This is a genomic window from Coriobacteriia bacterium (assembly GCA_041658765.1).
Classification (GTDB): Bacteria; Actinomycetota; Coriobacteriia; order Anaerosomatales; family JBAZZO01; genus JBAZZO01.
This window is the reverse complement of sequence record JBAZZO010000014.1, coordinates 1-56,361: the sequence shown is the minus strand read 5'-3', so window position 1 is coordinate 56,361 and position 56,361 is coordinate 1. Positions and strand designations below refer to the sequence as shown.

Annotated in this window: 63 protein-coding genes and 1 pseudogene (1 of these 64 only partly in view); 53 read left to right on the top strand and 11 right to left on the bottom strand. The window is 67.7% G+C overall.

The features are described from left to right. The 43 genes and pseudogenes from WC971_08860 to WC971_08650 all read left to right on the top strand — a co-directional run. Window positions 1-476, top strand: partial view of a hypothetical protein gene (locus WC971_08860; protein ID MFA5844921.1) — the 3' portion only. The gene continues 37 nt to the left of window position 1, outside the view; only the last 476 of its 513 coding nucleotides appear in the window; its start codon lies beyond the left edge, outside the window; it ends in the stop codon at window positions 474-476. A gap of 182 nt (window positions 477-658) precedes the next feature. Further along, complete coding sequence (locus WC971_08855) at window positions 659-880, top strand: type II toxin-antitoxin system HicB family antitoxin (protein MFA5844920.1); 222 nt, start codon at window positions 659-661, stop codon at window positions 878-880. A 205-nt stretch (window positions 881-1,085) separates the two neighbouring features. Continuing rightward, window positions 1,086-1,322, top strand: a complete 237-nt coding sequence (locus tag WC971_08850; GenBank protein ID MFA5844919.1) for a hypothetical protein — start codon at window positions 1,086-1,088, stop codon at window positions 1,320-1,322. Then, complete coding sequence (locus tag WC971_08845) at window positions 1,322-1,660, top strand: type II toxin-antitoxin system PemK/MazF family toxin (GenBank protein MFA5844918.1); 339 nt, start codon at window positions 1,322-1,324, stop codon at window positions 1,658-1,660. Before WC971_08850 ends, WC971_08845 begins: the two co-directional genes overlap by 1 nt. A 6-nt stretch (window positions 1,661-1,666) precedes the next feature. After that, entirely contained in the window at window positions 1,667-2,278 is a 612-nt protein-coding gene (locus WC971_08840; protein MFA5844917.1) for a GyrI-like domain-containing protein, read from the top strand. A gap of 13 nt (window positions 2,279-2,291) precedes the next feature. Continuing rightward, window positions 2,292-2,630 (top strand): hypothetical protein, encoded by a 339-nt coding sequence (locus WC971_08835; protein MFA5844916.1) that lies wholly within the window; start codon window positions 2,292-2,294, stop codon window positions 2,628-2,630. A gap of 69 nt (window positions 2,631-2,699) precedes the next feature. Next, on the top strand, window positions 2,700-3,989 hold the full coding sequence (locus WC971_08830) for a homoserine dehydrogenase (GenBank protein MFA5844915.1): 1,290 nt from the start codon (window positions 2,700-2,702) through the stop codon (window positions 3,987-3,989). A gap of 8 nt (window positions 3,990-3,997) precedes the next feature. Continuing rightward, entirely contained in the window at window positions 3,998-4,915 is a 918-nt protein-coding gene (thrB, locus tag WC971_08825) for a homoserine kinase (GenBank protein ID MFA5844914.1), read from the top strand. A 95-nt stretch (window positions 4,916-5,010) separates the two neighbouring features. Continuing rightward, complete coding sequence (locus WC971_08820) at window positions 5,011-5,808, top strand: metallophosphoesterase (protein MFA5844913.1); 798 nt, start codon at window positions 5,011-5,013, stop codon at window positions 5,806-5,808. Then, window positions 5,805-7,145, top strand: coding sequence for a 2,3-diphosphoglycerate synthetase (locus WC971_08815; protein ID MFA5844912.1), 1,341 nt, complete (start codon window positions 5,805-5,807; stop codon window positions 7,143-7,145). The genes WC971_08820 and WC971_08815 overlap by 4 nt, the downstream gene beginning before the upstream one ends. Beyond that, complete coding sequence (locus WC971_08810; protein MFA5844911.1) at window positions 7,142-8,092, top strand: hypothetical protein; 951 nt, start codon at window positions 7,142-7,144, stop codon at window positions 8,090-8,092. The genes WC971_08815 and WC971_08810 overlap by 4 nt, the downstream gene beginning before the upstream one ends. Beyond that, window positions 8,089-8,751: a fructose-6-phosphate aldolase gene (gene fsa, locus WC971_08805; GenBank protein MFA5844910.1), complete on the top strand. Its 663-nt coding sequence runs from the start codon at window positions 8,089-8,091 to the stop codon at window positions 8,749-8,751. Before WC971_08810 ends, fsa begins: the two co-directional genes overlap by 4 nt. 59 nt (window positions 8,752-8,810) lie before the next feature. Beyond that, window positions 8,811-10,079, top strand: a pseudogene (gene rho, locus WC971_08800) (transcription termination factor Rho). Between the two features lie 109 nt (window positions 10,080-10,188). After that, window positions 10,189-10,662, top strand: a complete 474-nt coding sequence (rpmE, locus tag WC971_08795; protein ID MFA5844909.1) for a 50S ribosomal protein L31 — start codon at window positions 10,189-10,191, stop codon at window positions 10,660-10,662. 74 nt (window positions 10,663-10,736) lie between these two features. Continuing rightward, complete coding sequence (gene thyX / locus WC971_08790) at window positions 10,737-11,420, top strand: FAD-dependent thymidylate synthase (GenBank protein MFA5844908.1); 684 nt, start codon at window positions 10,737-10,739, stop codon at window positions 11,418-11,420. Beyond that, window positions 11,413-12,348 (top strand): DUF1385 domain-containing protein, encoded by a 936-nt coding sequence (locus WC971_08785; protein ID MFA5844907.1) that lies wholly within the window; start codon window positions 11,413-11,415, stop codon window positions 12,346-12,348. The genes thyX and WC971_08785 overlap by 8 nt, the downstream gene beginning before the upstream one ends. 83 nt (window positions 12,349-12,431) lie before the next feature. Further along, window positions 12,432-12,683 (top strand): hypothetical protein, encoded by a 252-nt coding sequence (locus tag WC971_08780; protein ID MFA5844906.1) that lies wholly within the window; start codon window positions 12,432-12,434, stop codon window positions 12,681-12,683. Continuing rightward, window positions 12,680-13,021: a type II toxin-antitoxin system PemK/MazF family toxin gene (locus WC971_08775; protein MFA5844905.1), complete on the top strand. Its 342-nt coding sequence runs from the start codon at window positions 12,680-12,682 to the stop codon at window positions 13,019-13,021. The genes WC971_08780 and WC971_08775 overlap by 4 nt, the downstream gene beginning before the upstream one ends. 59 nt (window positions 13,022-13,080) lie before the next feature. Beyond that, entirely contained in the window at window positions 13,081-14,148 is a 1,068-nt protein-coding gene (gene prfA / locus WC971_08770; protein ID MFA5844904.1) for a peptide chain release factor 1, read from the top strand. A 1-nt stretch (window position 14,149) separates the two neighbouring features. Beyond that, window positions 14,150-15,022 carry a peptide chain release factor N(5)-glutamine methyltransferase gene (prmC, locus tag WC971_08765; GenBank protein MFA5844903.1) on the top strand — a complete coding sequence of 291 codons (873 nt, stop codon included), beginning with the start codon at window positions 14,150-14,152 and terminating at the stop codon, window positions 15,020-15,022. Further along, window positions 15,019-15,654 (top strand): L-threonylcarbamoyladenylate synthase, encoded by a 636-nt coding sequence (locus WC971_08760; protein ID MFA5844902.1) that lies wholly within the window; start codon window positions 15,019-15,021, stop codon window positions 15,652-15,654. Before prmC ends, WC971_08760 begins: the two co-directional genes overlap by 4 nt. Before the next feature lie 68 nt (window positions 15,655-15,722). Beyond that, the gene (gene rpiB, locus WC971_08755; GenBank protein MFA5844901.1) at window positions 15,723-16,175 is read left to right on the top strand and encodes a ribose 5-phosphate isomerase B; all 453 of its coding nucleotides are present in this window, start codon (window positions 15,723-15,725) and stop codon (window positions 16,173-16,175) included. Then, window positions 16,175-17,422: a serine hydroxymethyltransferase gene (gene glyA, locus WC971_08750; GenBank protein ID MFA5844900.1), complete on the top strand. Its 1,248-nt coding sequence runs from the start codon at window positions 16,175-16,177 to the stop codon at window positions 17,420-17,422. Before rpiB ends, glyA begins: the two co-directional genes overlap by 1 nt. Window positions 17,423-17,450: 28 nt before the next feature. Continuing rightward, a complete protein-coding gene (gene upp, locus WC971_08745) occupies window positions 17,451-18,095 on the top strand; it encodes a uracil phosphoribosyltransferase (protein MFA5844899.1) in 645 nt (214 codons plus the stop codon). Between the two features lie 10 nt (window positions 18,096-18,105). Then, window positions 18,106-18,579, top strand: coding sequence for a cytidine/deoxycytidylate deaminase family protein (locus WC971_08740; protein MFA5844898.1), 474 nt, complete (start codon window positions 18,106-18,108; stop codon window positions 18,577-18,579). Then, entirely contained in the window at window positions 18,579-19,664 is a 1,086-nt protein-coding gene (locus WC971_08735) for an MraY family glycosyltransferase (GenBank protein ID MFA5844897.1), read from the top strand. The genes WC971_08740 and WC971_08735 overlap by 1 nt, the downstream gene beginning before the upstream one ends. Window positions 19,665-19,810: 146 nt before the next feature. Continuing rightward, window positions 19,811-20,140, top strand: a complete 330-nt coding sequence (locus tag WC971_08730; GenBank protein MFA5844896.1) for a hypothetical protein — start codon at window positions 19,811-19,813, stop codon at window positions 20,138-20,140. A 3-nt stretch (window positions 20,141-20,143) separates the two neighbouring features. After that, entirely contained in the window at window positions 20,144-20,899 is a 756-nt protein-coding gene (gene atpB, locus WC971_08725) for a F0F1 ATP synthase subunit A (protein ID MFA5844895.1), read from the top strand. 42 nt (window positions 20,900-20,941) lie between these two features. Further along, on the top strand, window positions 20,942-21,175 hold the full coding sequence (gene atpE, locus WC971_08720) for a F0F1 ATP synthase subunit C (protein ID MFA5844894.1): 234 nt from the start codon (window positions 20,942-20,944) through the stop codon (window positions 21,173-21,175). 33 nt (window positions 21,176-21,208) lie between these two features. After that, window positions 21,209-21,715, top strand: coding sequence for a F0F1 ATP synthase subunit B (gene atpF / locus WC971_08715; GenBank protein ID MFA5844893.1), 507 nt, complete (start codon window positions 21,209-21,211; stop codon window positions 21,713-21,715). Next, window positions 21,705-22,262: an ATP synthase F1 subunit delta gene (gene atpH / locus WC971_08710; GenBank protein MFA5844892.1), complete on the top strand. Its 558-nt coding sequence runs from the start codon at window positions 21,705-21,707 to the stop codon at window positions 22,260-22,262. The genes atpF and atpH overlap by 11 nt, the downstream gene beginning before the upstream one ends. Next, complete coding sequence (atpA, locus tag WC971_08705; protein ID MFA5844891.1) at window positions 22,263-23,792, top strand: F0F1 ATP synthase subunit alpha; 1,530 nt, start codon at window positions 22,263-22,265, stop codon at window positions 23,790-23,792. Between the two features lie 9 nt (window positions 23,793-23,801). Further along, entirely contained in the window at window positions 23,802-24,686 is an 885-nt protein-coding gene (locus WC971_08700; protein MFA5844890.1) for a F0F1 ATP synthase subunit gamma, read from the top strand. A gap of 1 nt (window position 24,687) precedes the next feature. Further along, window positions 24,688-26,124, top strand: coding sequence for a F0F1 ATP synthase subunit beta (atpD, locus tag WC971_08695; protein ID MFA5844889.1), 1,437 nt, complete (start codon window positions 24,688-24,690; stop codon window positions 26,122-26,124). Window positions 26,125-26,135: 11 nt separating this feature from the next. Continuing rightward, the gene (atpC, locus tag WC971_08690; GenBank protein ID MFA5844888.1) at window positions 26,136-26,558 is read left to right on the top strand and encodes an ATP synthase F1 subunit epsilon; all 423 of its coding nucleotides are present in this window, start codon (window positions 26,136-26,138) and stop codon (window positions 26,556-26,558) included. Between the two features lie 73 nt (window positions 26,559-26,631). Continuing rightward, a complete protein-coding gene (gene murA, locus WC971_08685; protein MFA5844887.1) occupies window positions 26,632-27,888 on the top strand; it encodes a UDP-N-acetylglucosamine 1-carboxyvinyltransferase in 1,257 nt (418 codons plus the stop codon). Between the two features lie 13 nt (window positions 27,889-27,901). Further along, a complete protein-coding gene (gene fabZ, locus WC971_08680) occupies window positions 27,902-28,324 on the top strand; it encodes a 3-hydroxyacyl-ACP dehydratase FabZ (protein MFA5844886.1) in 423 nt (140 codons plus the stop codon). Window positions 28,325-28,364: 40 nt separating this feature from the next. Continuing rightward, entirely contained in the window at window positions 28,365-29,660 is a 1,296-nt protein-coding gene (locus WC971_08675) for a nucleotide sugar dehydrogenase (protein ID MFA5844885.1), read from the top strand. Further along, window positions 29,661-30,683, top strand: coding sequence for a Gfo/Idh/MocA family oxidoreductase (locus WC971_08670; GenBank protein ID MFA5844884.1), 1,023 nt, complete (start codon window positions 29,661-29,663; stop codon window positions 30,681-30,683). It begins immediately after the preceding gene. Window position 30,684: 1 nt separating this feature from the next. Then, window positions 30,685-31,425: a DapH/DapD/GlmU-related protein gene (locus WC971_08665; GenBank protein ID MFA5844883.1), complete on the top strand. Its 741-nt coding sequence runs from the start codon at window positions 30,685-30,687 to the stop codon at window positions 31,423-31,425. An 81-nt stretch (window positions 31,426-31,506) separates the two neighbouring features. Next, on the top strand, window positions 31,507-32,607 hold the full coding sequence (locus WC971_08660) for a DegT/DnrJ/EryC1/StrS family aminotransferase (protein MFA5844882.1): 1,101 nt from the start codon (window positions 31,507-31,509) through the stop codon (window positions 32,605-32,607). Between the two features lies 1 nt (window position 32,608). Further along, a complete protein-coding gene (gene wecB / locus WC971_08655) occupies window positions 32,609-33,688 on the top strand; it encodes a UDP-N-acetylglucosamine 2-epimerase (non-hydrolyzing) (protein ID MFA5844881.1) in 1,080 nt (359 codons plus the stop codon). A gap of 1 nt (window position 33,689) precedes the next feature. Beyond that, window positions 33,690-35,111, top strand: coding sequence for an LCP family protein (locus tag WC971_08650; GenBank protein ID MFA5844880.1), 1,422 nt, complete (start codon window positions 33,690-33,692; stop codon window positions 35,109-35,111). 5 nt (window positions 35,112-35,116) lie between these two features. Here the strand turns inward: WC971_08650 and WC971_08645 are convergent, their stop codons facing one another. Continuing rightward, on the bottom strand, window positions 35,117-36,346 hold the full coding sequence (locus WC971_08645; protein ID MFA5844879.1) for a glycosyltransferase family 4 protein: 1,230 nt from the start codon (window positions 36,344-36,346) through the stop codon (window positions 35,117-35,119). A 281-nt stretch (window positions 36,347-36,627) separates the two neighbouring features. On the opposite strand from WC971_08645, the gene WC971_08640 reads away from it, so the two are divergent. After that, complete coding sequence (locus tag WC971_08640) at window positions 36,628-36,807, top strand: hypothetical protein (GenBank protein MFA5844878.1); 180 nt, start codon at window positions 36,628-36,630, stop codon at window positions 36,805-36,807. A gap of 100 nt (window positions 36,808-36,907) precedes the next feature. Here the strand turns inward: WC971_08640 and WC971_08635 are convergent, their stop codons facing one another. The 7 genes from WC971_08635 to WC971_08605 form a co-directional block, all read right to left on the bottom strand. After that, window positions 36,908-37,186: a hypothetical protein gene (locus WC971_08635; protein MFA5844877.1), complete on the bottom strand. Its 279-nt coding sequence runs from the start codon at window positions 37,184-37,186 to the stop codon at window positions 36,908-36,910. A gap of 186 nt (window positions 37,187-37,372) precedes the next feature. Then, the gene (locus WC971_08630; protein MFA5844876.1) at window positions 37,373-37,969 is read right to left on the bottom strand and encodes a hypothetical protein; all 597 of its coding nucleotides are present in this window, start codon (window positions 37,967-37,969) and stop codon (window positions 37,373-37,375) included. 240 nt (window positions 37,970-38,209) lie between these two features. Then, window positions 38,210-38,647 carry a hypothetical protein gene (locus WC971_08625; protein MFA5844875.1) on the bottom strand — a complete coding sequence of 146 codons (438 nt, stop codon included), beginning with the start codon at window positions 38,645-38,647 and terminating at the stop codon, window positions 38,210-38,212. 161 nt (window positions 38,648-38,808) lie between these two features. Next, window positions 38,809-39,102: a type II toxin-antitoxin system RelE/ParE family toxin gene (locus tag WC971_08620; protein ID MFA5844874.1), complete on the bottom strand. Its 294-nt coding sequence runs from the start codon at window positions 39,100-39,102 to the stop codon at window positions 38,809-38,811. After that, entirely contained in the window at window positions 39,099-39,380 is a 282-nt protein-coding gene (locus tag WC971_08615; GenBank protein MFA5844873.1) for a type II toxin-antitoxin system Phd/YefM family antitoxin, read from the bottom strand. Before WC971_08615 ends, WC971_08620 begins: the two co-directional genes overlap by 4 nt. A 148-nt stretch (window positions 39,381-39,528) precedes the next feature. Next, window positions 39,529-40,299, bottom strand: coding sequence for a class I SAM-dependent methyltransferase (locus WC971_08610; GenBank protein MFA5844872.1), 771 nt, complete (start codon window positions 40,297-40,299; stop codon window positions 39,529-39,531). Window positions 40,300-40,540: 241 nt separating this feature from the next. Beyond that, a complete protein-coding gene (locus WC971_08605; GenBank protein MFA5844871.1) occupies window positions 40,541-42,670 on the bottom strand; it encodes a VCBS repeat-containing protein in 2,130 nt (709 codons plus the stop codon). 529 nt (window positions 42,671-43,199) lie between these two features. Here WC971_08605 and WC971_08600 point away from each other — a divergent pair. After that, a complete protein-coding gene (locus tag WC971_08600; GenBank protein MFA5844870.1) occupies window positions 43,200-44,768 on the top strand; it encodes an oligosaccharide flippase family protein in 1,569 nt (522 codons plus the stop codon). Here WC971_08600 and WC971_08595 read toward each other — a convergent pair. Next, window positions 44,765-45,097, bottom strand: a complete 333-nt coding sequence (locus WC971_08595; GenBank protein ID MFA5844869.1) for a DUF86 domain-containing protein — start codon at window positions 45,095-45,097, stop codon at window positions 44,765-44,767. The two genes, WC971_08600 and WC971_08595, sit on opposite strands and share 4 nt — an antisense overlap. Then, window positions 45,087-45,380 carry a nucleotidyltransferase family protein gene (locus tag WC971_08590; protein ID MFA5844868.1) on the bottom strand — a complete coding sequence of 98 codons (294 nt, stop codon included), beginning with the start codon at window positions 45,378-45,380 and terminating at the stop codon, window positions 45,087-45,089. Before WC971_08590 ends, WC971_08595 begins: the two co-directional genes overlap by 11 nt. 202 nt (window positions 45,381-45,582) lie before the next feature. On the opposite strand from WC971_08590, the gene WC971_08585 reads away from it, so the two are divergent. The 7 genes from WC971_08585 to WC971_08555 are packed head-to-tail and all read left to right on the top strand — an operon-like array spanning window position 45,583 to window position 52,247. Continuing rightward, window positions 45,583-46,581 carry an NAD-dependent 4,6-dehydratase LegB gene (locus WC971_08585; protein MFA5844867.1) on the top strand — a complete coding sequence of 333 codons (999 nt, stop codon included), beginning with the start codon at window positions 45,583-45,585 and terminating at the stop codon, window positions 46,579-46,581. Further along, on the top strand, window positions 46,574-47,752 hold the full coding sequence (locus WC971_08580; GenBank protein MFA5844866.1) for a LegC family aminotransferase: 1,179 nt from the start codon (window positions 46,574-46,576) through the stop codon (window positions 47,750-47,752). The genes WC971_08585 and WC971_08580 overlap by 8 nt, the downstream gene beginning before the upstream one ends. Before the next feature lie 22 nt (window positions 47,753-47,774). Further along, complete coding sequence (locus WC971_08575) at window positions 47,775-48,437, top strand: acetyltransferase (GenBank protein MFA5844865.1); 663 nt, start codon at window positions 47,775-47,777, stop codon at window positions 48,435-48,437. Beyond that, complete coding sequence (gene neuB, locus WC971_08570) at window positions 48,434-49,462, top strand: N-acetylneuraminate synthase (protein MFA5844864.1); 1,029 nt, start codon at window positions 48,434-48,436, stop codon at window positions 49,460-49,462. Before WC971_08575 ends, neuB begins: the two co-directional genes overlap by 4 nt. Window positions 49,463-49,503: 41 nt before the next feature. Beyond that, window positions 49,504-50,685 (top strand): UDP-N-acetylglucosamine 2-epimerase, encoded by a 1,182-nt coding sequence (neuC, locus tag WC971_08565; protein MFA5844863.1) that lies wholly within the window; start codon window positions 49,504-49,506, stop codon window positions 50,683-50,685. Window positions 50,686-50,693: 8 nt separating this feature from the next. Next, the gene (locus WC971_08560; GenBank protein ID MFA5844862.1) at window positions 50,694-51,965 is read left to right on the top strand and encodes a hypothetical protein; all 1,272 of its coding nucleotides are present in this window, start codon (window positions 50,694-50,696) and stop codon (window positions 51,963-51,965) included. Window positions 51,966-51,980: 15 nt separating this feature from the next. After that, window positions 51,981-52,247 carry a HigA family addiction module antitoxin gene (locus tag WC971_08555; GenBank protein MFA5844861.1) on the top strand — a complete coding sequence of 89 codons (267 nt, stop codon included), beginning with the start codon at window positions 51,981-51,983 and terminating at the stop codon, window positions 52,245-52,247. A 21-nt stretch (window positions 52,248-52,268) separates the two neighbouring features. Here the strand turns inward: WC971_08555 and WC971_08550 are convergent, their stop codons facing one another. After that, window positions 52,269-52,556 carry a hypothetical protein gene (locus tag WC971_08550; GenBank protein MFA5844860.1) on the bottom strand — a complete coding sequence of 96 codons (288 nt, stop codon included), beginning with the start codon at window positions 52,554-52,556 and terminating at the stop codon, window positions 52,269-52,271. A gap of 92 nt (window positions 52,557-52,648) precedes the next feature. Here WC971_08550 and WC971_08545 point away from each other — a divergent pair, with 92 nt between their 5' ends. Beyond that, window positions 52,649-56,275, top strand: a complete 3,627-nt coding sequence (locus WC971_08545) for a PKD domain-containing protein (protein MFA5844859.1) — start codon at window positions 52,649-52,651, stop codon at window positions 56,273-56,275. Window positions 56,276-56,361 lie beyond the last annotated feature (86 nt).

Below are 56,361 nucleotides of genomic sequence, written 5' to 3'. Positions count from 1 at the left end.
ACGCGTTCGAGGTCGGGACCTGGCGTGACCAGTTCCTGTTCCCCTACGCCAAGGCCGATCCGACGCCGACGGCCGCCGATCCACCCGTCGAGGTCTCTGTCGACGACGAACTCGGCCGTGAAGGATTCACCTACCGGCTTGCGTCGGGTCTGGAGGGTTCGGTCCACGTCGAGCAGGTCCTCGAGTACAACCAGGACCCGAGCTACATGCGCGACCTGCTCCTCTACAGACTGACCATCGAGGCGGAGAAGCGCGTCGAGAAGAGCCCCCTGTCGAAGCGGGAGATCATCCGGCGGCTCGGGACATCTCCGGCGCAGTTCTACCGGCTTCTCGATCCGACCAACTATCGCAAGTCCGTCGACAAGGTGCTCTTCCTGCTGCACGTCCTCGACTGCGATGTCGACCTCGTCGTCCGGGCGAGAAGCGGCGGGACACAGGACAAGCCGCTCCAGCCGACCGGCTGCGTCAGCAGCTAGCTGTGGCCGTGGAGAGGGATTCCGCGCTCGCCCGGTCGAAGCGGTCTCGCTCGTCGGACTCCTCGTCCTCCTGATCGTCAACGCCGCCCTTCTCTCTCGCGGCGACAGATGACTCCGCTCGGATGCGGCGTCAGGCACCGACGAAGCGACCGTGCTAGATTGGGCTCCGGAGGCCATGTCCTATGAAGCTTCGATTCACCGCGGTGTTCGAACAGGTGCCGGAAGGCTACATCGGCTACGTCGAGGAGCTCCCCGGCGCGAACACGCAAGCGGATACTCTCGAGGAAGCTCGCGCGAACCTCGCTGAAGCCATCGAACTCGTCCTCGACGCCAATCGAGTACTTGCCGAAGAACGACTCGGCAGCCGGAAAGTCATCCGCGAGTCACTGCGCATCACTGCGTGAAGCGCGTCGCTCTCATCCGTCACCTGCAGGCGCAGGGCGATTCCTCGGCACCGCGAGATCAATGACTTCCTCGCACGCAAGATATGCAGGGACTTGGACGTCATCGAGCCTGCTGCGACATAAGGGCTGTTCAAGCACCCGTGCGGGTGTAGTCCTTTCCATGCCGAGTGTGGAGTCTCGTCTCCCGCTGAGTTATACTCTCGGTATGAAGACTGCGATATCGATACCGGACGACGTGTTCGCCGACGCAGATGAGCTCGCGCGCGCACTGAAGCAGTCGCGCAGCAAGCTCTACAGCCGTGCGGTGCGCGAGTATGTCGCCCGCCACTCCGCAGACAGTGTCACCGCGGCGCTCGACTCGATCTACGCCGAAGATCCTCCTGCTGGCGATGGTTTCGGCATGGCGGCTGCGCGGTGGGCACTCGAACGGTCGGAATGGTGATCGCGCAAGGCGAGGTGTGGTGGGCCGACCTGGGGGAGCCCGTCGGGTCCGGACCTGGTTTTCGCCGTCCGGTCGTGGTCGTGCAGAGCGACGCCTTCAACCGCAGCCGCATCTCCACCATCGTCTGCGTCCCGCTGACGAGCAACCTGCGGTGGGCGGACGCTCCTGGGAACGTCTCGCTTGATGCGAAGACCACGGGGCTGCCCAAGGATTCCGTCGCGAACGTCTCGCAGATCGTGACGCTCGATCGGGCGTCGCTCACGGACCGCGTAGGCAAGCTGACGGAAGCCAAGCTGGAACTCGTGCTCTACGGGATCGATGTCGTCCTGGGGCGGTGACCTGGCGTGGAGAAGCTCGACCTCAAGAAGGAACTGGGCCGCCTCTATTCGCCCTCCGCGAAGGAGGTCGTCGAGGTCGACGTCCCGGCGATGAGGTCCCTCATGGTCGACGGTCAGGGCGACCCGAACACCTCCCGCTCGTACGCGGAGGCGCTCGAGGTTCTCTTCTCCCTCTCGTACACCCTCAAGTTCGCGGTGAAGAAGGGCCCGCTCGCGATCGACTACCACGTCATGCCGCCCGAAGGGCTCTGGTGGGCCGACGACATGTCGGACTTCGCGACCGGCGACCGCGCGGGCTGGAGGTGGACGATGATGATCGCCCAGCCGGACTTCGTCACGGGCGAGATGGTGGAGAGCGCGATCGAGGATGTCCGCAGGAAGAAGGCCCCCGCGGCGCTGCCTCTCGTGCGCTTCGAGGAGTACTCGGAAGGCAGGGCGGCGCAGATCATGCACGTCGGACCGTTCTCGGAGGAGAGCCCGACCATCGAGCGGGTACACGACTTCATCGCGCGCGCCGGGTGCGAGCGCTTCGGCAAGCACCACGAGATCTACCTCAGCGACGTGCGCAAGGCCGATCCCGCGAAGTGGAAGACGGTCGTCCGGCAGCCGATGCGGTGAAGGCGGGGAGCCGATGAGCGCCTTCCAGAAGGACTACATCCTCCGCCTGATCGAGACCATCGCGGCGATCCTCGCTCGCATCGCCGTCCTTCGGGAGAACGGCGAGAGCGAGGAAGCGAAGGCCGAGCTGGAGAGAGCGTACGGGCTGCTCCTGGGGTCGCAGGACGATATCGTGCGGCGGGTCGACCCGGCCACGGCCGCCGTGCTCCTCGGCTCTTCGGAGAAGATCCACGTTCTGGCGCTGCTCGTCGATGAAGAGGCCGAGCAGGAGGAGGACGAGGGCCGGCGCGACCTCCTGAGGGCGCGAGCGGCCGGACTCCGTGCCCAGGCGGCGCCGGGGGAGCCGTCGTGACCGCGGCATCGGGTACAATCGTCTCCTGAGCCGCCTCGTCGGCGGCGCTGGACGCGGAGGGCCTCTAAGATGCGCACCGTCAGGATCGGCCTCATCGGACTCGGCACCGTCGGCGGCGGCGTGGTGGATATCCTGCGCCGTCACGGCGAGGACTTCGAACGCCGGGCAGGCGTCTCGCTCGAGTTGACGCGCTTCGCCGACCGCGACGCCGCGCGCGCCGCGGCGCTCGGCATCCCCGCCGACCGGTTCACCACCGACGCGGCGGACATCCTCTCCGATCCCGACATCGACGTCGTCGTCGAGCTCGTCGGAGGCACGGGAGCGGCTCGCGGCATCGTGCTCGAAGCGCTTGCCGCCGGGAAGAGCGTGGTGACGGCGAACAAGGCGCTGATGGCGAGCCATGGCCGCGAGGTCATGGAGGCCGCCGAGCAGGCGGGAGTCGACATCGCGTTCGAGGCGAGCGTCGGCGGGGGCATCCCGATCATCGGGCCGCTCAAGCACAGCCTGGACGGTAACGAGATCCGCAGCGTCGTGGGCATCGTGAACGGCACCACGAACTTCATCCTCACCCGCATGGCCGAGGATGGACTAGATTTCGACGCCGCTCTCGCGGAAGCGCAGGCGGCGGGCTATGCCGAGGCCGACCCCACGGCGGACGTCGACGGTCTCGATGCCGCCGCGAAGATCGCCATCCTCGCATCGATCGCGTTCAACTCCCGCGTCGTGCTCTCGCAGGTGCACGCCGAAGGCATACGCGGCGTGAGCGCGGCCGACATCGCGTACGCCGCCGAGATGGGTTACGCGATCAAGCTGCTCGCCATCGCGAGGCGCGCCGGTGGGGGTATCGACGTCAGGGTGCATCCCACGATGATCCCGTCGAGCCATCCGCTGGCCAGCGTGAACGGCGTGTACAACGCCATCTACGTCGTCGGCGATTCCGTAGGCGAGACGATGTTCTTCGGAGAAGGAGCCGGCTCGCTGCCGGCCGCGTCCGCGGTCGTCGGAGACCTCATCGAGGTGGCGCGCCACATCCGCAGCGGTTGCCTGAACCTCGTCGGCTGCACGTGTCACGAGCTGCTCGAGGTGCGAGACATCGCGGATCTCGAGACCGCGTACTACCTGCGGCTCGTCACCGCGGACCGCCCCGGCGTGCTCGCGGCGGTCGCCGGCGTGCTCGCGGACCGCGGCGTGTCCATCGCTTCGGTGATCCAGAAGCGCACGCTCGAGGACGGGCGGGCGGAGCTGGTCTTCGTCACGCACCTCGCCCGCGAAGCGGACTTCCAGGCCGCGCTCGCCGAGGTCGGCTCACTCGAGGTCGTGGCCGCGGTCGCGGCGGTCGTGCGCGTCGAGCACCTGTGACGGTGCGCGTGTCCGGCTCTGTCACGGCTCGCGTCCCGGCGAGCACCGCGAACCTCGGCTCGGGATACGACTCGTTCGGTCTCGCGCTCGCCCTCTACGACGACTTCGAAGCTTGGCCTGCCGATTCGTGGTCGGTCGAGGTGGACGGCGAGGGTGCCGGTTCGCTCTCGACCGGCCCGCGCAACCGCGTCGCCCAGGCGATGGCGGCGGCTTTCGCGGCCGCGGGCGATGCCGGCCGCGCGGCGCGCATCCGGTGCGAGAACGGCGTTCCTACCGGTCGCGGGCTCGGATCGTCGTCGGCCGCGATCGTCGGGGGCCTCGTGCTCGCCGACGGCCTTCTCGGCGGCGCGCTCGGCGAGGAGCGCTTGTTCGAACTCGCGGTCGAGCTCGAAGGGCATCCCGATAACGTCGCCGCCGCGCTCTTCGGCGGCTTCACCGTCTGCTGGGACGATGGTGAGCCGAAGGCGGCGCGGCTTCAGCCGGGAGGCGGGCTGGCGGTAGTGGCGGTCGTGAGCGAGCGCCCGCTGTCGACCGCTTCGGCGAGGAAGCTGCTCCCGGAGGACGTGCCGCACTCCGACGCCGCGTTCAACGTCGGGCGAGCTGGGCTTCTCGTGGCGGGCATCACGCTAGGCCGTCCGGATCTCACCGGCCCCGGTCTCGGCGACCGGCTTCACGAGCCGTATCGAGCGGGCGCGGTCCCGGACTTCGACGCGGTGTGCGACGTGCTGATCGACGCCGGCGCCGACGGCGCGGCGCTCTCGGGCGCGGGCCCCACCGTGGTCGGCTTCGTGCAGGAGCCGGACGACGACGCGGCTTTCGCGCGCGCGGAGGAGATCGCCTCGCTCGTGGTCGCCAGGTCGCTGCCCGGCCGTCGCGCGCCGCTCGCGCTGCGAGTCGATCGCGAGGGTGCGCGACTCCTCGCTTGACAGCCGCACCCCTCATCTGGGAATAGTCTTGGCATCCCCGGATCCCCTGCCCGCGAATCGCGGGTCGTGGCGTGTCCACACCGACGGAGGGTCCCTTGGCCGACTCGGCATCCGCGCACCGCGACGCGACGGTGATCGCCCACATCTCCGACCTGCACTGCGGGTCGCGGTTCCACGTGCCGAACCTCGCCATGCGCGTCGTCGCAGAGATCAACGAACTCGAGCCGGACGTGGTGGTCGTCACGGGAGACCTCACCGATATGGGCTTCCGCGAGGACTTCGAGGCCGCGGCGCGCATCATCGGCCACATCGAGTGCCCCCACGTCGTCGTGCTCCCGGGAAACCATGACGCCCGCAACGTCGGTGAGGTGCATTTCGAGGCGTTGTTCGGCGAGCGGGACAGCGAGCTCGTCCACAACGGGGTGCACCTACTCGGCATAGATTCGTCCGAGCCCGACCTCGACAACGGCCGCGTCGGCCGCGAGCGTCATCGCTGGATCGAGAAGCGGTTCACCGATCCCGACGAGTTCAAGGTCGTGTGCCTCCACCATCACCTCGTGCCCGTCCCCGGCACCGGACGCGAGCGCAACATCGCCTCCGACGCGGGCGACGTGCTGCGCGTGCTCTCATCGGCGGGCGCCGATCTCGTGCTTTGCGGTCACAAGCACGTGCCTAACGTGTGGCGGCTCGAGGACCTGCTCGTCGTGAACGCGGGAACGGCATGCACGCACCGGCTGCGCGGCAACACCAGACCCAGCTACAACGTCGTCGAGGTCCGCCCGGACAGTGTGAGGATCCTGCTCAAGAAGCCGTTCGACGATCCCGAGGTCGTCGCCGACTATGCGCGTGCCGGTCACGTGTGCTCGTGGGGGCCACGGGAGGCTGAAGCGTGAGCCGCGTGGTCGCGCTCATCGACGGCGAGCACCACCCGAGCGTCGTGCGGGACGCTCTCGCCACGCTGGGGGAGCGCGATGAGGTGGCCGCCGCGGTCTTCGTCGGGGGCAGCGAGAAGGTGGGAGCGATCGCGGAGGACCTCTACGGTGTGACGCTCGTTCGTGGCGAGGACATGGACTCGTCGCTGCGAGAGGCCCTGGAGCGCTTTGCGCCGGACGCCGTCGTTGACCTCTCGGACGAGCCCGTGGTCACCGCTCCCGACCGCTTCAGGCTCGCGGGCGTCGCTCTCGGGCTCGGCGTCGCGTATCGCGGCGCGGACTTCGCGTTCACGCCGCAGGAGCGCGCCACCGTCGCCACGCCGACGCTCGCGATCGTCGGCACGGGCAAGCGGGTAGGCAAGACCGCGTTGACCGGCTTCCTCGCGCGCAGGCTCACCTCCGCGGGGAAGCGCATCGCGGTGCTCGCGATGGGCCGCGGCGGGCCGGGCGTGCCGGTGCTCGTGCGCGGTGACGAGGTATTGCTCACCACGGCGGGGCTGCTCGAGATCGCCGCCGCCGGGGCGCATGCCGCCTCCGACTGCTACGAGGACGCCCTGACGAGCCGCGTGCCGGTCGTCGGATGCCGTCGCTGCGGGGGCGGACTCGCGGGCGCGACCTTCATCGATGACGTGGCGCAGGGAGCCGCGCTCGCCGACACGCTCGGAGCCGACCTGCTGCTCATCGAGGGATCGGGTGCCGCCGTTCCGCCAGTACGAGCCGACGCGACGCTGCTCGTCGTCTCGGCCGCGGCGGGCGTCTCGTACGTCTGCGATCATTTCGGACCCTATCGTCTGGCGAGCGCGGACGCACTCATCATCGCGGGAGCCGAGCGGCCGAACGCGACCGAGGCGGAGGTTGCCGCGATCGTCGAGGCGGTCCAGCGTCTGCGCCCCGGCCTGCCGTGGTCCGCGGTCACGTTCAGGCCGAGGCCGCTGGCGGACGTATCCGGCGCGCGCGTCTTCTTCGCCACCACGGCCCCGGCGGAAGTCGCCGTCTCACTCGCGCGGCACCTCGAGAGCGAGTCCGGCTGCACGGTCGTCGCGATCTCGCCGCACCTCGCGGACCGTGACGCGCTGCGCTCCGACCTCGCCGAGGCCGAGGGGCGTTTCGACGTGCTCCTCACCGAGCTGAAGGCGGCGGCGGTCGACGTGGTCGTCGCCGCGGGAGCCACGGCGGGCGTCCCGACGGTCTTCTGCGACAACGAACCGGTCACGGTCTCCGGTCTCGACCTCGGCGCGTCTCTCGATGAAGTCGTGGCGCTCGCGCTGCGACGGGGCGCGGGAAGGGGAGCCGCATGACCGGGTCCGATCCCATCCTCATCAGCAACGAGCGCCACGGGCTGCCGTTCTCGAAGGGGCTCACCGCGCAGTCCTTCACCGCGACGGGGCTCTCTCCCGCGCTCGCATACGCGGCGGCCCAGGCGGTCGAGGACGCGTTGCGCGCGGGCGCCGAGCGGCAGGTCTCCATCGAGCGGCTCCGCGAGCTGTCGGTCGAGATGCTGCGGGTCACGGCCGGGGACGTCTTCGCACAGCGTTACCAGCGGCTCGCGAAGCTTTCCCGCATCGACAAGCCGCTCATCATCATGATCGGCGGCACGACCGGCGTCGGGAAATCGACCATCGCCACCGAGGTCGCCCACAGGCTCGGTATCACGCGTATCGTCTCGACGGATTCCATTCGGCAGGTCATGCGTGGTATCTTCTCCAGGGAACTGATGCCCGCCCTCCACGAGAGCGCTTTCAACGCGTGGCGCGGCCTGCGAGTCCCCGTCCCCCACGGAGCCGATCCCGTAGTCGTCGGGTTCAGGGAGCAGACCGCCGTCGTGGGCACGGGCATCGTGTCCCTGGTCGAGCGGGCCGCCCTCGAAGGCGAGAGCCTCGTCGTCGAAGGCGTGCACATCGTCCCCGGCTACATCGAGCCGTCCGGTTCGATAGCCGCATGCGTCGTGCAACTCGTGATCACGGTCGACGACGAGGATGCGCACCGCAGCCATTTCTACATCAGGGAGGTCCAGACCGACGGGATGCGGCCGTTCGAGAGGTACCGGGCGAACTTCGAGACCATCCGCTTGCTCGGACACTACATCGACGAGCTCGCGGTCGAGCACCACATACCGATCATCCACAGCAACCAGCTCGACCGCACGGTCGCGGAGACGCTCGAGAGGGTCATCGACGCGGCGATAGGGGACGAGACGCCGCCTGGCGAGTCTCGGAAGACGAAGAAGGAGGAAGGCGAAGCGTGAAGTTCTTTCTGGACACGGCGAACGTATCCGAGATCGAGGAGGCCGCCAGTTGGGGCGTCCTGTCGGGAGTGACGACGAACCCCACGCTCTACGCCCGCGAGGGCGGGCGTCTCGCCGACTTCCACGGTCACATCCAGCGCATCTGCGCCGTGTGTGACGGACCGGTCTCGGCCGAGACAGTCGGGCTCGCGCGCGACGAGATCGTCCGCGAGGGCGAGGAACTCGCCGCGCTCGCGCCGAACGTCGTCGTGAAGGTGCCCGTGATCCCGGAGGGGCTCGCGGCCACCAAGACGCTGTCGGACCGCGGCATCTCCGTGAACATGACGCTGTGCTTCTCCGTGCCGCAGGCGCTGCTCGCCGCCCGCGCGGGCGCCCGCTACGTCAGCCCGTTCGTCGGCAGGTTCGACGACATCTCCGAGGACGGCATCGAGCATCTGGCCAACACGGTCATAGCGCTGTCCAACTACGACTTCGGTCATCCCGTCGAGGTCATCTCGGCGTCGATCCGCTCCGCCAACCATGTCGTGCAATCGGCGCTCATCGGCGCCGACATCGCGACCGTGCCGTTCGCCGTGCTGAAGAACCTCGTCAAGCACCCGCTGACCGATCGCGGGCTCGAGTCGTTCCTCGCCGATTGGGAGAAGGTCAAGAACTCATGAGTCCTCGTCCGCGCAAGCGCGGCCGTCGCGGGGGAAGCGGCGGTCACCAGGAGCAAGGTCCGTCGATCTCGCGCGAGGAGCTGATGGGCAAGACCGTCGCCGAACTCAGGGAGATCGCCGGCGGGCTCGGCATCGACGCCAAGGCGCTGAAGAAGAAGGACGAGATCGTCGATGCCGTCTTCGAGGCGAAGGTGAAGTCCGAGGGGTTCATCGATATCGTCGGCGTCCTCGACATCCTGCCGGAGGGCTACGGCTTCATCCGCACGAGCGGCTACCTACCGGGCGACAAAGACGTCTATTGCTCTATGTCGCAGGTCCGGCGCTGGGAGCTCCGTCGCGGCGACCTCGTCAAGGGGCAGGTCCGCCCTCCCAAGGAGACCGAGAAGTACGCCGCGCTGCTCAAGGTCGAGTCGGTCAACGGGAGGGATCCGGAGGCGCTGAAGGGCCGCAAGGAGTTCCGCGACCTCACGCCGGTCTACCCCGACGACAAGTTCCGCATGGAGTGGAAGCCCGAGGAGATAACGTCGCGGATCATCGACCTCGTCGCTCCCATCGGCCGCGGCCAGCGAGGGCTCATCGTCTCGCCGCCGAAGGCGGGCAAGACGACCATCCTCAAGGACATCGCCGCGTCGATCGCCACCAACGACCCCGACGTACACCTCATGTGCCTGCTCGTTGACGAGCGGCCTGAAGAGGTCACGGACATGGAGCGCTCCATCCATGGCGAGGTCCTCTCGTCGACCTTCGACATGCCCAGCGAGAACCACATCGCTGTGGCCGAGCTGGTGATGGAGCGCGCCAAGCGTCTCGTCGAGAGCGGTTTCGACGTCGTCATCCTTCTCGATTCCATCACCCGCCTCGCGCGCGCCTACAACCTCGCGACCCCCGCGAGCGGACGCATCCTCTCCGGCGGCGTCGACTCGACGGCGCTCTATCCGCCGAAGCGGTTCTTCGGCGCGGCGCGCAACATCGAGTTCGGAGGCAGCCTCACAATCATCGCCACCGCGCTCGTCGACACCGGTTCGAAGATGGACGAGGTGATCTTCGAGGAGTTCAAGGGCACGGGCAACATGGAGCTCCGTCTCGACCGGCGCCTCGCCGACAAGCGCATCTTCCCGGCGATCGACGTCATCCAGTCGGGCACTCGCAAGGAGGAGCTGCTCCTCGACCCGGTCGAGGCGCCATACATCTGGAAGCTGCGCCGCGTCCTGCACTCGCTGGATGCGGCGGCCGCCCTCGAGCTGCTCATCGACAAGCTCCGGCAGACGAAGAGCAACCGCGAGTTCCTCGCCGCCATCAGCAAGGCGAAGCTCAACAACGGCGACTGAGGGCGGGGTTCGGCCGTTCTCGCGCGTTTGCCTCGCTCCTGGGCGCGTGCTATCCTCTTTCGGCTGTCTGTGCCTGGTCGGAAACCAGGCCGTTTCGGAGGTGACTTCGGTGCGCCAGGGAATACATCCCGACTACGTCGAGACCAAGGTGACCTGCTCGTGCGGGAACACCTTCATGACTCGCTCGACCAAGGCGGATCTCCATGTCGAGCTCTGCTCGTCGTGTCACCCGTTCTACACGGGCAAGCAGAAGTTCGTCGACACCGGCGGGCGCGTCCAGCGCTTCGCCGACAAGTTCGGCAGCAACGCGACCGCCGTCCTCGATCGGGAGACCGCCGAGCGCGATGCTCGCCGCAAGGCGCACGAGGAGTCCGCGCTCGCCGCTCGCGAGGCCAAGGCCGCTCGCGACGCCGGTCGCGCGGGCCGTGCCGCCAAGCACGAGACCGCCGGGGCGGTGGAGTCCGGCGCCGCCGCGGCGGACGTCGTCGAGCCGGTCGTCGAGGAGCCGGTAGAGGTCGAGGAGCCGGTAGAGGTCGAGGAGACGGTCGTCGAGGCCCCCGTCGAGGAGACGCCGGCCGAGTAACCGCTGCGCGCAGGCCCTGGTATCATGGGGAGGCGGGTTCGCCCGCCTCCCTTTCTCATCCCGGAAGGCGCAGCGTGGACGTCCGGCTCCTCCATCACACATCCGACCCCGAGCGGGCGATCGCCGTCGCGGCCCGGCTGTGCTACGCCCCGGTCGGCGCCGCCGACCTCATGGAGTCGATGTCGGACGAGGCGGTACGCAAGGTCCTGCGCACGATCCTCTCCTCGGGACACACCTCGGCGCTCGAGCACGCCTCGTACACGTTCGCGATCGACGGCGTGAGCCGGGCGATGACGCACCAGCTCGTCCGCCACCGCCTCGCGAGCTACAACCAGCAGTCGCAGCGCTACGTCACCTTCTCCGACGAGCCGGTCTTCGTCGTCCCGCCGGATGTGGCCGCCGATCCCGGAGCGCGCGAGGTCTTCGACGCGGCGAACCACGCGTCGTTCGCCGCCTATCGCGAACTGCTCGAAGCGGGAGTGTCGGCCGAGGACGCGCGCTACGTCCTTCCCAACGCCACCGAGACCAAGATCGTCGTCACGATGAACGTACGCGAGCTGCTCCACTTCTTCGAGCTGCGATGCTGCAATCGCGCGCAGTGGGAGATCCGCGAGCTCGCGACGCGCATGCTAGAGATCGCCGCCGAGACCGCACCGTACGTCTTCCACGACGCGGGCGCCGCCTGTCGTCGCGGGCCGTGTCCCGAAGGCAAGATGACGTGCGGCGACCCCTATCCGAAAGCAGGTCCACGTGGCTGACGCCGAGAGGCACACCCACATCGGGGGGCAGGCGGTCCTCGAGGGCATCATGATGCGCGGCAAGTACAACTGGGCTATCGCGGTGCGCTGTCCCGACGGCACGCTGTACATCGAGGAGCACGACCTCGTGAGCGCCGCCACCACTCGACCGTGGCTGCGCTTGCCGATCGTGCGTGGCATCTGGGGCTTCTACGAGACGCTCGTCCTCGCGATGCGCGCCTTCTCCATCTCCGCCGAGCATGCGGGCGCCTCCGAGGGCGAGGACGGCGAGCACGTGACGCTGTCGGCCACGGAGATCGCCGTCACGCTCGTCATCGGCATCGCCCTCGCCATCGGTGTGTTCGTCATCCTCCCCGCCGTGCTGACGAACCTGCTTGGAGACGCGGTGAAGAAGAGCACGTACGCGTGGAACGTCATCGATGGCGTCCTGCGGCTCGTCGTCTTCTTCGCCTACATCTGGGTGATCAGCCGCCTCAAGGATATCCAGCGCGTCTTCGCATACCACGGAGCCGAGCACAAGACCATCCACGCCTACGAGCATGGCGAGCCGCTCGATCCCGAGCACGTCCAGAAGTATGGGACGCTCCACGTCAGGTGCGGGACGGCCTTCCTCCTCATGGTCATGGTCATCGCGATCGTCGTCTTCTCGCTCGTGCCGGCTCATACACTGCTCACCCGCATCCTCTCCCGGCTCGTGCTGGCGCCGCTGATCGCGGGCATCGCCTACGAGGTGACGGTCAAGTGGGCGGGCAGCAGGCCCAACGATCCCTTCGTGAAGGCCGTCCTCTGGCCGGGCATGCAGCTCCAGCGCATGACGACCCGTCCGCCCGAGGACGAGATGATCGAGGTAGCCGTCGCCGCGATGCTGCCCGTGATCGCGCGCGAGGAAGCCGAGGATGCCCGCGCCGCGGCGGCGGAGCCGGTCTAGGCGCACCACGGCTTGTATGTACGGTCAGTATTGACATCGCGTGATGCTGCGGCGCATGCTACTCGCCGAGAGGAGCATGCCGCATGGCCGAGTACACCCCGAAGCCCGCGCAGTTCCGCCTGCCGGCGTGGGCGCACGAGTTCCTCGCGCGCGAGTCCTCCTCGCGCGGCGTCAGCAAGACCGACGTCGTCCTCGAGGCGCTCGAGAGCCACAAGCGCGCACGGTTCGAGGAGCTCATGAAGGAGGGCTACATCGAGATGGCGGAGGAGCATCTCGCCGAGTGCCGCGTCTGGGACATCGCGCTCATGGACGGTCTGGAGAAAGAGGAGTGGTGAGACTGAAGCGGGGCGACGTCTGCTGGGTCGACTTCGAGCCGGTCGTCGGCAGCGAGCAGGGCGGGGTCCGCCCGGCGGTGGTCGTGCAGAACGACGTGGGCAACCGATTCAGCCCCACGACGATCGTCGCAGCGGTGACGACGAAGACCGTCAGCAAGCCGTTCCCGTTCATCGTGTCGTTGCCGCCGCAGGCGCTGCCGCGGGCGTCGGCGGTCGATTGTGCCCAGATCCGCACCATCGACCGCGCCAGGCTGCGCTCGGAGCCGATCGCGCATCTGGACGAGTCCGTGATGCGGGAGGTCGACGACGCGCTGCGTGCCTCGCTCGGTCTGTACTGAACCTCGGCGTGCTAGAATCCGAGCGCCGAAACACTACTCCCCGGGAGACTCCAGACCCTATGCGCGCCAAGCTGGACAGGATCATCGCGGCCTACGACGCTCTGACGGCCCGTTTGGGCGATCAGGCCGTCGTCGACGACCAGCGCGAGTACGCGCGCCTCGCCAAGGAGCATGCCGCCCAAGGGCCTCTCGCCGCCAAGGCGCGCGAGTACGTCGGCGCGCTCGACGAACTCGCGTCGGCGAAGGAGATGGCCCACTCCGAGACCGACCACGAGCTGCGCGAGATGGCATCCGACGAGGTCCGCGACCTCGGGGAGCGGCTGTCTTCGCTCGAGGACGAGCTCAAGGTGATGATGCTGCCCCCCGACCCCAACGACGAGAAGAACACCATCATCGAGATCCGCGCAGGGGCGGGCGGGGACGAGGCAGCGATCTTCGCGGGCGACCTCTACCGCATGTACACACGCTTCGCTGAGACGCAACGCTGGAAGGTCGAGGAGATCGACTCTTCCGAGTCCGACGCCGGCGGCTTCAAGGAAGTCAGCTTCATGGTGAAGGGCAAGAACGCCTACTCGAGGATGAAGTTCGAGTCGGGCGTCCATCGCGTGCAGCGCGTGCCCGAGACCGAGTCGCAGGGCCGCATACACACGTCGACCGCGACCGTGGCGGTGCTGCCCGAGGCGGAGGACGTGGAGATCGAGATCAACCCCGGGGACTTGCGCATCGACGTCTACCGCTCGTCCGGTCCGGGCGGGCAGTCCGTTAACACGACCGACTCGGCGGTGCGCATAACCCACGTCCCGACGGGGACGGTCGTCCAGTCGCAGAACCAGAAGAGCCAGCTCCAGAACAAGGAAGCGGCGATGCGAGTCCTGCGCGCGCGCCTCTACGAGGTCGAGCTCGAGCGCCAGCGGGCCGAGGTCGGCGCCGCCCGCCGCTCCCAGATCGGGTCGGGAGATCGCTCGGAGAAGATCCGCACGTACAACTTCCCGCAGGACCGCATAACCGATCACCGTATCGGCCTCACCGTGCACAACCTGCCGGCGATCATGATGGGCGACATCGGGCAGTTGCTCGACTCGCTCGCCGCGGCGGACCGCGCCGCGCGCCTGGCGGCGGTCGTCTAGGATGGGCGCGCGCGTCTGGACCGTGCGGGACGCGCTGGAGTGGACGTCGGGCTACCTGGACGAGCACGGCGACCCGGCTCCGCGCAGATCGGCGGAATGGCTCATCTGCGCCGCCACCGGTCTTTCGCGCGTCGAGGTCTACACCCTGTGGGACCGCCCGCTGAGTGAGGACGAGCGCGCGACGTTGCGCGAGGGGGTGCGCCGGCGCGCTGAGGGGGAGCCGCTCCAGCACGTCACTGGCGAGATGCCCTTCCGCCACCTCGTCGTCCGCGTCGGCCCGGGAGTCTTCATCCCCAGGCCCGAGACGGAGACACTCGTCGAAGCGGTGCTGGAAGCGGCGGGGCCGTCGCCGGTCGTCGTCGACCTCTGCACCGGCTCGGGATGCGTGGCGCTCGCCCTCGCGCAGGAGGCTGGCGCGAGCGTTTGGGCGACCGACATCGATCGCGACGCCGCGCTGACCGCGCGCGAGAACGCGGCCCGCCTCGGCCTCGCCGGGAGAGTCACGGTGCTCGAGGGCGACCTGTTCGCGCCGCTACCGCCGGATCTTCTCGGGGGCGTGGACGCCGTCGTCGCGAATCCGCCTTATGTGCCGACGGCCGATATCGCCGCTCTTCCGGGCGAGGTGGCGCGCTTCGAACCCGCGCGAGCTCTCGACGGCGGTGAAGACGGTCTCGATACGGCGCGGCGCATCATCGCCGAAGCTTCGCGTTGGCTGAGGCCGGGAGGCGTTCTGGCGATGGAACTCGACGAGACGCGCGTCGATGATGCTGCCATAGTCATGCGGGCGTGGTATGAAGGAGTACAGACCCGACGCGACCTGACCGGTCGCCCTCGGGTCGTCATCGGGCGAGCGACGGAGGCGAACGAGCTATGAGCAAGGTCATCCACGTGGATCAGGAGAACCCTTCCGCAGAAGCCATCAACCTGGCGGCCACGGTCCTGCGCAAAGGCGGCATCGTCGTCTTCCCGACGGAGACCGTCTACGGCATCGGCGCGAGCGCCGACTCGTGCATAGGCCCCCAGGAGATCATCGACATCAAGATGCGTTCGGCCCACAAGCCCCTGCCGTGGCTCGTGGAGGACGACAAGGCCCTCGATACGTATGGGATCGAAGTGCCCGACTACGCGCACCGGCTCGCCGAGGCGTTCTGGCCCGGTGCCTTGTCGATCGTGGTGAAGGCGTCGAAGCGCGTGAGCAAGGACTTCACGGACGAGCGGGGCACCGTCGCGCTGCGCTGTCCGGATCACGAGATCGTGCGTGAGCTCATCCTCGCTTCGGGAGGTCCGATAATCGCGACGTCGGCGAACACGTCCGGCAATCCGGCGGCCAGCGCCTTCGAGGAGCTCGAGCCGCGCATCATCGCAGCCGCGGACCTGACGCTCGACGGAGGCGAGACGCTGCACGGCATCGCGTCCACTGTGGTGGACTGCACAGGTGCCTTGCCCGAGATCCTGCGCGAAGGTGCCGTCGCGACCGAGGACGTCATGCGGGTCGCCGCCGCCTGACCTATTGACTGGTACAATCGCCGGGCGGCGCCCTTCGGGCGCCTTGTCCGTAGTCGTCGGAGGACTGCATGCGTATCTGGGTAGGGAGCGACCATGCCGGCTTCGTCCTGAAGGAAGCCGTCAAGGTCTGGCTGAGCGCCGACGGTCACGACGTCGTCGACGTCGGTACGGACTCCGAGGAGTCCGTCGACTATCCCGACTACGCTGCGTTGGTCGGCGGCGCGGTCGGATCGGGCGAGGCGGATCGCGGCGTCCTCGTGTGCGGGACCGGGCTCGGCATGGCGATCGCGGCGAACAAGGTGCCCGGCGTGAGGGCGGTCCAAGCGACCGATCCGGAGTTCGCCCGCATGGGACGCGCCCATAACGACGCGAACGTCCTGACGCTGGCGGGCCGCTACACCGATCCCGAGACGGCGCACCGCATCGTCGACGCCTTCATCGCGACGCCCTGGGACGGCGGGGACCGGCACGTGCGAAGACTGAAGAAGATCGCAGCCCTCGAAGAGCGGAGTGACGCCTGATGCCTCTACGCTTCGTCCCGCAGACGGATCCTGAGGTCGCTTCTGCCATCGATGCCGAACTCGCCAGGCAGCGGAACACGATCGAACTCATCGCTTCGGAGAACTTCGCGTCCGTCTCGGTGCTCGAGGCCGCGGGGACCGTGCTGACGAACAAGTATGCAGAGGGCTACCCGGGCAAGCGCTACTACGGGGGGTGCGAGCAGGTCGACGTCGTCGAGGAGCTCGCGATCGAGCGGGCGAAGCTCCTGTTCGGCGCCGAGCATGCGAACGTGCAGCCACATTCGGGATCGCAGGCGAACATGGCGGCCTACTTCGCGGTGCTGGAACCCGGCGACAAGATACTCGGGATGAGCCTCGCGCACGGAGGCCACCTGACGCACGGCAGTCCCGTCAACTTCTCCGGGAAGATCTACGAGGTGTGCACGTACGGCGTCAGCGCTGAGACGGAGACCATCGACTACGAAGAGGTGCGGGCGGTGGCGCGGGAGTGCCGGCCCCGGATGATCGTCGCCGGGGCGAGCGCCTATCCGCGCATCATCGACTTCGAGGCGTTCGCGGACATCGCGCGCGAGGTCGGCGCCTACCTGCTCGTCGACATGGCGCACATCGCCGGTCTCGTCGCGACGGGCCTCCATCCGTCGCCCGTGCCGCACGCCGACTTCGTCACCTCCACCAGCCACAAGACGCTTCGCGGCCCGCGCAGCGGCTTCGTGCTGTGCAAGGCCGAGCACGCGACGGCCATCGACAAAACGCTCTTCCCGGGCATGCAGGGCGGGCCGCTCATGCACGTCATCGCGGCTAAGGCGATCGCGTTCGGCGAGGCGCTGCGCCCCGACTTCAAGGAGTACTCGCGCCGCGTCGTCGCGAACGCGGCGGCGCTCGGGGAGGCCATGGTCGAATGCGGACTGCGGCTCGTCTCCGGCGGCACGGACAACCACCTTTGCCTGGTGGACCTGCGCCCAGCCGGGATCACCGGCAAGGACGCGGAGAAGCTGCTGGAGGGCCTCGGGATCACCGCGAACAAGAACGCGATCCCCTTCGACACGCAGAGCCCGTTCGTCACGAGCGGCATACGCGTCGGCTCGGCAGCCATCACCACCAGGGGCTTCACCGCGGGCGAGGCGCATACCGTGGGTTGCCTGGTCGCTCAGGCCATCTTCGGTCGCGACGACGAGGCGCTCCTCGCCGACGTGCGCGCCGACGCGCGTACTCTCATCGAGGCGCACCCGCTCTATCCCGAGCTCTAGCCGACAAGGACCGGAAAGAGGAGGACCGATGGAGCGTCACCGCTGGGACGATGTGCACGTGATGGACCACCCGCTCATCCAGCACAAGCTGTCCATCCTCCGTGACATCGGGACCGGCGCCAAGGAGTTCCGCGAGCTGGTGAAGGAGCTCGCGATGCTCATGGCGTACGAGGCGACGCGTCACTTCCAGCTTGCCGAGACGACTGTGACCACCCCGATCACCGAGACGACGACGCACGTCCTCGCGGGGAAGAAGGTCGCGGTCATCCCGATCCTGCGAGCCGGCCTCGGCATGGTCGAGGGCATCCTCGAGCTGATACCCGCGGCGAAGGTCGGTCACATCGGCCTCTACCGCGAGCCGACGACGCTCAAGCCCATCGAGTACTACTGCAAGCTCCCGGAGGACATCGGCGAGCGGGACATCCTGATCGTCGACCCGATGCTCGCGACCGGGGGTTCGGCCTCCGCCGCGGTGCAGGTCCTGCGCGAGCGCGGAGCCAACGCCATCGACCTCCTGTGCATCATCGCCTCGCCCGAGGGCATCGAGGAGGTCCGGCGGTCGTGCGACGACGTGCGCATCTACACGTGCGCGGTCGACAGTCACCTCAACGACCACGGCTACATCGTCCCGGGACTCGGCGACGCCGGCGACCGTCTCTTCGGCACGCGCTGAGGGGTCCCCAGTGACGAGCGAACGGGCGAAGCGCCCGTCTTGGGACGAGTACTTCATGGCCATCGCCGGTCAGGTAGCCGGCCGTTCGACATGTCTGCGCCGCCACACGGGCGCTGTCCTCGTCAAAGAGCGCCGCATCCTCGCGACGGGCTACAACGGCACGCCGAGAGGCCTGGCCCACTGCGATGAGGTCGGATGCCTCCGCGAGCAGCGGGGCATCGCATCCGGGTCGAACCACGAACTGTGCCGCGGTATCCACGCGGAGCAGAACGCGGTCATCCAGGCCGCGAAGCACGGCATCATCATCGACGGCGCGACGTGCTATACCACGCATCAGCCATGCGTCCTGTGCGCGAAGATACTCATCAACGCGGGGGTCGTGGGTATCGTGTTCGGCGAGCCCTACCCGGATCAGCTCTCGGAACAGCTCCTGGAGGAGGCGGGCATCCCAGTGACGCGCCTCCCTCTCGAGGGGCCCGAGTAGTGAGTCCCCGACACTATCTCGCGCTGGTGGCGGTCGCGGCGGGCGTCACGTGGGCGGTCACCCCGCTCGTCCGGGCGCTGGGCGTCCGCTGGCGCGTCGTGGCGAAGCCGGGCGGGCGCAACGTGCATGAGGGCGAGATCGCGCGCATCGGCGGCCTCGGGATCGTGGTGGGTTTCGCCGCCGCGGTCTCTCTCCAGGCGATCGGGGAGCGCTTCCTCCACTGGGGTGGCGGGCTGCTCTCGGGCGGGTGGCCGGTCGCGGGTGTGGCGGGCGGTCTCGCGGTCATCTTCGTCGTCGGGCTGCTCGACGACATATTCGACCTTCGTGCCGGAGGCAAGCTCGCCGGACAGGCTCTCGCAGCCGGGATCGTCATCGCAGCGGGCGTGAGGGTCGACTTCGTGGCCAACCCCTTCGGCGGAGGCCTGCTCGCGCTCGGGCTGCTGGGCATACCCGTGACGCTCTTCTGGATCGTCGGCTTCAGCAACGTCATCAACCTGATCGACGGGCTCGATGGACTCGCGGCCGGCGTCACGGCGATCGCGGCCACGACGTTTCTCGTCCTCGCGAGCCAGAGCAACCAGCTGGAGGCGACGGCGATGGCGTGCGCGCTGATCGGGGCGTGCGTGGGGTTCCTCCGTTACAACTTCAGCCCGGCCTCGATCTTCATGGGCGACTCGGGAGCGCTCTTCCTGGGCTTCGCGCTCTCCTCCATCGCCCTGCTCGGAGTGATGAAGTCCGTCGCGGCGGTCACCCTCGTCGTGCCGCTGCTCATCATCGGGGTGCCCATCTTCGACACCGTCTCCGCGATAATCCGCCGTACCCTCCACGGGAGACCCCTGCACGAAGCCGATCGTGGGCACATCCACCATCGCCTGCTCGGACGCGGTTTCACGCAGCGGCAGACCGTCATCGTGATCTACGTGTGGTCGGCGGCCCTCGCCGTGGGCGCGTACGGGATGCGTTTCGCGCCGGCGCTCATCAGGCTGGTCACGTTCGTGGTACTCGCGCTGCTCTCGGGGGTCATGGCTAGCTGGCTCGGCCTCTTCGAATCGGCCCATCAGCATGGTGTCGAGGATAGATCCTGACTCTCTTACTTCGCCTTGTTGGACCGAATCCCTTGGTGTACGATGGGCAAGCTTTCCGGGCCCCGGTCGGCCGACAGGCCATTCCGAGGCTCGATCCTCGAGGTATGACAACGCTGCAATAGGGGTGTCTCAAACTGTCTTCCGGTGTGTTCGATAACCTCCCGGCGCTGCTCTCAAGACCGGGAACGGCATTCGTGATCGGCCTGGCGTTCGGTGTGGGCCTGCTTCTGGCATCCCGGCGTTCGGCGCGGCTCGTGACTCCCGAGGACCCCTTGGTCGGCATGGCGAAGAGCGCCGTGGCCATGGTGGGGCGCATGCTACTCGTGCTACTCGCGCTACTCGCGTACTTCGTGTGGGCCCGGCGTGGGCTCGCGCCGTTCGGCGTGGGGCTCGTCGTGGGCTTCTTGGTGACGGTGATGGTCGAGGTGTTCGGGGCGTCCCGAGCGTCTCGCTCGGTCGCGGAAGGAGGTAGGTAGTACGTGGAGGGACTCGGCGACAAGGTTACCGTCCTGCTGGAAGAGCTCGCCTCCAAGCCCGTTTTCCCGGGCGGACTGAGCACGTACATGCTGTTCCTGCTCGTGGCCTTCGTGTTGACGCTGACCTTCTTCGTGGTGGCGTCGCGAAAGGTATCGCTCGTGCCCAAGGGCATCGGCAACGTCGCGGAGATGGGCATCGAGTTCGTCCGCGACAGCATGCTCGTCGACGTCATCGGGCCGGAGGGGAAGCAGTACCTCCCGTTCGTCGGGACGATCTTCTTCTTCGTCCTCTTCAACAACCTCCTCGGTCTGATCCCGGGCTTCAAGCCCGGCACGGGGACGATGGGAACGACGGTCACGTGGGCCATCATGGTCTTCATCGTCTACAACGCGATCGGCATCAAGCGGCACGGCGCGTGGGGCTATCTCAAGAGCTTCTGGCCGAAGGGCGTGGCCGCGCCTCTTGCGGCGTTCGTCGCCCTGCTCGAGATCATCAGCCATTTCATCCGGCCGCTGACGCTCTCGATCCGTCTCTTCGCGAACATGTTCGCGGGACACGTGATCCTGGGCATCTTCGGCATCTTCACCGTGATGCTCTGGAACGCGTCGCTCGCCGGCAAGGCGATCGCGCTGCTGCCGCTGGCGATGCAGATCATCATGTACGCGTTCGAGGTGTTCGTTGCGTTCATCCAGGCATACGTGTTCGCCATCCTGACGACCGTGTACATCAACGGCGCGGTGCATGCGGGCGATCACTAGGAGTGTGGGATCCGGTTCGGTAATGACAGGCGCGTAAGGAGGATCATCGTGATCGGTTCGCTTTCGGTTCTGGGTGCAGGTCTAGCGTTCGGTCTCGGGGCGATCGGCCCCGCCCTCGGCATCGGCATGATCGGCGGCAAGACCATCGAGTCGATGGCGCGCCAGCCCGAGATGGCCGGTCGTCTCCAGACGACCATGTTCATCGCCCTCGCGCTCGCCGAGGCCATCGCATTGCTCGGTTTCGTCCTGGCGTTCGTCCTCATGGGCGTGAAGTAGTCACCCTCTAGTGACCTCAGGAGGTCGTGACAGATGGAAGCGATCCTGCCCCATGAGTTCCTGCCCGAGATACTCGTATCGCTGATCTCGTTCCTCGTGCTCTTCACGGTGCTCGCGAAGTTCGCCTTCCCGCCCATCGTGAAGATGCTCGACGATCGCGCCGAGAAGATCCGCGAGTCCCTCGAGAAGTCGGAGGCCACCCGCGTGGAGGCCGAGCGTCTGCTCGAGGAGTACAAGGTACAGATGGACGAGGCGCGCCAGGAAGCCGCCAAGGTCATCGAGCAAGGCCGCAAGATCGCCGAGACCATGAAGTCCGAGATCGTGGCGAAGGCCCGCGAAGAGGCGGAGGCCGAGAAGGTCAAGGCCATCGCTGCCATCGCCGCCGAGAAGACAGCCGCGATGGCCGAGCTCCAGGCCGCCGTCGCCGATCTCTCGGTCGCGGTCGCCGGCAAGCTGATCGGCGCCTCCTTGAAGAAGGAGGACCATGCGGCCCTCATCGAGCGGTACATCGCAGAGGTGGGGACACTGCATGAGAACTAGCGACGACGTCGGGACGTACGCGTCCGCGCTCTTCGACCTGGCGACGCTCGCGGGCGTTGTGGACGAGGTCGACGAGGACGTCAAGAACGTGGTCAAGGCGGTCAGGGGGCACGTCGAACTGCGCGAGGCGCTCGTCGACACATCGTTGCCGGTCGAGAAGAAGCGTGACGTGCTCCGAGACATCTTCGGGGGCAGCGTCTCTCCGGAGGCCCTCGCCGTCGTCACGCTGATGGTCGAGCGCGACATGGCCGGTTCTCTCGGCGATCTCTCTCGCGCGTTCGGCGAGATCGCCGAGAAGGAGCGCGGTGTCGTGGTCGCCGAGGTGACCACGGCCGTGGAACTCGACGCAGCGTTGCGCGAGAAGGTCGCGCAGAAGGTGGCCGCTTTCGTCGGCCACCCGGTGACGCTGCGCGAGCGCACCGATCCCTCCCTCATCGGCGGGATCCGCATACTCGTCGGAGGACGCGTCCTCGATGGGAGCGTCTCCTCCATGCTCGACAACGTACGTTCCGCTCTCTGTACTGCACACCAGGGAGGTGAGGCGTAAGTGGCGGACATCACCGCAAGCATCATCGACTCGGTCCTCAAGGCCCAGTTGGCGTCGTTCACCCCCGCGGTGGACGTGCGGGAGGTCGGCACCGTCATGGCTGTCGGCGACGGTATCGCTCACGTCGACGGCCTGAAGGGCGCGATGGCCGGCGAGCTCCTCGAGTTCGTCGGCGACGGAGGCAAGGTCGTCTACGGCATGGCCCTCAACCTCGACGAGCATGAGGTCGGTGCGGTCCTGCTGGGCGAGACCTCGCTCATCCGCGAGAACGACACCGTGCGCACGACGGGCCGCATCGTTGAGGTCCCTTCGGGCTCCGGCTTCCTCGGCCGCATCGTCGACCCGCTCGGACAGCCGGTCGACGGCAAGGGCCCGATCCAGGCGGAGGGCCATCGTCCGATCGAGTTCAAGGCCCCTGGCGTCGTGGCGCGCAAGCCGGTCCACGAGCCGCTCCAGACGGGCATCATGGCCATCGACTCGATGATCCCGATCGGACGCGGTCAGCGCGAACTCATCATCGGCGACCGCCAGACCGGCAAGACGGCCATCGCCGTCGACACGATCATCAACCAGAAGGGTCAGGGCGTCGTCTGCGTCTACGTCGCGATCGGCCAGAAGGCCTCCACGATCGCCGGCGTGGTGCGCACGCTAGAGGACCACGGCGCGATGGACTACACCATCGTCGTCTCCGCGACCGCGTCCGATCCCGCTCCGCTCCAGTACATCGCGCCGCTCGCCGGGTGCGCCATGGCGGAGTTCTTCATGTACGAGAAGAACGCCGCGACGTTGTGCATCTACGACGACCTCTCGAAGCAGGCCGTCGCATATCGCCAGATGTCGCTGACGCTGCGCCGCCCTCCGGGCCGCGAAGCGTATCCCGGCGACGTCTTCTACCTGCACAGCCGTCTGCTCGAGCGCGCCGTCAAGATGAGCGACGCCAACGGCGCCGGTTCGCTGACGGCCCTGCCGATCATCGAGACCCAGGCCGGCGACGTGTCGGCCTACATCCCGACGAACGTCATCTCCATCACGGACGGGCAGATCTTCCTCCAGTCCGACCTCTTCTTCCAGGGCGTGCGCCCCGCCATCAACGTCGGCATCTCGGTGTCGCGCGTCGGCGGTGACGCCCAGATCAAGGCGATGAAGCAGGTCGCCGGAAGCTTGCGGCTCGATCTCGCGAACTACCGCTCGCTCGCGGCGTTCGCGCAGTTCGGGTCGGACCTCGACAAGTCGACGCAGTCCACGCTCTCGCGCGGCGCGCGCCTCGTCGAGCTCCTCAAGCAGGGCCGGTACGTGCCGATGCCCGTCGAGCGCCAGGTCATGGCGATCTTCGCGGGCACAAAGGGCTATCTCGACGGCTACGAGGTCGCGAACGTGCTTCGGTTCCGTGACGAGTTCCTCGAGTTCGTCGAGAGCGCGTACCCGGAGATCGGCAAGGTTATCGCGTCGGAGAAGGTGATCTCCGACGACACGGAGGCCAAGCTGCGCAAGGCGCTCGAAGAGTTCTCCCAGTCGTTCTCGGTGGCGTAGGGGCCAGGCATGCCGAACCTCCGCGACATCAAGGACCGCATCGTCAGCGTCGAGTCGACGCGCCAGATCACGCGCACCATGGAGATGGTCGCCACGGCGAAGATCAAGAAGGCGCAGGAGCGCATCGAGTCCGCGCGCCCTTACGCCCTCTCGATGGTCGAGGTCCTCGGCAACGTCGCGCGCTACGTGCAGGGAGCTTCGCATCCGCTGCTCGAGGAGCATCCGGACCGCAAGCGCGTGTGCGTCATCGCGGTCACGTCAGATCGCGGCATGTGCGGGGCGTTCAACGCGAACATCCTGCGCCTGACGGGAGACATCGTGCGCGACGAGGGCGCGGTCGGGGTCGAGACAGACCTCATCCTCGTCGGCAAGAAGGCGATCGGCTACTTCCGCTATCGGGGCGTGGAGCCGGTCTCCGCGTATCGCGACATCTCGGACAAGCCCACCTTCGCCGACGCGCACTCCATCGCGGGGCACGTCATCGGCGCGTATACGGCGGGCGAGCTCGACGCCGTCTACGTCATCTTCAACCGCTTCAAGAACGTCGCCGAGCAGAAGCCGGAGGTCCACCAGCTGCTCCCCATCGAGCACCGGGTGATGGACGAGGCCGAGGGCGACCTCGGTGTGCGGCCGGAGTACCTCTTCGAGCCGGACTCCGCGACCGTCCTCGAGCGGCTGCTCCCCACGTATGTCGAGACGCTCGTCTATCGCGCGCTCATGGAGTCGGCCGCGTCCGAGCAGGGCGCGCGCCGCACGGCCATGAAGTCCGCGACGGATAACGCCAGCGAGATGATCACCACGCTCACCAGAAGCTACAACAGGGCCCGGCAGGCGGCCATCACGAACGAGATCGCCGAGATCGTCGGCGGCGCGGCCGCACTCGAGGAGGCCTGACATGGCAGATCCCAAGGAGAAGGAAACGCCTATGAACGCCGGACGCATAGTGCGCGTCATCGGCCCGGTCATCGACGTCGAGTTCGGGCCGGACACCATGCCGTCGATCAACAACGCGCTCACGGTCGACGCCGAGACGCCCGTCGGCACCCTGCGCCTCGTCGCAGAGGTGCAGGCGCACCTCGAAGGCAACGTCGTGCGCGCGGTAGCGATGTCTTCCACCGACGGTCTCACCCGCGGCATGTCCGCCATCGACACCGGCGGGCCGATGATGATGCCGGTCGGGCCTTCGACGCTCGGCCGCATCTTCAACGTGCTCGGTGAGGTCATCGACGGCGGCCCCGAGGTCAAGGCGGAGGACTCGTACCCGATCCACCGCGAGCCTCCCCACTACGAGGACCTCGAGAGCAAGACCGAGATCTTCGAGACGGGCATCAAGGTCGTCGATCTGCTCGAGCCCTACATCAAGGGCGGCAAGACCGGCCTCTTCGGCGGTGCGGGCGTCGGCAAGACCGTCATCATCATGGAGCTCATCAACAATCTCGCCCAGGCGCACGGCGGCACCTCCGTGTTCACGGGCGTGGGCGAGCGCACCCGTGAGGGCACCGACCTCTGGATCGAGATGAAGGAGTCGGGCGTCATCGAGAAGACGTGCCTCGTGTACGGTCAGATGAACGAGCCGCCCGGCGCGCGTCTCCGCGTCGGTCTCGCGGGGCTCACCGCGTGCGAGTACTTCCGCGACCAGGGCCAGGATGTCCTGCTCTTCATCGACAACATCTTCCGTTTCACCCAGGCGGGCTCCGAGGTCTCGGCGCTGCTCGGCCGCATGCCTTCCGCGGTCGGCTACCAGCCCACCCTCGCGACAGAGATGGGCGAGCTCCAGGAGCGCATCACTTCCACCAAGCGCGGCTCCATCACCTCGGTCCAGGCGATCTACGTCCCGGCCGACGACCTGACGGACCCCGCGCCGGCCACGGCGTTCACGCACCTCGACGCGACGACGGTCCTGTCGCGCTCCATCTCGGAGCTCGGCATCTATCCGGCCGTCGACCCGCTGGCCTCGTCATCGCGCGCACTCTCCGCGGACGTCGTCGGCGAGGAGCACTACCGCGTCGCGCGCGCCGTGCAGCAGATCCTCCAGCGCTACAAGGACCTGCAGGACATCATCGCGATCCTCGGCATGGACGAGCTCTCCGAAGAGGACAAGCTCGCCGTCACCCGGGCCCGCAAGATACAGCAGTTCCTCTCCCAGCCGTTCTTCGTCGCCGCGCAGTTCACCGGCATGGAGGGCAAGTACGTCAAGCTCGAGGACACCATCCGCGGCTTCGCGGAGATCGTCGAGGGCAAGCACGATGACGTGCCGGAGCAGGCGTTCCGCTACGTAGGCACCATCGAGGAGGCCCTCGAGAAGGCCGCCGGGCTCGCGGCGACGGCTTAGGGCACGCGAAGATGGCACGCACCCTCCTATGCGAGATCGTCACGCCCGAGCGCATCCTATACACCAACGAGGTGCGGATGGTCGTCGCCCCGACGCTCGAAGGCGAGATCGGCATCCTGCCGCTGCATGCGCCTCTCGTGACGGTGCTCGCTCCGGGTGAGATCCGCGTGCGCTACGGCGACAGCGAGTCCGAGATCGAGTGGTTCGCGATCGCCGGTGGTTACCTGCAGGTCCACGAGGACAAGGTCATCGTCCTCGCCGACCAGGCGGTGTCGGCGTCGCAGATCGACGTCGAGCGTGCCCGGCATGCCCGCGATCTCGTCGTGCAGCGTCTGAAGGACCTGCCCAAGGAAGACGAGCCGGGGCTCGCCGAGACGGAGCGCGACCTCAAGTGGTACGAGGCGCAGTTGAAGGTCGGCGGGAAGCGCGCCTGAGCGCGTCGACAAGATGGTGACGGAGCGGCGGTCCCTGGAGGGTCGCCGCTCTTTCGTGTGCTACGCTGGCGACATGGCTTCCATCCGCATCACCGGCGGGCGCCCGTTGCGCGGGGAAGTTCGCGTCGGCGGCGCGAAGAACTCGGCGCTCAAGCTCATGGCCGCCGCCATCCTCGCCCCCGGCGTCTCGGTCATCCGCAACGTCCCCGACATCACCGACGTCGCGACGATGTGCGACGTGCTGGCGGGTCTCGGCGTGCGCGTCGAGCGCTGTGACGGCTCGCTTCGGGTCGACGCCACGGAACTGACCTCGCACGAGGCCCCGTACGAGATGGTCGCGCGCATGCGCGCCTCCATCGTCGTCCTCGGACCGCTGCTGGGCCGGCTCGGCGTGGCCCACGTCGCTCTACCCGGCGGATGCAACATAGGCACGCGCAAGATCGACATGCACATCTCCGGGCTCAAGCATCTCGGCGTCGAGATCGGTGGTGGCCACGGCTTCATCGACGCGAAGGCCGATCGTCTCGTCGGAGGTCACGTAGTCCTCGACTTCCCGAGCGTGGGGGCGACGGAGAACCTGCTCATGGCGTCGGTGCTCGCCGAGGGGACCACCACCATCGAGAACGCGGCGCGAGAGCCCGAGATACAGGACCTCGCGGCGTTCCTCAACGAGATGGGCGCCGGTATCGAAGGCGCCGGCACGCAGACGCTCACCGTCGAAGGGGTGCGCACCCTTCATCCCGCACAGCATTCCGTGATCGGCGACCGGATCGAGGCGGGGACGTACCTCGTCGCCGGCGCGATCGGGGGAGGGCCGCTCACGGTGCGGGGAGTGGATCCCGGCCACATGGAGATGGTGCTGGCGAAGCTCGAGCAGGCGGGCTGCCGCGTCGAGGCGCTCGCTGACGGAGTGCTCATCGAGAGGACGGGGCCTCTGCTTCCCGTCGACGTGGCGACGCTGCCGTACCCCGGCTTCCCGACCGACATGCAGCCGCAGTTCATGACGCTGATGTCCATGGCCGGCGGCAACAGCGTGATCACGGAGAACGTCTTCGAGAACCGCTTCATGTTCGCCGACGAGCTCACGCGCATGGGCGCCGACGTCCGCATCGAGGGGCACCACGCGCTCGTGCGCGGCGTGGACCAGCTTTCGGGAGCCCCGGTCCGCAGCCCGGACCTACGCGCGGGCGCCGCGCTCGTCCTCGCGGGGTTGGCGGCCGACGGCGAGACCGTCGTCGGCGACATCCACCACATCCTGCGCGGTTACGAAGGATTCGTTCAGAAGCTGTGCGACGTAGGCGCGCAGGTCCGCGTCGACGAGACCGACTGAGGAGGTCGAAGACATGCTCGATCGTGAGGGTATAGAGGCGATCATCCCGCATCGCGCGCCGTTCCTGCTCGTAGACACCATCGAGTCGTACGAGCCGGGCGTCGCGGCCACCGGGACGCTCTCGGTGCGCGACGACATGTTCTGGGTCCCCGGTCACTTCCCCGGGTATGCCGTGATGCCGGGAGTCCTGATCGTCGAGGCGATGGCACAGGTCGGTGCGGTCGCGCTGCTCTCCCTGGAGGAGAACCGAGGCAGGATCGCGCTCTTCGCGGGTATCGACAAGGTCCGCTTCAAGCGGCAGGTCCGTCCGGGCGACGAGCTTCGCCTCGAGGTGCGCATCACGCGCTCGCGTGGCCCGCTCGGATTCGGTGACGCGCAAGCTCACGTGGGCGACGAGCTCGCCTGCGCGGGCGAGCTCATGTTTGCGATAAAATGAGCACGCGGGAACCGGCGGCGAAAGGGCGGGGCACAAGCGAATGGGACTGAAGGAGCGCTTCGCCGACGGCAGCGCGGTCCTCGGGGTCGTCGGACTCGGCTACGTGGGCCTTCCGCTCGCGGTCGAGATGGCGAAGGCGGGCTTCCGGGTCGTCGGCTTCGACGTGACCGAGGAGAAGGTCGCCCGGATCAACGCGGGAGACAGCTACATCCCCGACGTGCCCTCCGACGTGCTCACTCCGCTCGTGAGAGAGGAGTTCCTCCGCGCGACGGTCGACTTCTCCGAGGCTTCCGGGTGCGATGCCGTGGTCATCTGCGTGCCGACGCCGCTCGACACGATGAAGGAGCCGGACACCTCCTTCATGGAGGCCGCCGCGCGGTCGATCACCCCGTACCTGCACGCGGACATGCTCGTCACGCTCGAGTCGACGACGTACCCCGGCACCACCGAGGAGGTCGTGCAGCCCATCCTCGAGGCGGGTGGCCTCAGGGTCGGCGTCGACCTCTTCCTGGCCTTCAGCCCCGAGCGGGTCGATCCCGGCAATCCGACCTACCAGACGCGCAACACTCCCAAGGTCGTCGGGGGTGTCACGCCGGCGTGCACCGAGCACGCGGTCGAGATGTACTCGCGCTTCATCGACACGGTCGTAGCGGTGTCGAGCACCCGTGCCGCTGAGATGACGAAGCTTCTCGAGAACATCTTCCGGTGCGTCAACATCGCGCTCCTCAACGAGCTGCTCCGTCTGTCGGACCGCATGGGCATCAACATCTGGGAGGTCGTGGACGCGGCGAAGACGAAGCCGTTCGGCTTCATGCCGTTCTATCCGGGCCCCGGCCTCGGTGGGCACTGCATCCCCATCGACCCCTTCTACCTGTCGTGGAAGGCGCGCGAGTTCGACTTCCACACGGAGTTCATCGAGCTCGCCGGTAAGGTCAACGAGGACATGCCGTACTACGTGGTGACACGCCTGATGAGCGCGCTCAACACGCACCGCAAGCCGCTCGCCGGCTCGCGGGTGCTCCTGCTCGGTGTCGCTTACAAGGCGGACATCGACGACATGCGCGAATCGCCGGCGATACGGATCGCCGAGCTCCTCCTCGAACGGGAGGCCGAGCTCATCTACCACGACCCGCATGTGGCCGAGTTCCTCGCGGACTCGCGGGTCATGCGCAGCGCGCCTCTCACGCCGGAGCTGCTCGAGAGCTGCGACGCGGTGCTCGTCGTGACGAACCACGCGAACCTCGACTACGACATGGTCGTTCGCCACGCCCCGCTCATCCTCGACACGCGCAACGCGCTCAAGTCGTTCAGCAGCGACAAGGTGGTGCTCCTCTAAGTGGGCGGCGAGCGGCTCCGCGTCGGCGTCGTCGGATACGGATACTGGGGCCCCAACCTGGTGCGGAACCTCGCTCGTCTCGAGGACGCGGACCTCGTCGCCGCGTGCGACGTCAGCGAGCGCAACCTCGCGCGATTGAAGGCCGCGCATCCCGGCGTGCCGACGACGACGGACCTCGATGAGATGCTCGACGGCACGCACGTCGACGCGGTCGTCATCGCGACGTCGGCGCCGACGCACTTCGCCATCGCGAAGCGCGCGCTCGAGGCGGGGAAGCACTGCTTCGTCGAGAAGCCGCTGACGCTCACGTCCGCGGACGCCGAGGCGCTCGTCGCCCTCGCGGACGAGCGGGGTCTGACGCTCATGGTCGGGCACCTCATGGAGTACCACTCCGCGATCAACCACATCCGCGACTGCATCGCCTCGGGCGAGCTGGGAGACGTGCTCTATCTCTACGCCCAGCGCCTCAACCTAGGGAAGGTCCGCACCGAGGAGAATGCGTTCTGGTCGCTCGCGCCGCACGACGTCTCCATCGTGCTCTACCTGCTCGGCGAGGCGCCGGACTCCGTCTCGGCGAACGGCGCCGCCTACATCAACGCCGGTGTCCAGGACACCGTCTTCGCGAACCTGCATTTCCCGAGCGGGCGCATGGCTAACATCCACGTGTCGTGGCTCGATCCGCACAAGGTACGAAAGTTCACCATCGTCGGCACGAAGAAGATGCTCGTCTTCGACGACATGCAGTCGGAGAAGGTCTGGATCTACGACAAGGGCGTCGAGCCCGCCGAGGCGCTCGGCTACGGCGAGGACCTCGCACTGCGCTTCGGAGCGGTGACGGCGCCGTTCATAAAGATGAGCGAGCCGCTCGCGACAGAGGTCGGCCACTTCGTGGAGTGCTGCCGCACGGGCGCCACGCCCCGCAGCGACGGGCGCGATGGTCTGCGCGTGGTGCGCGTGCTCGAGGCGGTCGACGCCTCGATGGCGGCCGGCGGGGCCCCCGTCGCGCTGCCCGCGGAGGCGTGACGTGACGGCCTACGTGCATCCGAGCGCCGAGGTCGGCGCGGACTTCTCGCCGTCGCCTTTCACCATCATCGACGCCAGCGTGCGCATCGGCGACGGGGTCACGCTCGGTTCTTTCGTCCACATATGCGAGGGCGCCGTCGTCGGCGACGGCGTGACGATCGCGGACCACGCGGTCGTGGGCAAGCGGCCGAAGCTCTCGGCGCGCTCGACAGCGAAGTCGGGCGACCTCCCGGGCGTCGTGCTAGGGGCGGGATGCTCCGTCGGCGCGCACACGGTGCTCATGGCGGGCAGCACCTTCGGCGAGAGGGTGGTCGTCGGCGACGGCGCGGGCGTGCGCGAGCGTTGCGCGATCGGCGACGACGTCGTGCTCGGGAGGGGCGTGACCGTCGAGAACGACACGACCGTCGGTGCCCGGACGAAGGTGCAGACCGGCGCGTACATCACCGCGCACGTCACCATCGAACAGGACTGCTTCATCGCGCCGATGGTGGTGACCACGAACGACAACTACATGGGTCGCACGCAGGAGAGGTTCGCCCATCTCAAAGGGTGCACGGTGCGCCGCGGCGCGCGGATAGGCGGCGGGGCGCACATCCTGCCCGGCATCGAGATCGGCGAAGAGGCGTTCGTCGCCACCGGCTCCGTCGTCACCCGGGATGTGCCGGCTCGCGCGCTCGTGATGGGCTCGCCGGCGCGTGTCGTTCGGGATGTGGACCCGGCGCAGCTGCTCGGGAACGAGTGACACGACGTTGACGGCGTCGTCCCGCCGCCGTCGCACGTGGCATCATACGAGGGACATCCGACCTAGAAGGAGCGCCCGTACATGGGAGTGCCGCTGCTCGACCTGAAGGCCCAATACCGCGGCTTGAAGCCGGAGATAGACGCCGCCGTCGAGGAGGTCCTGACGAACGCGGGCTTCATCGGAGGCCCGAAGGTCCGCGAGCTCGAGGAGGCCGTCGCCGCGTACGTGGGCACCCGCTACGCCGTCGCGTGCGGCAACGGCACCGACGCGCTCATCCTCATCCTCGAGTCGCTGGACATCGGGCCGGGCGACGAGGTGGTCACGACGCCCTTCACGTTCTTCGCGACCGCCGAGTCGATCAGCCGGGTCGGCGCGACGCCGGTCTTCGTCGACATCGAGCGCGACACGTACAACCTCGACGTGACGAAGCTCGAGTCCGCGATCACGCCGCGGACGAAGGCGATCATGCCGGTCCACATCTTCGGGCAGTGCGTCGACATGGACGCCGTCCGCGATCTGGCCGACGCGTACGGGATCAAGGTCGTCGAGGACGCCTGCCAGGCGATCGGCGCGACGTTCGGCGGCGTCAAGGCCGGCGCGCTCGGCGACGCCGCGGCGTTCTCGTTCTTCCCGAGCAAGAACCTCGGAGGGGCGGGCGACGGCGGGATGCTGACGACCGACGACGAGGCGCTCGCCTCGTATGCGCGCAAGCTCGCTACCCACGGCACCACGAAGAAGTACTTCCACGACACCCTCGGACACAACAGCCGTCTCGACGCGCTGCAGGCGGCGGTCCTGCTCGTGAAGCTCCCGCACATCGACGAGTGGAACGCGGCGCGCCGGGCCGCGGCGGCCGTCTACGACGAGCTGCTCGCGGACGCGCCGTTGACGCTGCCGGTGCGCCGGGGGGGTGGGGAGCCGGTCTACCACCTCTACATCGTGCGCACGCCGAAGCGCGAGGCGGTCATGGAGGCGCTCAAGGAGGCGTCCATCGGCACCGCGATCTACTACCCGCTCTCGCTGCACCTGCAGGAGGTCTACCGCGGTCTCGGCTACGCGGTCGGCGACCTGCCCGAGTCGGAAGCGGCGCAGGCGCAGACGTTCGCCCTGCCGCTCTTCCCCGAGATCGAACGCGCCCAGCAGGAGGAGGTCGCGCGCGTCGTGCGCGCGGCGCTCGCCTAGCATGCTGATAACCTCCGTCGTCGGGGCCAGGCCCCAGTTCATCAAGGCCGCGCCGGTCTGCCGCGCGCTGCGTGCCGGTCACGAGGAGGTGCTCGTCCACTCGGGGCAGCACTACGACCACGGCATGTCGGCGGTCTTCTTCGAGCAGCTGGGCATCCCCGAGCCGGACGTCGACCTCGCCGTCGGATCCGGCGGTCACGGGAAGCAGACCGGGGAGATGCTCGCCCTAATCGAGGACCTGTTGCTTCAGCGCCGGCCCGACGCGGTGCTCGTCTACGGAGACACGAACACGACGCTCGCGGGCGCGCTCGCCGCGGCGAAGCTGGGGATCCCCGTCGTGCACGTCGAGGCGGGGCTGCGGTCCTTCGACCGCACGATGCCCGAGGAGATCAACCGTGTCCTCGTCGACCACCTCGCCGAGCTCCTACTGTGTCCGACGGCGGTCGCCGTGCGCAATCTGGCCGCCGAAGGCGTCACCGAGGGCGTAGAGCTCGTCGGCGACGTCATGCTCGACACAGCGCGCTTCTTCGTGGAGGGGTTCGACGGCGCCGCCGTCCTGGCGGAGCACGGTGTCGAGCCGCGCGGATACTACCTCGCCACGCTGCACCGAGCGGCTACTAGCGACGATCCCGAGCGGCTCGCGTCGGTGGTGCGCGCCTTCGGGAGGCTCGACATGCCCGTGCTTTGGGCCGTCCACCCGCGCACCGCGAAGAACCTCGACGGGTTCGGCCTGCGACCGCTGCTCGAGACGCTCCCGGGTATCGTGCCGCTGGAGCCCCTGCCGTACCTGGAGACCAACGCGCTGCTGCGCGACGCAGCCGCGCTGCTCACCGACTCGGGCGGCATGCAGAAGGAGGCGTACTTCCTCGGCGTCCCCTGCGTGACGCTGCGCGACACGACCGAGTGGGTCGAGACCGTCGACTTCGGGTGGAACACCCTAGCGGGCACCGACGAGGACCGCATCGTCGCTGCCGTGGCCGGCCTTACGTACCCTCCGGTCCATCCCGACGTGTACGGGGACGGTCACGCCGCCCAGGCGATCGTCGCCGCCATGGAGCGGCGATTCGGGGGCGTGACCTAGCTTGGGAAAGCATTCGGGCAGCATGCTCACGTCGGGCGGCAAAGGCGGGCGCGACCCTCGCGACCGGGATGCCGCGGTGCGGGCCCGCCGCGCGGAGCGCGATCGGCGCCGCGGGCTCGTCGAGTCCGAACCCGAGCTGCCCATACATCGCGAGAGGCGCCACACCGCGCTCAAGCGCACGGGGCTCGCCGTGCTCGCGTTGCTCATGGTGGTAGCCCTCGCCGGCAGTGCGTGGGCGTACTTCTTCATGCGCGGCGTCGAGACCGACATGCAGCGCGCAGTCAAGGCCGACCCCAAGGTGTCCAAGGCCCTAGCGCCGAAGCCGGAGCCGATGAAGCCGTTCACGGTGCTTTTGATCGGCAGCGACTACTTCGGCCGGGACTCGGACGCGCGCGCCGACACCATAATCCTCGCGAAGGTGGATCCCGCGACGAAGAAGGTGTGGATGATCTCGGTCCCGCGCGATACGCGGGTGGACATCCCTGGACACGGGCACGGGAAGATCAACGTGACGTACAAGTACGGCGGCGCCGCGCTGACCGTCAAGACCGTCGAGCAGCTGCTCGGCACGCCGGTCAACCACTACATGGAGGTGAGCTTCCGGGCGTTCAAGGAAGCCGTCGACGCGATGGGCGGCATCTGGATCGACGTCGACCTCGAGATCGACGACCGCAAGGCGGCCAGTTTCAGCCCGGGACACTCCGCGTACCACATCGACCCGGGCTACCAGAAGCTCGACGGGACGTATGCGCTCACCTACGTGCGCAGCCGCGACTTCCCGGACGCCGACTTCACGCGGATGCGCCACCAGCAGACGTTCTTCAAGGCGCTGGTCAAGCAAGCGCTGCGGGTCGGCAACTGGTGGCGGTTGCCGAGCATGGTCCGCGTCTTCGCACGGTACACGCGCACCGACATGAGCGTCGGCGAGATCATCACGCTGGCGAGGGCGATGCGCGGGATGAGCGAAGGGAACCTTCAGGCCGCGACGCTGATCGGCGAGTGGCACAGCCCCTACATCATCACGGACGAGACGGTCCGGGCGAACCTGATCCAGGCGCTCAAGACCGGAGGGGACATCGAGACGACCACGACACCGCCGGGCGCCCGCGCGCCGCAGCGGATCACCGTGACCGTGCGCAACGGCGCTGGCATCTCGGGTGTGGGCAAGGAGGCCGCGTCCGTGCTCGAGCAGGCAGGGTACCGCGTCGTCGAGGTGGGCAACGCCAACCAGTTCGTCTACGCGAACACGCTGATCGTCTTCCAGCACGATGCGCCTTCCGCGACGATGGTCTCCCGGGCGCTGGGAGTCGGCGAGACCGTCGAGAGCCGGGGTATGTACGCGTTCACGACGGACGTGCTCGTGGTGGTCGGCAAAGACTGGCGCACGACGCACCCGACGTCGACGGTCCTGCCGCTGCGGTAGGGACTTTAAGCTTCGCCCCGCTTCTTCGCCGCGTCCTCCAGCACCGCCGTGAGCCGCCGCGCGAGCACGTCGCGGTCGAAGTCCCGCTCGGCGAGGGCGCGTGCTGCGCGGCCCATGCGTACGCATGCCTCGGGGTCGTCGGCGAGCTTCTCGATCGCGTCGGCCAGGTCGTGGGGATCCTCGGGGGGTACGTAGAGGCCCGCGCCGTTGTCGACGACGAGCGGCCGCGTCCAGCCGGGCGAGTTGACGATGATCGGCTTCCCCGTCGCTAGCCCGTCGAAGAGCTTGTTGGGCGAGCCGGTATAGAGGATCGGCACCTTCGCTAGGTGCGACAGCACGACGTCGCAGGTGCGCAGGAGCGCGGGCATGTCCTTCTTCGGCACGGAGCCGATGATGCGAAGGCCGTCGAGCGTGTGCCGCTCCTTGTACGCGATGACGGCGGGGAGGCGCTTCCCGTCGCCCGCGACGAGGACGACGATGTCGCGCCGCTCGCGGTCCCTCAGGAGCAGCGCGGCCCGCGCGATCGTCCCCACCGCGTTCGCGGGGCCTATCGCGCCGGTGTAGCCGACCACGAATCTGCCGGCTAGGTCGTAGCGCTCCTCGAGTCCGGGGTCCTTCGGTCCGGGATGGAAGAGGTCGAGGTCGGAGCAGTTCGGGATCATGTGGATCTTCGCCGGGTCGGTCCCCTCGGCGAGGATGCAGTCGACCATGCCCGGCGAGAGCCCGACGACCGCCGCGCTGTCGCGGTAGAGGCGCCGCTCGAGCCGCTTGGCGACTCTGGCGATGAGGCCGCCCCGCTTGAGCGCCCCCATCTGGATCGCCGCTTCCGGCCATGGGTCGCGCACCTCGAAGACGAGCGGGACACGCCGAAGCTTCGAAGCCACGAGGCCCGGGATGCCGGCGGTCAGAGGTGTCGACGTCGCGAAGACGACGTCGGGACGCGGCGCGCGCAGCGCCAGCCACGTGCCGCCGAAGACGAAGAGCAGGAAGGCGAGCATCCGCCTGCCGTAGCCCATGTGGTTGGAGTACGCGCCCTTCACCGAGCGCACGTCGATGCCGTCGATGTCGAGGCGCGCGAAGAGCCGCTCGCCGTAAGGTGCGGGAAGTCGCGACCCGCCGGTCACCATGACGACCTCGTGGCCGTCGGCGACCATGCGGCGAGCGAACTCGTAGGAGCGGGTGGGATGCGAGCTCTCGCGTGTGGCGAAGAACTGGTGGATGTAGAGGATGCGCATGGCGGGCTCCAGGGTAGCACGGAGGGGGCGGGAGGCGCACCGGAGCGGGAGCCCCTTCGGGCGAGCTCCGCGCTACGGCCGGAGCCCTGCGGTCTCGACCTGCGTTCCGGATCGCCCTACGGAGCTCCCGCCAGGGTACCGCGAACCCCAGCGCTTCCGGCATGCTGCGACGCCCAACCTGGCCCGGCAGTTGCTTTCTTAAGTTTTGTGAATCGCTTGCTGAAGGACCCACCAGACGAGCGGCGAGAACGCAAGGGCGAAAGCGACGGAGGTTGTTGGTCATGACGAACGAACAGTTCAAGCACCTGCTCAGGGTGCTTGACACAGACTCGGTGCCCGCGCTCGACGAAGCGATACGCGTCAGCAGCAGCGAGTGGCGCCGCGGGGACGTGCACGCCATGTCCGAGATAACGCTCGGGTCTCTCCTGGGCGAAAGCGCGGAGCACGGCTCCACCGACTAGCCGAGTACGAAGCCGACGAAGGCGCTTGCCTCGTCCCACAGGATCGTCCCGGTGCGCCTGACGTGGCGCGCACGAGATGCCCCCTCGGTCTCTCGCATGGCTAGAAGGCCCGAGTTCGGAACCCTAACCGTGTCAGGACCTTGGGAAGACCGAGGAAGTGCGCGGAGCTTCCGGAGAGCGCCGTTCGGGATGTGCCACCCTCCATCACACGGACAGGGCCTTCACATACAGCGATGATCCGCTGCCTTGTCTCCTCGTCGATGGCGTCCGAGAACTCCATCGCGATGGGGATGGTCCCGCCCTCGCCGTCGGGCTTGTGCCAGGTCAGCAGCACCTGGGCTCTTTCGTCGCGGATCAGTTCGATGTTCGGCTTCAGCATGACCTTCCTCCCGAAGATGGATCCATGTCATCGGCGTGCTGCCGATATGACCGTCTCCGCAGAGAGAGCGACACAGCTATGGGGATCGTTCTGTCGAACGTGTCGCGCGAAACCTGCGGGGCGTTCCCCGCGCCACGGCCAGAGCATACCCCAGCGCGCCCTTTCTGGTTGACGCGCGGGTTCGCCCTACTCCCGCGGCCTCCGCTGCGCTCCTTCCAGCAGAAGGCGCGTGACGTCGGCGGCGACCTCCGGAGGCACGTGGCCGCGCACCAGGTTGTAGACCTCGCCATCCTTCTCGGGGAGCTGATGCCAGAAACGCGAGCTCACGGCGCGGATCGCGTCGGCCAGGCGTCCGATATCGCGTTCGGTGGGGGTCTCGCGAGCGAGCACGTCCAGCGCGGCGTGGAGCGAGTCCGCAAGCGGCAGCTGGCCCTGCGCACGGCCTGCCGGCGACTCATCGAGCGTGAACGCGCCGGCGATGCCGCGTCCGAACCGCATGCGCCATGCACGCAGTCCTGTGAGCAGCCCCGCCGTCGCGAGCACCACCCACAGCGTGTGGTACGTATCGGCGCCCAACCCCGCGGGCCATGTGCCGATCGTCTCCGCCGAGATCATCTGGGCCAGCATCGGCGGCATGGCGAGCGCCATCAGCACGGATGCGCTCAAGAGCAGTCCACCCCCGCGGGAGCGCAGGATCGACTCGCGGGGGGCCACGAAGGCGTACCCCACGATGTGTGCGCACACGCCGGATAGCAGCGCGGCTGCGATGAGACCTCCGAGCATGACCACCCTTTCGACAGCCGGGACCGCATCGTGTCCGCTGTTCGCTCACGCGGGAGCATCACTCGCCCCAAGCGCCAGTTCACAAGAGCGAGCCACGCATGTTGCCGAACGCATTGCGCCTCAGCGGCGCGTCATTACCGGTCTAGTCTATCGCGAACCGTCACCGCGTCCGCTGGAAGCACTTGCTCGACGCGCGTGATGTCTCTCATCATGCGTTCTGCGTTGCGCTTGTTCGGCGGGCTATCGGGTGACGACGAGATTGACTGACGGGGTCTCGCGATCGCCCAGGTAGGCAACGACCGCGTACGTTCCGGGCTCGTCAACGCGGAATCCGATCGAGCCCGAGATGGTCTCTCCCGGCGCGAGTCGCCGGCTGTTCGCCACAAGCGATGCCCCTGGCGGATAGGGCCAGGAGTCGAACACGACGCCCCCCGTGGATGACGTGGCACGGACGTAGAAGTAGTGAACACCCCCATAGAGGATGACCGCGGTTGTCGTCGTCACGTTGGAGTACTTCACGTTCGCCGTGATCGTTTCGCTGACCGACGCCGTGGCTCGATCCAGGCGGATGGAGAGGACGGGACTGCTCCCCTTCACGATGCGTCCGCCGGTCTTGATAGTGTGCGGAGGGAGCGCGACGCTCGCTTCGCGACTGCCCCGGGAGACGGAGTCTTCCATGTTGCCGCTGCATCCCACCGACGGAAGAAGCAGGGCGCAGGTCAAGAGAGTGCCGAAGAGGACAATCAGCGGTCGCCGCATGCTGCCTCCAAGGTCCGTGCTACTTCTCCGCCGAACGCGAGGGCCGGCCAGTCTGTGTCGAAGCGCTGGTTCGACACACCCTAGTCCAGCGCGTCGAGGGGCAACTCGCGACGCGCATGCCAGACGGTGACGATCTCGACTAAGTTGGTGCCGCGCCTGTAGACAACCCGATATGGGTCGACGAGGAGTTCCCGGACCTCGTCGCGCTCCAGTTCAGGGACGACCCTTCCGCTGTCAGGGAAGGCCACGAGCGATCTTACCTGGTCGAGAAGCCGCTCCAGCCATTGACTAGCGGCAACCGGACGGTCTGCGGCGATGAACGCCACCGCCTCGTCCACCTGTTCATCGGCCAGCGAAGACCAGACGACTCTCACTTGAGATAGCGTTCCCGGAGGCGTCGCTCAACTTCCTCGTGCGCGATGACCTGGCCCGCGTCGGCCTGCGCGAGTCCCGTCTGGACACTCTTCATGAAGGCGAGTTGGTCGAGCAGATCCTCGTAGACGTCGACGTCCAAGAGGACGGCCGCGCTACGTCCATTCTGCGTAAGAATCAGCGGACGCCCAGTAGAGTGGACCTGCCGCAGCACCTCTGAAGCGTGTGCGCGGAACTCCGTGACCGGACGGACGTCAGTGGATGGACGGAGCGGTGCCATCGCGGACCTCCAAGATGATGGATGCTATCAGGTACATGATAGCGTATCTTGTGTGGGACGCCAGCGCCTGTCGGCGGTTGTGTCTAACGCGCTGCAGAGCTAAGTGGTGCAGTTCAAACTTGAACCTACGCAGCGCGACCGACTTGCGTCAGCGCGTCGTCGTTGGCCTGCATGCGGTGAGCGAGAACATCAGGGGAATGTCACCGATGCCCGCCGGCATCCTCCACAGTCCGTCTGCGTCCTCCTCCATGAACTCAAGCACCTTCCACGGCACCACCGGATACTCCTGTAGCCGCTGGATCTGAAGGCCGTGCTTCAGTAGTGAGCCGACAATCTCCGAGAACGTGTGTTGCCATGCGTAGGAGTCTGCGACGAAGTCAGCCTCTCGGTCCGTGTAGCTGCCGTGCTCTTCGAATCGAATAGGCTCCCGCGAGAAGTACGGATAGCGCACGCCAAGCACTGGTTCCGTCGTTACGTCATCAAAGACCGTCAGGAACGGGTGCACGTCGATGATGTGGAACACCCCGCCCGGAGCAAGCCGAGACGCGATCATCTGGGCCCATCCGTCCAAGTCGGGCAGCCACATGATGGTTCCATACGACGTGAACACGACGTCGTACGCCGTCTCAGGCACGTCATCGGGCAGCTCCGCGACGTCTGCCTGGACGAACCGCACGGGCAGCTCAAGCCGAGCCGCGATCGAGCGCGCGGCTGCTACGGCGCGTGGCGAGAAGTCCACGCCCGTAACGTCCGCCGCGCCAGCAAGAGCGAATCGCAGTGTGTCGAGTCCGATGTGGGGCTGCAGGTGAAGCAGCCTCTTGCCGGCAACGTCGCCCACGACCTCGCGTGTCACCCAGTCGAAGGGACGAGACTCCGGGCTGGCGATGAACCCCTCGACGTCGTAGCCGGTGCCCGACATGTGGAGGTCCGTCCACCCGTCCCACAGCCGCAGATCGGTAGCGACTTCTTCGCGCACGGGTACCTCCGAACTATGTGTCTGTCGAACGTGTTGCGCATAACCAGCGCGGCGAAGCCGCGTCTGTGTTGATGCGCTGGTTCGACGCAGCCCTCTCCGACCTACGTCAATGGTGGGCTATCGTGGACGGCTTCGTACGTTCGGTCGCCGGGTCCCGATCCAGGGCTCCACCAGCGTACCGCTCCTACCTCACCGTCACGTAATCGTAGCCCCTCGACCAGCTCGCGAGATGGCCGCTGTCCGCGGGGTGATACGCCCGTAGGCGCCACCTGCCTCCGTATGGCAACTTCACCAAGACCTTGGACTTCGTGTAGGACGAGTAGTCGTACGCCTTGGCCTTCACATAACCGTAGCTCCTCCATCTGCCCGACACGTATCGGTACTTGTAGATGCGCATCGGGTAGGTGCCCGGGGTATGGCGCGGTTTGAGGTAGCCATAGACCGGGTAGTACCTCGTGCGGTACATCGCCGACGGTGCGACCGGTGTGCCCACGTAGGCTCTGACGGAGACTACGGCCGCAGTGCTCACGGAGCCGATATGCGTGGCCGTACCGGAGAACCGCGCGCGGTACCAGGTTCTTGCGGTCGGCTTAGCGCTCAAGGAGAAGGTGCCGGTGGCTGTCGTGGTGGCTGCGATGGTGGTCGCGTAGAAGAACGTTCCGTCGGCCGACCTCTCGAGGAATACCCGCTGCCCGGCCAGTGGCCTCGAATTCGATGTCAGGTTGCCGGTGAAGTAGTAGGTGGCGCCATAGCTGACGATCGACGAGGAGGAAGTCCGGGCTAGCCTCGTCATCGTGAACGTTGCTTCTGACGACCAAGTCGATCGCGCGAAAGACCCATCGACGGTCTGGACGCTCCAGTAGAACGTGCCCGTCGCCGGAAGACGCAGGTCGCGAAAGAGTACGTGTACCTGTCCCGGCCCGTTCGCCGCGCAACCAGAAACGACATCGCTCTTCCCGGGGCCGGTGCCCACGCGGACGTTGTAGGTGAGGCCGTTCGGGGGGGTGATCGAGTCGGAACCGGGTGCCCAGGAGAGGCGGACCCTAGCGTCGCGGGATGCAGCGTGGAGAGCGGACGGAGGAGCAGGAGGCGCGTTGCGTGCCAAGGAGTCCTCATTGTTCAGGTGAACCGTGTAGGTCCCGCTGAGAGCATCACCTGTAACGACGTCGATCCGGCCGTCGCCGTCGAAGTCGGCGGCAGCGATCGCCACAGTCTGGGCGGGAAGTCCTTCGAGCGTCTCTCGGATGAAGCCGCCTTGACCGTCGCCTCGGCACAGGTCGTCTCCCCCGTTCCAGTTGCCCAGGACGATGTCGGGAACCCCATCGTTGGTGAGATCGACGACATCGACGCTCTTCGCCTCGGAGCCCGCCGGACTCAATAGTCCTTCCATCAGTTCGAAGCCGGCGGCGCCTCCGTTCCGAAAGATCTTGCTCGTAGAGGAATGCACGGGATCGAATGAGTCGGCGACGACTACCTCAAGCAGGCCGTCCAGATCCAGATCCGCCAGCTTGACGTCGTAGGAGTCGTCGTCCTGGGTCGTCGGTAGAGGTGCCGAGTTAGAGAACACGCCCCTGCCGTTGTTGATGTGTACCTTGGCCGGATTCTCGCGGTATCGGTTCACGGAAACGTAGTCGGGGTCTCCATCGTTGTCGAGGTCCCCGAAGACGGTGTCCCAAGTGACATCGTCGCCGATTCGTTGGCCCGAGTCAGTGAAACGACCAGACCCGTTGTTCAGGTAGACCCGGTCGGCACGATCGGGGTCGCCGTTGTGGCCGCCGAAGACAAGGTCGTCGTCCCCGTCAAGATCGATATCGGCGGCATCGATCCCTTTCACTTCATTCACAGCGGGAACCAGGATTGTCTGAGACAGGCTGAAGTCGCCTCCCGGGGAGTTCGTGTAGACGCTCACACCACGCCATGCGTCTGCCGTCGCGATGTCAAGTCGTCCGTCCTTATCGAAATCCCGGAGAACGATTCCGAAGTTCCAGAGAGGGTTTGGGTCACTTGTCACTGGGAACGTGTCCTCCGTACTTGCGAACGAACCGTGTCCGTCGTTCAGATAGATTTCAATGATGGCTCCCCGACTCTGGGAGGCGACCACAATGTCTGCATCCCCGTCGGAGTCCATGTCGCCAACCGCGATAGAGCCTACGCCGTTAGGGATCGATCCCAGGCTCTGGCCCGTACCGGCAAGCGAGAAGGCGGCGGCCTCTGTGGGGAGGGCGCACAGGACAAGGAAGGCGGCGGCACACGCGATCGCCGCTACGGCCGATCGCGTGCATGGTTGTGCGTGCTCCCTGGCTGGCACAGTCATGCCCTGCGCCGTTCCCGGTCTGTGGATACTCCAACACGCTTGACTCCCGGCTCGAGAACCGAGGAAACCAACTGCGCCTGCATGAGGTCCCCCTACCTGCCGCCCGCCACTACGACGATCCCTGCAATTGAACCCCGCTGTCTCGCGTCGAACAATGATTGGACAGTCTGCACTATCCACGTGCACAGACTGCCACTTTCTGCATAAGACGTCACCGTCTCGGACGGCTGGTCTCCGTAATCCCGCGCTCACCAGCGGTTTCGTTGGGCCGCGCGAGATATGCTCGAGAGCGATCACAGTCTGTATATCCCGACTCACAGCGCGTTCACCAGGGGCGGGAAGGTGAGTCCCGACGGGCGATCCGGAGCGCAGGCCGAGACCGCAGGGCTCGGCCGTGGCGCGGAGCTCGCCCGAAGGGGCTTACCTTCCCGCCCCGCCTCATCACGTCTCGGTGACGCCCGGGGGCGCCCCGGCCTGTTCGGATGGTAGGATTCGGCGAGACGACGCCGCGAGAGGGGACGCACGCCGCGTGTTCAAGGAGATCAAGCGCGCCTTCAAGGACACCACGGTCTACGGCCTGGGGAGCATGCTCCCGAAGGCCGCGGGCATCATCCTCGTCCCCATCTACACTCGCTTCCTGCTCCCGGCCGACTACGGCCTCATGTCGCTCGCCACGATGGTCACGTCGATGGTCGGCACCATCATGCTCGTCGGGCAGAACGGCTCGCTGACGCTGTACTTCCGCGCGACGCAGACGGAAGGGAACGAAGAGGAGATCCGCTCCCTGCTCTTCAGCGTCGTCGCGTTCGTGATGCTCTTCGCGGGCGTGCTCTTCGGGCTCGCGATGGTATTCGGACCCGCCGCCGCCCCGCATCTCATCCGCTCGAAGGCGTTCACGTTCAACCCGTACCTGGTCGTCGCGCTGTCGACGGCGTACCTGGGCTTGCCGCTCGCACTGCTGCAGGCGGTCAACCGCGCGCGCGGGCAGGCGGCGACGCACACAGCGTTCCAGCTGACGAGCTTCGCGCTCAACACCGCCTTCACGCTCTACTTCGTCGTGGCGGTGCGCCAAGGGGCGCTCGGGAGTCTCAAGGGCACGCTCGCCGCGGCGATGCTGCTTGCGCTGCCCGCGCTCGTCCTGCTCGCGCGCGAGATGCGGCCGGCGTTCTCGTGGAAGTGGCTGCGCCGCTCGCTCGTCTTCGGCCTCCCGCTGGTGCCGCACTTCTTCGCGGGCTGGATACTCACCTTCGCCGACCGCTACATGCTCGAGCGCTACACCTCGTTGCGCGAGGTCGGCCTCTACTCGCTCGCCTACAACATCAGCATGGTGATGAACCTGGTCTCGGTCGCGATCAACCAGGCGTGGGGGCCGATCTACTACGACCTCGCCGGCCGCGAGGACGGGCGCAAGATGCTGCCGAGGCTCACCACCGTGTACGCGGCGGTCGTGACGGCGGCGGGCATGGCGTTCATGCTCCTCGCTCGCGAGCTGCTGCTCTTCCTCGCCGCGAGCCGGTACCACGAGGCCGCCGGCGTCGTGCCGATCGTCGTCGCCGGGTACTGGGGCTTCGCGATGTATTCGGTCTTGTCGACCGGCATCTTCTACGCGAAGAAGACCGGCTGGGTGCCGCTCATCTCGGCTATCGCCGCAGTTTTCAACATCGGGCTGAACTGGTGGCTCATCCCGCGCTACGGCATGTTCGCCGCGGCATGGAACACCTTCGCCGCCTACCTGCTGATGGCCGCGATCTCCCGCGTGGTGAGTGGGCGGTTCTCGCCGGTCGGATTCGAGGACGCGCGCCTCGCGAAGACCGCCGCGATCTTCCTCGGCGTCTTCGCCGCCGGTCTCGGCGTCACATCTCTCGGGCTCCCGCTGCTCGCGACGATCGCGCTGAAGCTCGTCGTCCTCGTGATCGGTCTCGCCGCGTTCGTGGCGCTCGACGTCATCACCCCGCGCGAGCTGCGGCAGACGCTCGACTGCGTGCGGGCGCGCCGCGGGCGGCTCGCCCCCGACGAGGAGGCCGCGCTGGCGGCGCAGTCCGAGGAGACCGCCGGCCACACGGCGGACGACACCGGCTTCGAGCACGGGGAGCGCTAGGCGCGGTACGCGCGGACCGCCTCCGCCAGGAGTGGCACTTTGACCGTCGCGGCATCCCAGACGATGTCCAGGTCCACCCCGAAGTACTCATGTATGAGGACGTCGCGCATCCCGGACATCTTGCGCCACTCGACACCCTCGATCTTCGCCTTGATGTCGTCGGGCAGCTGCTTGGCGGCCTCACCGATGACCTCGAGATTCCGGAGGACGGCGTCCTGCAGCAGAGGTTGGCCAGCGAACGCATCGCGGTCGATGCCGGCAAGGTACTCCGCGATCCTGCCGGCGGAATCGAGGATGTCGTCCAGGAAGACGAGCGGATCACGCGACAAAGCGGGCCTCCGCCAGGATGCGATCGCGGATGCGCGGCTTGAGCGTGCTCGCGATCACCAGGTCGACCCGTCTGCCGATCAAGTCCTCAAGACCGAACTTGAGGTCCATGTATGCGTCGAAAGACGACCGCTCGAACTCGACGAGGACGTCAACGTCGCTATCCGGGAGCGCGTCACCCCTCGCCATCGAGCCGAAGACCGCGAGACGAAGTACGCCGTAGCGCCGCTCGTACTCAGGCGTGGCGCCGGTGATCGCGGCTATGATGTCGGTCGCGGAATCCATGGTCCCTCCGAGTCGCAGATCCAAGGGCCATCGAGGCTGTGGGATCACATGAAGTATACCGCGGCTCGCGGTCGTGCGTTCGAGAGTGCGTCGGCGACCATGCTAGGCGCCGTCACCGTGCCGTCGCTCCACCGTCACGCCGCGATGGTCGCACGCACGCGGTCCGACCCGTACAATCATCGGTGACGGAAGGGGTCGACCCATGGATCTGCGCGGCAAGAAGGTGCTCGTCACCGGCTCGGACGGCTTCATCGGGAGCCACCTCACGGAATCGCTCCTCGCGCACGGGTGTGACGTGCGCGCGTTCGTCTTCTACAACTCGTTCAACTCGTGGGGATGGCTCGACACGCTCGATGCGGACACGCTGCGCGGCCTCGACGTCTTCGCCGGAGACGTGCGCGATCCCAACGGCGTGCGCGAGGCGATGAAGGGCGTGGACGTCGTCTTCCATCTCGCTGCGCTCATCGGGATCCCGTTCTCGTACCACTCGCCCGACTCGTACGTCGACACCAACGTGCGCGGCACACTCAACGTGCTCCAGGCGGCGCGCGATCAAGGAACGGCCCGCGTCGTCGTCACCTCGACCTCGGAGGTCTACGGGACCGCGCGCTACGTTCCCATCGACGAGAACCACCCGCTGCAGGGGCAATCGCCGTACTCGGCGTCGAAGATCGGCGCCGACAAGATGGCCGAGTCCTTCTTCCGCAGCTTCGACCTGCCCGTCGTCACCGCGCGGCCGTTCAACACGTACGGCCCGCGCCAGTCGGCCCGCGCCGTCATCCCGACGATCGTCACGCAACTGCTCTCAGGGGCGAAGACGATCGAGCTCGGCTCGCTGAGCCCGACGCGCGACCTCAACTACGTCGCCGACACGTGCGCGGGCTTCATCGCCCTCGCCGAGTGCGACGAAGCCGTGGGGCGCGAGGTCAACATCGGCAACGGCAAGGAGATCTCCGTCGGTGAGCTCGCCGAGACGCTCATCGCGATCACGGGACCGGGCGCGACCGTCACGACGAAGGACGAGCGCCTGCGCCCCGCGAAGAGCGAGGTCGAGCGGCTGCTCGCCGACACGACGCTCATCCGCTCGCTCACGTCGTGGGAGCCGAAGGTCACGCTGCGCGAAGGGCTTGAGCGCACCGTGGAGTGGTTCCGCGACCCCGCGAACCTCGGCCGCTACAAGTGGGACCTCTACAATGTCTGACGCGCCGTTCCTCCCGCTGAGCGAGCCCGTGCTCGGCGGCAACGAATGGAGATACGTCAAGGAGTGCCTCGACACCGGTTGGGTCTCGACCGCCGGCCGCTTCGTGACCGCCTTCGAGGACTCGATGTGCGACCGAACGGGCGCGCCGAACGCCGTGGCGTGCCAGAGCGGCTCGGCCGCGCTGCACGTGGCGCTCCTCTCTCTCGGCGTCGGTCCCGGCGACGAGGTCATCGTCCCGACGATCACCTTCATCGCGAGCGTGAACGCCGTCGCTTACACCGGCGCGTCGCCGGTCTTCATGGACTGCGACGGCTTCATGGACATCGACCCGGCGAAGGTGGCGGGCTTCCTCGAGTCCGAGTGCGAGAGGACGGACCGCGGCGTGGTCGATCGCGCGACCGGGTGCGTCGTCAAGGCGATCATGCCGGTGCACGTCTTCGGCAATCCGTGCGACATGGTCTCCCTGCTCGAGATCGCCGACGTCTGGGGGCTGCCGGTCGTCGAGGACGCCGCTGAGTCGATCGGCTCGACGTGGACCGCGGGCCCGCTCGCGGGACGCCATACCGGCTCGGTCGGGACCTTCGGGGCCTTCTCGTTCAACGGGAACAAGATCATCACCTCGGGCGGCGGCGGCATGCTCGTCAGCCCGGACGCGGCTCTCGCCCAGCACGCGCGACACCTCACGACGCAGGCGAAGGCCGACACGGTCCGCTACATCCACGACGAGGTCGGCTACAACTACCGCCTAACCAACGTCCAGGCCGCGATCGGCCTCGCGCAGCTCGAGCTGCTCGACCGCTACATCAAGGTGAAACGGGAGAACCACGCGGCGTATGTCGATGCGCTCCAGAGCGTGCCGGGGGTATCGGTGCTCGGGGTGCCCGAGGGGACGAGCTCGAACCACTGGTTCTACTCGGTGCTCATCGAGCCGGACGAGGCGGGAGCCGATCGCGAGAAGGTCATGGCCGCGCTGCACGAGGAGGGCATACAGAGCCGCCCCGTCTGGGAGCTCAACCATCGCCAGGCGCCGTACCGTGCCGCGCGTGCGTGGGGCATAGAACGGGCACAGTGGTTCTGGGAGCGCGTGCTGAACGTCCCGTGCAGCACGAACCTCACAAGGACCGACGTCGAACGCGTCGCGCGGGTCGTGCGCGACGTCTGCCGCGGCTAGCGGCGGGCGAGGGGGGAGCTCGGTGGAGCGCATCATCGTCATCGGCGGAGGCGGCCACGCGAAGGTCGTCGTCGACGCGCTGCGCGCGGGCGGTGTCTTCGAGCCTCTCGGCGTGCTCGATCTGCCCTCACGTATGGGTGAGGAGGTGCTCGGCGTCCCGGTCGTCGGCGGCGACGAGGACCTACCGAGGCTGGTGGCCGAAGGCGTGAGCGCGTGCGTCATCGCCTTGGGATCGACCGGCGATCCGGCCGCGCGCGTGCGCCTGTTCGATCTTGCGAAAGCGGCCGGGTGCAGCCTGCCCGTGGTGGTGCATCCGCGCGCGTGGGTCTCGCCCGCTGCGACGCTAGAGGAAGGCGTCTTCGTCGCCGCGAACGCGTCGGTAGGTCCCGGCAGCGTCATCGGGGCGTGCGCGATCGTCAACACCGGCGCGGTCGTCGACCACGACTGCCGCGTCGGCCGGTTCGCCCACATTGCGCCGGGAGCCGCGCTCTCCGGCATGGTCGAGGTCGGGGACCGCAGTCACATCGGCACCGGCTCGGCCGTCAAGCAGGGCGTGCGCATCGGCGCGGGTTCGGTCGTCGGCGTCGGGAGCACCGTCGTCGACGATATCGACGAGGGCGTCATCGCCTACGGGAATCCCTGCCGCCCGGTGTGGGACCGCCCGACCGAGGGAGGTAGTCGATGAGCGACGCCCGCAAGCGCACCGGCTCGCGCGTGCTCGTGATCGCCGAGGCCGGCGTCAACCACAACGGCTCGCTCGCTCGCGCGCTCGAGATGGTGGACGCGGCGGCCGAGGCCGGAGCGGACGCCGTGAAGTTCCAGACGTTTTCAGCGGCGACGCTGTTGACACGCATCGCGCCGAAGGCCGGCTACCAGGTCGAGACGACCGGGGACGACGAGTCGCAGTACGACATGCTCGAACGCCTCGAGCTCACCGAGTCCGACCACATCGCGCTCATGGCGAGGTGCTCGGAACGGCACATCACCTTCCTCTCGTCGCCGTTCGATCTCGAAGCGATCGATCTGCTCGACGGGCTCGGCGTGCCGATGATCAAGGTCCCGTCCGGCGAGCTCACGAACCTTCCGTACCTTCGGCGCGTCGGCGAGCTCGGCTGCCCGGTCATCCTCTCGACGGGGATGGCGACGCTCGACGAGGTCGGCGCGGCGCTCCACGTACTGAAGGCCGACGGCCTTCCCTCCTCCGCCGTGACGGTGCTTCACTGCACCACCGAGTACCCGACGCCGATGGTCGAGGTGAACCTGCGGGCGATGAACACCATCCGCGATGCCTTCGGCGTGCGGGTCGGGTACTCCGACCACACGCGTGGCACCCACGTCGCGGTGGCTGCGGTCGCCCTCGGCGCCGTGATGATCGAGAAGCACTTCACCCTCGACCGGACGCTGCCCGGCCCGGACCATCCGGCGAGCGCGGAGCCGGAGGAGCTCGCCGCGATGGTCGCGGCGATCCGCGACATCGAGGTCGCGCTAGGGACGGGCGTCAAGGTGCCTAGCGCGACGGAGGTGCGCAACGCCGCGGTGGCTCGCAAGAGCATCGTCGCCGCGCGGCGGATCCGCCAAGGTGACGTCCTCGTGGAAGCCGACCTGGCGGTGAAGAGGCCGGGGACGGGCATCAGCCCGATGCTGTTGGACGAGGTCGTCGGGACGATCGCGCGGCGCGACTTCGACCCGGACGAACCGATCGAGCTGTGAGACGAGCCGCCCTCAGCGGGGCGGAGAGACGAGGCGGGGAGATGGCCGAACGCGTCTGTGTGGTGACCGGCACCCGTGCCGAGTACGGGCTCTTCCGCCCGCTGCTCGACGCGCTCGAAGCCGATCCGGCGTTCGACGTCCTGCTCGTGGCGACCGGCGCGCACCTCTCGCCGGCCTTCGGCATGACCGTCGACGAGATCCTCGCGGACGGGCGAAGGGTCGACGAGCGGGTCGAGATGCTGCTCGCCAGCGACACCGAGGTGGGCGCCGCGAAGTCGACCGGCCTCGGCGTGATCGGTTTCGCCGACGCGTTCGCGCGCCTCGCTCCCGACTGCGTCGTGCTCCTGGGCGACCGCTTCGAGACGCTGTCGGCGGCCGTCGCCGCGCATCTCGCGCGCATCCCCATCGCGCACCTCCACGGCGGCGAACTCACCGAGGGAGCGATCGACGACGCGATGCGCCATGCGATCACGAAGATGAGCATGCTCCACTTCACCTCGGCCGAGCCGTACCGGCGCAGGGTCGTCCAGCTCGGCGAGGAGCCCGACCGCGTCTTCGCCGTCGGGGCGCTCGGAGTCGACAACGCGCTGAACGTGGAGCGCCTTTCCCGCGAGGAGCTCGAGAGCGAGATCGGGTTCGAGCTCGGACCGTGCAGCGCGGTCGTGACGTTCCACCCGGTGACGCTCTCCACGAGCGGAGAGACGGAGTTCGCGGCGCTGCTCTCGGCTCTCGAGCGCACTTGCGACCTCCGGCTCGTCTTCACGCGGCCGAACGCCGACCCCGGGAACCGCGGGATCAACCGGATGCTCGACTCCTTCCTCGACGCGAACCCCGACCGGTCCGTCGCCTACGCCTCTCTCGGCAGCGTGCGATACCTGTCGCTGCTCGCGCAGGTCGACGTCGTCGTCGGCAATTCGTCGAGCGGGGTCATCGAGGCGCCGTCCTTCGGCGTCCCCACCGTCGACGTCGGCGACCGCCAGCGCGGCCGCATCGCCGCCGCGAGCGTCTTCCGCTGCGAGGCGGACGAGGACGCGATCCTCGCCGCCGTCGAGCGCGCGCTCACCCCGGCGGTCCGCGCGGCGGCGAAGGGCGTGGCGAACCCGTACGGCGACGGCCGCGCGGCGCAGCGCATCACGGCGGTCCTGCGCGAGCGGCTCCCGTCGCTGCGCGACACGCGCAAGCGCTTCCACGACGTCGCATTCGACCTGCCCGCCGAGGGTTAGGCGCGCCGGTGGCGGGGCTCGACGTCGAGCGTCTCGTGTGGCGCGCCATCTCGCGCGGCCACGACACCGGCCTCATGGCGCGCTCGCTCGCGCTGCGTGTGCTGCCGGATCCCGGGCCGCGCTCGTGGCTGCGCGACCGCGCGCGGTTCCTGCGCACCGTCACGCTCTCGCCGCTGCGCCGGCTGCGCGGCGCCGAGCCGCTCGAGAACCGCGTCGCCGTCTACGACCCGGCCGCGCCGAGCGCGCGCTTCCGCGAGTACCGCCGCTTCTTCGTCCGCCACCACTTCGGGACCGGCGTCGACTTCGTCGGCCGCGGCTGCTATCGCGTGCCGGCCGCCGGCCGTCCCGGCCGCAGCGCCGGGTGGTACGCGCGAGGCGTGCTCGCCGGCCTCGGCGCGCTGCTCGACTGGTCCCCGAGGCGCTACGCGTGGCTCGGCGGAGTCTTCCTCGACATCCAGGCGTACCTGCGCGCGGCGCCGGGGCTCGAGCGCGTCTACCTCTTCGGCCTCTACGACCGGCGGCCGTACGTGATGGCCACCTTCCTCCACGAGCACACAGACCTCGAGGTCTACGTCGTCTTCCAGAACATCCCGCTCTACCGGAACTGCCGCTACTTCCATCTGCCCGTGCCTGTCGTGCTCACGTCGAAGGTGAATCTCGCCGAGGTGGAGCATTACCGCGCGGAGGGGCATTTCAAGGCGAGCGAGGTCCTCTACCGCGGGCAGGAGTACCTGCTCGACACGATCGATCTGGAGCCGGGCGAGCCGCGCTACGACATCGGCTTCTTCTCGTCGGGGGAGTGGGCGCGCCGCGGCGGTCTCTACCAGTGCGACGATGCGGAGGCGATCCGGCGAGGCGATCATCTCGGGAATCCGTACCACGTCGCCAGCGAGGCCGCGATCGAGGCGCTCGCGGAGTACGCGCGCGAACGCGGTCGCACGCTCGTGATCTACCCGCATCCCCTCGAGCGGGAGCTGATGGCGCGGCATCGCATCGACCCGCCGTGGGCGCGCCTCGTCGATGGCGGGCGCGTCTTCCTCGACGGAAGCGGGGAGTCCTCGCGCTCGAAGGTCTACGAGTGCCGCGTGGCGGTGACGCTCCAGTCGTCCTCGATGTGGGAGCGGCTCGACCTGGGGCTGCGCGACTCGTTCGTCTACGAGTTCGGCGACCCGGAGATGGACTCGTTCTCGCGCGAGTCGCTCGGGGAATACGCCGAGAACCTCTACCGCGATACGGCGGAGCTCATCGCGAAGGTCGACGCGGCGCTGTCGCGGGGGTAGGGTCGAGAAGAGGTGATGACGGTGCCCAAGCTCAAGCCAGTGACCCCCGGCGAGCTCCTGCGCGAGGAGTTCCTGGTACCGATGGGTCTCTCCCAGTACCGCCTCGCCAAGGAGATCGGCGTGCCGGCACAGCACATCGGCGAGATCGTCGCCGGTAGGCGCGCGATCACCGCGGACACCGATCTGCGCCTCTGCAGGTTCTTCGGCTTGTCCAACGGCTACTGGCTCCGCGCCCAGGCAGCCTACGATACCGAGGTGGGCGCGAAGCCGCACACGGCGTGACTCCGCGAGCGCAGCCTCACGCTACCTTGAAGAGAAGGAGCGGGAGAGCGAGAGCCCCGGGGCCGTGACGGTGGTCGGGAGACCGGCGATGGCGGTACGGGAGATCGCGAAGGGAGAAGCGCCGGTGAGCAGATCGTCCGCGTCGTAGGACAGCGCCTGCACCGTCCCTGCGCAGCCCATGCTCGAGAGCGCGAAGTCGGTGTTGTAGGAGAAGACCAGGGTGCCGCTGGCGGAACCGGAGCGCCCATCGCGCGAATCATACCGTTCGTCGGTTTCCCGAGAAACTCGCCGTTCTGTGATGTGGGTCACTGACAGGACCTGCCTGGATGATGCAGGATGACGGAATCGGGGAGTCGTGCGGCTGCCGAGGGGACGGTCGGTCGCGCAAAGGGGGTCGTCACATGCCGTTCCGTCGTGTCCTGGCGCTGCTACTCACTTTCGCGATGCTCGTGCCGCCTCCGGCCGTGGCGGACACGTGGGGTCGCGAGAACTACAAGATCGAGGATCTCGCGACGCCGCAGCTGGTCGCGCCGGCCGGCGAGGTGCTCACCGTCTCTCCGACGTTCTCCTGGCTTCCCGTTCCTGGCGCGACGCGCTACGAGATCAGGATCGAGACCAAGAGCGGCGATAACGTCTTCCGCCGCGATGGGCTGCAGGCCACGACGTTCAGCGTTCCGGGGGCGGTGCGCTTCACCTACGGGAGCGAATATCGCTTCACCGTGCGCGCCTACGAGCACAGCACACACCGTGCAAGCGCGTATGCGCCATTCCTATCCTTCACCCCCGTACGCGCGTACTCGAATACCGCCCCGACCGCCCGCGCGAGTGCCTCGCCCGATACCGGATTCGCGCCGTTGGCGGTCTTCCTCGACGCTTCGCACAGCACGGATGCTCAGGGCGATGCGCTCACGTTCGCGTGGGACGTCGAGCCCGATGGCCGCATCGACTCCACGGCGACCGTGGTGTGGCACACGTACGCGACGCCGGGCGAGTACCATCCGACACTGACCGTGACGGACGAGCACGGAGCGGTGGGGACAACGAGCACCGCGGTGCGTGTGCTGCTCGCACCCCCGACGGTGGAGGCCGCCGTCTCACCCCCGACGATCGTCCGTGGCGGGGTCGCGCTGCTCTCCTGGGGCAGCACGGGTGCTCAGAGTGTCGTCATCGAGCCTGGCATCGGACCGGTGGCTTCCTCGGGAACGATCGCCATTATGCCGCTGTTCGACACCACGTACACGGTGACCGCACGCAACGCTTCGGGCGAGGCGAGCGCCACGGCGTCCGTCCACGTTGCGCTCCCGGCTCCTGTCGCCAGCATCTCCATCTCCCCCGAGCGCATCCTCGCGGGCGGCTCCGCCCTGCTCTCATGGTCGGCCGTCGACGCCAGCGAACTAACCCTGTCCGGGGTCGGCCCCGTGCCGCCGACGGGAAGCATGCTCGTGTCGCCGGGCGAGGACGCGACATACACACTCCTCGCCCGCAACGAGACCGGTGAGGCATCGGCGAGTTGTGCACTTTCCGTCAACGCAGTCCCGCGCGCCTCCATCACCGCCGATCCCGCCGAAGGCTTCGCGCCGCTCACCGTGGGCTTCGACGCCGCCAGCAGCCTCGATTCCGACGGTGCGATCACTATATACGCTTGGGACTTCGGTGACGGGGAGCAGGGAACCGGTCAGGTGGCGAGCCACACCTACGTGCTGCCCGGCACCTATACCGTCACCCTGACCGTGACCGACGACGAGGGTGCTTCGGACAGCGCGACCGCTGACGTGCGGGTGCTGCTCGCTCCGCCTCGAGTGACGATTGCCGCTTCGGCCGACTACATCGTGAGCGGGGGCAGCATCCTTCTCTTCTGGGGAAGTGAGGGCGCCGACAGCGTCGTGCTCTCTCCCGGCATCGGGCCGGTGTCGGCCTGCGGCACACGTGCCGTCTCACCTGTCGTCGACACGACATACACCGTCGTCGCACGCAACGCCGCAGGCGAGGTGAGCAAGACGCTCGTGTTGCGCGCCGTGCCCGTCTCCGCGATGCCGGCGGGGAGTCTAGGTGAGGAGTACCTCGGTCTGACGCCTTCCGATGCGCGAGTGGGTTCGTACTACTCACCACGGTTCTCGGTCATCACCGGCCTCGTGCGGGATGCGGACGGGATCCCGCTGGCGGACGTGAAGGCGGTCGTGCGCGGACATGGCGAATACGGCAGCGTGCGCACCGACTCGAGTGGCCGCTTCGCGATCCCGGTGCATGGCGGCGGGTCACTGACCCTGGACTACACGAGATCCGGCTTCATCTCCGCATTCCGCGATGTGCCGGTGGGGTGGAACGAGGTCGTGGCGGCGCCCGATGTCGACCTCGTGCGCGCGGACACCGCAGCTACCTGTGTGACGTACACGGGCAGCGCCGCAGACGTGGCCGTCCACGTCTCGACCCCCGTCAGTGACGAGGACGGTACGCGGTCCTGTGCCGTCGCCATCACCGGTGATACCCGCGCGTACGCCCGCACGCCCTCGGGAGGCGAGGTCGCGCTATCCGCCATAACACTTCGCGCGACCGAGTTCGCGACCGAGACAGCGATGCCCGCAGCACTGCCGCGTCTATCGGCTTACACCTACTGCGTGGACATCTCCGCGGACGAGGCGACGAGCGTGCGCTTCTCCAAGCCGGTCGCGATCTACGTCGACGACTTCCTCGGCTTCGCCATCGGCGAGCCCGTGCCGGTGGGCTACCTCGACCGCGACCGTGGCATCTGGGTGCCGTGCCCGGACGGCTACGTGGTCGCGCTGGTGGACGGGAACGGGGACGGTGCCGTCGACGGGGTGGACGCGACGGGGGACGGGGTCGCCGACGACATGGACGGCGATGGCGCGACGGTCGATGACGCGGCCGGCCTCAACGACCCTGCTCGATTCACGCCGGGGAAGCGATCCATGCGAGTCGTCACAGACCACTTCTCGACGTATGACTTCAACTTCGCCTACGGACCGCCGGACGATGCGCGTGCGCCGGGTATCCCGAGCGAGTCGTATGTGGATCGCAGCGACCTTCCCTGCGAGCAGTGCGTCGGCTCGAGTGTCGACCGGCGCAACCGCACTTTCTCTGAAGACGTTCCGATTCCCGGCACGGAGATGAGCCTGCACTACGAGTCGCGCCGGACGCCGGGAGGTTTGCCCGTCTTCGAGGTACCGCTCTCCGATCCCTCACGTCCGGCCAGCGTGGAGTCGGTCGTGGTACGTGTCCGGGTCGCCGGCAGAGAGCTTGGAGGTACGCTGCCGGTCGCATCGGGCGTGCCGGATGCGGTGTCGCTGACCTGGGACGGGCGCGACTTCCGCGGGCGTGTCGCGGCCAGCCCGCAGATCGCCATCGTCGAGGTCGGATACGTCTACCGCGCGGTCTACTATCGCAACCGCAACAACCCCTGGAGCACGAACAACATCGGGGTCAACGCATCGTTCGGCGGATTCGGGATCCTGCCGACCGACGTAGCCGCTCGTCCGCGCTACACGCTCTGGAGCCGTATGCGCGTGCATGTCGACCCAGCGCCTGCCACACCGGACTCGGCCCCGGACTCCGCCGAGCGAGGCACGCTCGCACGCGGTTGGACGCTCTCCGCTCAGCACTCCTTGAGCCCTCAGGATCCCGGGCTGCTCGTCAAGGGCGACGGCGGGTTCCTGAGGCCCGACCCCGACCTTATCTCGACGGTCGCGGGTCTGCACGTGCGCGACCTCGCGGCGATGCCCTCGGGTCGCTTGTTCACCTCTTGCGCGGACGGAGGGTTATGGCTCATCGATCCGACTGATGGTAGCACCGGGCGGCTTAGTAACACCTACTCATGGGCGGTGGCGGTCGATCCCCAAGATAATCTCTATTACGTTTCCGAAGGCCGCGTGAATCGCATTACGACCGCAGGCGGTTGGAAGTGCATGGCGGGAAACGGGCAAACGGTCAAAACGTACGAGGACGGCGTGCCGGCGACCTCCGTCTCCGTTTCGCCCTATGTCCTGGGTTCCGCAGCTAACTCCCGCGAATAGTCCGCGTTTGATGGGTCTAAGCTGCGAAGACGAGCGATCATGCGCAGAAACGGCGTGTATCTAGGCGTCCGTATTCCCGCTGGTCA

Coding starts and splice junctions, on each gene's coding strand:
- WC971_08855 (MFA5844920.1), top strand. CDS start 659: ATGAAGCTTCGATTCACCGCGGTGTTCGAACAGGTGCCGGAAGGCTAC.
- WC971_08850 (MFA5844919.1), top strand. CDS start 1,086: ATGAAGACTGCGATATCGATACCGGACGACGTGTTCGCCGACGCAGAT.
- WC971_08835 (MFA5844916.1), top strand. CDS start 2,292: ATGAGCGCCTTCCAGAAGGACTACATCCTCCGCCTGATCGAGACCATC.
- WC971_08830 (MFA5844915.1), top strand. CDS start 2,700: ATGCGCACCGTCAGGATCGGCCTCATCGGACTCGGCACCGTCGGCGGC.
- WC971_08810 (MFA5844911.1), top strand. CDS start 7,142: ATGACCGGGTCCGATCCCATCCTCATCAGCAACGAGCGCCACGGGCTG.
- WC971_08780 (MFA5844906.1), top strand. CDS start 12,432: ATGGCCGAGTACACCCCGAAGCCCGCGCAGTTCCGCCTGCCGGCGTGG.
- prfA (MFA5844904.1), top strand. CDS start 13,081: ATGCGCGCCAAGCTGGACAGGATCATCGCGGCCTACGACGCTCTGACG.
- prmC (MFA5844903.1), top strand. CDS start 14,150: ATGGGCGCGCGCGTCTGGACCGTGCGGGACGCGCTGGAGTGGACGTCG.
- WC971_08760 (MFA5844902.1), top strand. CDS start 15,019: ATGAGCAAGGTCATCCACGTGGATCAGGAGAACCCTTCCGCAGAAGCC.
- rpiB (MFA5844901.1), top strand. CDS start 15,723: ATGCGTATCTGGGTAGGGAGCGACCATGCCGGCTTCGTCCTGAAGGAA.
- glyA (MFA5844900.1), top strand. CDS start 16,175: ATGCCTCTACGCTTCGTCCCGCAGACGGATCCTGAGGTCGCTTCTGCC.
- upp (MFA5844899.1), top strand. CDS start 17,451: ATGGAGCGTCACCGCTGGGACGATGTGCACGTGATGGACCACCCGCTC.
- atpF (MFA5844893.1), top strand. CDS start 21,209: ATGGAAGCGATCCTGCCCCATGAGTTCCTGCCCGAGATACTCGTATCG.
- atpH (MFA5844892.1), top strand. CDS start 21,705: ATGAGAACTAGCGACGACGTCGGGACGTACGCGTCCGCGCTCTTCGAC.
- WC971_08700 (MFA5844890.1), top strand. CDS start 23,802: ATGCCGAACCTCCGCGACATCAAGGACCGCATCGTCAGCGTCGAGTCG.
- atpD (MFA5844889.1), top strand. CDS start 24,688: ATGGCAGATCCCAAGGAGAAGGAAACGCCTATGAACGCCGGACGCATA.
- atpC (MFA5844888.1), top strand. CDS start 26,136: ATGGCACGCACCCTCCTATGCGAGATCGTCACGCCCGAGCGCATCCTA.
- murA (MFA5844887.1), top strand. CDS start 26,632: ATGGCTTCCATCCGCATCACCGGCGGGCGCCCGTTGCGCGGGGAAGTT.
- fabZ (MFA5844886.1), top strand. CDS start 27,902: ATGCTCGATCGTGAGGGTATAGAGGCGATCATCCCGCATCGCGCGCCG.
- WC971_08675 (MFA5844885.1), top strand. CDS start 28,365: ATGGGACTGAAGGAGCGCTTCGCCGACGGCAGCGCGGTCCTCGGGGTC.
- WC971_08660 (MFA5844882.1), top strand. CDS start 31,507: ATGGGAGTGCCGCTGCTCGACCTGAAGGCCCAATACCGCGGCTTGAAG.
- wecB (MFA5844881.1), top strand. CDS start 32,609: ATGCTGATAACCTCCGTCGTCGGGGCCAGGCCCCAGTTCATCAAGGCC.
- WC971_08645 (MFA5844879.1), bottom strand. CDS start 36,346: ATGCGCATCCTCTACATCCACCAGTTCTTCGCCACACGCGAGAGCTCG.
- WC971_08640 (MFA5844878.1), top strand. CDS start 36,628: ATGACGAACGAACAGTTCAAGCACCTGCTCAGGGTGCTTGACACAGAC.
- WC971_08635 (MFA5844877.1), bottom strand. CDS start 37,186: ATGCTGAAGCCGAACATCGAACTGATCCGCGACGAAAGAGCCCAGGTG.
- WC971_08630 (MFA5844876.1), bottom strand. CDS start 37,969: ATGCTCGGAGGTCTCATCGCAGCCGCGCTGCTATCCGGCGTGTGCGCA.
- WC971_08625 (MFA5844875.1), bottom strand. CDS start 38,647: ATGGAAGACTCCGTCTCCCGGGGCAGTCGCGAAGCGAGCGTCGCGCTC.
- WC971_08615 (MFA5844873.1), bottom strand. CDS start 39,380: ATGGCACCGCTCCGTCCATCCACTGACGTCCGTCCGGTCACGGAGTTC.
- WC971_08610 (MFA5844872.1), bottom strand. CDS start 40,299: ATGTCGGGCACCGGCTACGACGTCGAGGGGTTCATCGCCAGCCCGGAG.
- WC971_08605 (MFA5844871.1), bottom strand. CDS start 42,670: ATGACTGTGCCAGCCAGGGAGCACGCACAACCATGCACGCGATCGGCC.
- WC971_08590 (MFA5844868.1), bottom strand. CDS start 45,380: ATGGATTCCGCGACCGACATCATAGCCGCGATCACCGGCGCCACGCCT.
- WC971_08585 (MFA5844867.1), top strand. CDS start 45,583: ATGGATCTGCGCGGCAAGAAGGTGCTCGTCACCGGCTCGGACGGCTTC.
- WC971_08580 (MFA5844866.1), top strand. CDS start 46,574: ATGTCTGACGCGCCGTTCCTCCCGCTGAGCGAGCCCGTGCTCGGCGGC.
- neuB (MFA5844864.1), top strand. CDS start 48,434: ATGAGCGACGCCCGCAAGCGCACCGGCTCGCGCGTGCTCGTGATCGCC.
- neuC (MFA5844863.1), top strand. CDS start 49,504: ATGGCCGAACGCGTCTGTGTGGTGACCGGCACCCGTGCCGAGTACGGG.
- WC971_08555 (MFA5844861.1), top strand. CDS start 51,981: ATGACGGTGCCCAAGCTCAAGCCAGTGACCCCCGGCGAGCTCCTGCGC.
- WC971_08545 (MFA5844859.1), top strand. CDS start 52,649: ATGCCGTTCCGTCGTGTCCTGGCGCTGCTACTCACTTTCGCGATGCTC.